This window comes from Streptacidiphilus carbonis (assembly GCF_000787775.1).
Classification (GTDB): domain Bacteria; phylum Actinomycetota; class Actinomycetes; order Streptomycetales; family Streptomycetaceae; genus Streptacidiphilus; species Streptacidiphilus carbonis.
In genome coordinates this window covers 46553-103643 of the sequence record NZ_BBPM01000011.1, presented here as the reverse complement: position 1 = coordinate 103643, position 57091 = coordinate 46553, and the positions used below count along the sequence as shown (strand labels likewise).

Annotated in this window: 53 protein-coding genes (1 of these 53 only partly in view); 19 read left to right on the top strand and 34 right to left on the bottom strand. The window is 71.0% G+C overall.

Annotation, left to right across the window (positions count from 1 at the left end):
• Window positions 1-804, top strand: partial view of an FHA domain-containing protein gene (locus TR46_RS39305; RefSeq protein ID WP_042397811.1) — the final stretch only. The gene continues 1137 nt to the left of window position 1, outside the view; the window shows 804 of its 1941 coding nt (coding positions 1138-1941); its start codon lies beyond the left edge, outside the window; the stop codon is at window positions 802-804.
• Window positions 805-858: 54 nt separating this feature from the next.
• Here TR46_RS39305 and TR46_RS11240 read toward each other — a convergent pair whose 3' ends face one another.
• Both TR46_RS11240 and TR46_RS11235 read right to left on the bottom strand, forming a co-directional pair.
• Window positions 859-2103 carry a cytochrome P450 gene (locus tag TR46_RS11240; protein WP_084718286.1) on the bottom strand — a complete coding sequence of 415 codons (1245 nt, stop codon included), beginning with the start codon at window positions 2101-2103 and terminating at the stop codon, window positions 859-861.
• Window positions 2093-2809, bottom strand: a complete 717-nt coding sequence (locus tag TR46_RS11235) for a cyclodityrosine synthase (RefSeq protein ID WP_042397810.1) — start codon at window positions 2807-2809, stop codon at window positions 2093-2095. The genes TR46_RS11240 and TR46_RS11235 overlap by 11 nt, the downstream gene beginning before the upstream one ends.
• A gap of 368 nt (window positions 2810-3177) precedes the next feature.
• Between TR46_RS11235 and TR46_RS11230 the strand changes: the two genes are divergently transcribed.
• The 6 genes from TR46_RS11230 (at window position 3178) to TR46_RS11205 (ending at window position 6410) form a co-directional block, all read left to right on the top strand.
• Window positions 3178-3840: an ArsR/SmtB family transcription factor gene (locus TR46_RS11230; protein ID WP_042397809.1), complete on the top strand. Its 663-nt coding sequence runs from the start codon at window positions 3178-3180 to the stop codon at window positions 3838-3840.
• A gap of 2 nt (window positions 3841-3842) precedes the next feature.
• Window positions 3843-4580, top strand: a complete 738-nt coding sequence (locus tag TR46_RS11225) for an SRPBCC family protein (protein WP_042397806.1) — start codon at window positions 3843-3845, stop codon at window positions 4578-4580.
• 65 nt (window positions 4581-4645) lie between these two features.
• Window positions 4646-5218, top strand: coding sequence for a dihydrofolate reductase family protein (locus TR46_RS11220; RefSeq protein ID WP_042397804.1), 573 nt, complete (start codon window positions 4646-4648; stop codon window positions 5216-5218).
• 42 nt (window positions 5219-5260) lie between these two features.
• Window positions 5261-5683 carry a hypothetical protein gene (locus TR46_RS11215; protein ID WP_052432710.1) on the top strand — a complete coding sequence of 141 codons (423 nt, stop codon included), beginning with the start codon at window positions 5261-5263 and terminating at the stop codon, window positions 5681-5683.
• A gap of 106 nt (window positions 5684-5789) precedes the next feature.
• Complete coding sequence (locus TR46_RS11210; RefSeq protein WP_042397801.1) at window positions 5790-6017, top strand: dodecin; 228 nt, start codon at window positions 5790-5792, stop codon at window positions 6015-6017.
• A 3-nt stretch (window positions 6018-6020) separates the two neighbouring features.
• A complete protein-coding gene (locus TR46_RS11205) occupies window positions 6021-6410 on the top strand; it encodes an MmcQ/YjbR family DNA-binding protein (RefSeq protein WP_042397798.1) in 390 nt (129 codons plus the stop codon).
• Between the two features lie 57 nt (window positions 6411-6467).
• On the opposite strand, the gene TR46_RS11200 is transcribed toward TR46_RS11205, so the two are convergent.
• Window positions 6468-7583: an endo-1,4-beta-xylanase gene (locus TR46_RS11200; protein WP_052432709.1), complete on the bottom strand. Its 1116-nt coding sequence runs from the start codon at window positions 7581-7583 to the stop codon at window positions 6468-6470.
• Between the two features lie 263 nt (window positions 7584-7846).
• On the opposite strand from TR46_RS11200, the gene TR46_RS11195 reads away from it, so the two are divergent.
• Window positions 7847-8596 carry a PIG-L deacetylase family protein gene (locus TR46_RS11195; protein ID WP_042397795.1) on the top strand — a complete coding sequence of 250 codons (750 nt, stop codon included), beginning with the start codon at window positions 7847-7849 and terminating at the stop codon, window positions 8594-8596.
• Window positions 8597-8608: 12 nt separating this feature from the next.
• On the opposite strand, the gene TR46_RS42220 is transcribed toward TR46_RS11195, so the two are convergent.
• The 20 genes from TR46_RS42220 to arc all read right to left on the bottom strand — a co-directional run bounded on the left by TR46_RS42220 (window position 8609) and on the right by arc (window position 29337).
• The gene (locus TR46_RS42220; RefSeq protein WP_042397792.1) at window positions 8609-9556 is read right to left on the bottom strand and encodes a hypothetical protein; all 948 of its coding nucleotides are present in this window, start codon (window positions 9554-9556) and stop codon (window positions 8609-8611) included.
• A 278-nt stretch (window positions 9557-9834) separates the two neighbouring features.
• Window positions 9835-10581: an ABC transporter permease gene (locus TR46_RS11185; protein ID WP_042398078.1), complete on the bottom strand. Its 747-nt coding sequence runs from the start codon at window positions 10579-10581 to the stop codon at window positions 9835-9837.
• Between the two features lie 107 nt (window positions 10582-10688).
• The gene (locus tag TR46_RS11180; RefSeq protein WP_084718282.1) at window positions 10689-11762 is read right to left on the bottom strand and encodes an ABC transporter ATP-binding protein; all 1074 of its coding nucleotides are present in this window, start codon (window positions 11760-11762) and stop codon (window positions 10689-10691) included.
• A gap of 177 nt (window positions 11763-11939) precedes the next feature.
• Complete coding sequence (locus TR46_RS11175; protein ID WP_042397779.1) at window positions 11940-12584, bottom strand: PadR family transcriptional regulator; 645 nt, start codon at window positions 12582-12584, stop codon at window positions 11940-11942.
• A gap of 161 nt (window positions 12585-12745) precedes the next feature.
• Complete coding sequence (locus TR46_RS11170; RefSeq protein WP_042397776.1) at window positions 12746-15622, bottom strand: DEAD/DEAH box helicase; 2877 nt, start codon at window positions 15620-15622, stop codon at window positions 12746-12748.
• Between the two features lie 177 nt (window positions 15623-15799).
• Complete coding sequence (tatC, locus tag TR46_RS11165; RefSeq protein WP_052432708.1) at window positions 15800-16819, bottom strand: twin-arginine translocase subunit TatC; 1020 nt, start codon at window positions 16817-16819, stop codon at window positions 15800-15802.
• Between the two features lie 56 nt (window positions 16820-16875).
• On the bottom strand, window positions 16876-17166 hold the full coding sequence (tatA, locus tag TR46_RS11160; RefSeq protein WP_042397773.1) for a Sec-independent protein translocase subunit TatA: 291 nt from the start codon (window positions 17164-17166) through the stop codon (window positions 16876-16878).
• A gap of 156 nt (window positions 17167-17322) precedes the next feature.
• Window positions 17323-17541 carry a hypothetical protein gene (locus TR46_RS11155; RefSeq protein ID WP_152626411.1) on the bottom strand — a complete coding sequence of 73 codons (219 nt, stop codon included), beginning with the start codon at window positions 17539-17541 and terminating at the stop codon, window positions 17323-17325.
• A gap of 87 nt (window positions 17542-17628) precedes the next feature.
• Window positions 17629-17859, bottom strand: a complete 231-nt coding sequence (locus tag TR46_RS11150; protein WP_042397769.1) for a hypothetical protein — start codon at window positions 17857-17859, stop codon at window positions 17629-17631.
• Window positions 17856-18833, bottom strand: coding sequence for a helix-turn-helix transcriptional regulator (locus TR46_RS11145; protein WP_042398066.1), 978 nt, complete (start codon window positions 18831-18833; stop codon window positions 17856-17858). Before TR46_RS11145 ends, TR46_RS11150 begins: the two co-directional genes overlap by 4 nt.
• Before the next feature lie 26 nt (window positions 18834-18859).
• On the bottom strand, window positions 18860-19876 hold the full coding sequence (locus TR46_RS11140; RefSeq protein ID WP_042397766.1) for a helix-turn-helix transcriptional regulator: 1017 nt from the start codon (window positions 19874-19876) through the stop codon (window positions 18860-18862).
• A 150-nt stretch (window positions 19877-20026) separates the two neighbouring features.
• Complete coding sequence (locus TR46_RS11135; RefSeq protein ID WP_042397763.1) at window positions 20027-20398, bottom strand: FKBP-type peptidyl-prolyl cis-trans isomerase; 372 nt, start codon at window positions 20396-20398, stop codon at window positions 20027-20029.
• A 62-nt stretch (window positions 20399-20460) separates the two neighbouring features.
• Complete coding sequence (locus TR46_RS11130; RefSeq protein WP_042397760.1) at window positions 20461-21486, bottom strand: FKBP-type peptidyl-prolyl cis-trans isomerase; 1026 nt, start codon at window positions 21484-21486, stop codon at window positions 20461-20463.
• A gap of 169 nt (window positions 21487-21655) precedes the next feature.
• On the bottom strand, window positions 21656-23017 hold the full coding sequence (gene pafA / locus TR46_RS11125; protein WP_042397757.1) for a Pup--protein ligase: 1362 nt from the start codon (window positions 23015-23017) through the stop codon (window positions 21656-21658).
• 134 nt (window positions 23018-23151) lie between these two features.
• Window positions 23152-23952: a proteasome subunit alpha gene (gene prcA, locus TR46_RS11120; protein ID WP_042397754.1), complete on the bottom strand. Its 801-nt coding sequence runs from the start codon at window positions 23950-23952 to the stop codon at window positions 23152-23154.
• A gap of 54 nt (window positions 23953-24006) precedes the next feature.
• Window positions 24007-24852, bottom strand: a complete 846-nt coding sequence (gene prcB, locus TR46_RS11115; protein ID WP_042397753.1) for a proteasome subunit beta — start codon at window positions 24850-24852, stop codon at window positions 24007-24009.
• Window positions 24804-25448, bottom strand: a complete 645-nt coding sequence (locus tag TR46_RS39300; RefSeq protein WP_042397750.1) for an endonuclease VII domain-containing protein — start codon at window positions 25446-25448, stop codon at window positions 24804-24806. The genes prcB and TR46_RS39300 overlap by 49 nt, the downstream gene beginning before the upstream one ends.
• 5 nt (window positions 25449-25453) lie before the next feature.
• A complete protein-coding gene (locus TR46_RS11105) occupies window positions 25454-25672 on the bottom strand; it encodes a ubiquitin-like protein Pup (RefSeq protein ID WP_084718306.1) in 219 nt (72 codons plus the stop codon).
• Between the two features lie 201 nt (window positions 25673-25873).
• Window positions 25874-27385 (bottom strand): depupylase/deamidase Dop, encoded by a 1512-nt coding sequence (gene dop / locus TR46_RS11100; RefSeq protein ID WP_042397743.1) that lies wholly within the window; start codon window positions 27383-27385, stop codon window positions 25874-25876.
• Between the two features lie 185 nt (window positions 27386-27570).
• On the bottom strand, window positions 27571-29337 hold the full coding sequence (gene arc, locus TR46_RS11095) for a proteasome ATPase (RefSeq protein WP_042397739.1): 1767 nt from the start codon (window positions 29335-29337) through the stop codon (window positions 27571-27573).
• 286 nt (window positions 29338-29623) lie between these two features.
• Between arc and TR46_RS11090 the strand changes: the two genes are divergently transcribed.
• Entirely contained in the window at window positions 29624-29911 is a 288-nt protein-coding gene (locus TR46_RS11090; RefSeq protein WP_042397736.1) for a ferredoxin, read from the top strand.
• A gap of 87 nt (window positions 29912-29998) precedes the next feature.
• Here TR46_RS11090 and TR46_RS11085 read toward each other — a convergent pair whose 3' ends face one another.
• The 3 genes from TR46_RS11085 to TR46_RS11075 all read right to left on the bottom strand — a co-directional run bounded on the left by TR46_RS11085 (window position 29999) and on the right by TR46_RS11075 (window position 32857).
• Window positions 29999-30547, bottom strand: a complete 549-nt coding sequence (locus TR46_RS11085; protein ID WP_052432707.1) for a hypothetical protein — start codon at window positions 30545-30547, stop codon at window positions 29999-30001.
• A 122-nt stretch (window positions 30548-30669) separates the two neighbouring features.
• Entirely contained in the window at window positions 30670-31602 is a 933-nt protein-coding gene (locus tag TR46_RS11080; protein WP_042397731.1) for a tRNA (adenine-N1)-methyltransferase, read from the bottom strand.
• A 49-nt stretch (window positions 31603-31651) separates the two neighbouring features.
• Window positions 31652-32857: a site-2 protease family protein gene (locus TR46_RS11075; protein ID WP_042397728.1), complete on the bottom strand. Its 1206-nt coding sequence runs from the start codon at window positions 32855-32857 to the stop codon at window positions 31652-31654.
• Window positions 32858-33078: 221 nt separating this feature from the next.
• Between TR46_RS11075 and TR46_RS11070 the strand changes: the two genes are divergently transcribed.
• Together TR46_RS11070 and TR46_RS11065 are read left to right on the top strand one after the other, a co-directional pair.
• A complete protein-coding gene (locus tag TR46_RS11070; protein WP_084718280.1) occupies window positions 33079-33933 on the top strand; it encodes a RecB family exonuclease in 855 nt (284 codons plus the stop codon).
• Window positions 33934-33945: 12 nt separating this feature from the next.
• Window positions 33946-34617: a response regulator gene (locus TR46_RS11065; RefSeq protein WP_030260881.1), complete on the top strand. Its 672-nt coding sequence runs from the start codon at window positions 33946-33948 to the stop codon at window positions 34615-34617.
• A 90-nt stretch (window positions 34618-34707) separates the two neighbouring features.
• Here the strand turns inward: TR46_RS11065 and TR46_RS11060 are convergent, their stop codons facing one another.
• From TR46_RS11060 to metH, 3 genes are all read right to left on the bottom strand, one after another.
• Window positions 34708-36345 carry an ABC transporter substrate-binding protein gene (locus TR46_RS11060; protein ID WP_042397723.1) on the bottom strand — a complete coding sequence of 546 codons (1638 nt, stop codon included), beginning with the start codon at window positions 36343-36345 and terminating at the stop codon, window positions 34708-34710.
• A gap of 293 nt (window positions 36346-36638) precedes the next feature.
• On the bottom strand, window positions 36639-37352 hold the full coding sequence (locus TR46_RS11055) for an HAD family hydrolase (RefSeq protein WP_042398064.1): 714 nt from the start codon (window positions 37350-37352) through the stop codon (window positions 36639-36641).
• A 16-nt stretch (window positions 37353-37368) separates the two neighbouring features.
• Window positions 37369-40863, bottom strand: coding sequence for a methionine synthase (metH, locus tag TR46_RS11050; RefSeq protein ID WP_042397720.1), 3495 nt, complete (start codon window positions 40861-40863; stop codon window positions 37369-37371).
• A gap of 397 nt (window positions 40864-41260) precedes the next feature.
• On the opposite strand from metH, the gene TR46_RS11045 reads away from it, so the two are divergent.
• The 5 genes from TR46_RS11045 to TR46_RS11025 all read left to right on the top strand — a co-directional run bounded on the left by TR46_RS11045 (window position 41261) and on the right by TR46_RS11025 (window position 47605).
• Entirely contained in the window at window positions 41261-42220 is a 960-nt protein-coding gene (locus TR46_RS11045; RefSeq protein ID WP_084718278.1) for a glycoside hydrolase family 18 protein, read from the top strand.
• Between the two features lie 258 nt (window positions 42221-42478).
• Complete coding sequence (locus TR46_RS11040) at window positions 42479-43345, top strand: PAC2 family protein (protein WP_042397714.1); 867 nt, start codon at window positions 42479-42481, stop codon at window positions 43343-43345.
• 282 nt (window positions 43346-43627) lie between these two features.
• A complete protein-coding gene (locus TR46_RS11035) occupies window positions 43628-44131 on the top strand; it encodes a DUF6643 family protein (protein ID WP_042397712.1) in 504 nt (167 codons plus the stop codon).
• Between the two features lie 87 nt (window positions 44132-44218).
• Entirely contained in the window at window positions 44219-45070 is an 852-nt protein-coding gene (locus TR46_RS11030) for an MOSC domain-containing protein (protein ID WP_042397709.1), read from the top strand.
• A gap of 78 nt (window positions 45071-45148) precedes the next feature.
• Window positions 45149-47605 carry a right-handed parallel beta-helix repeat-containing protein gene (locus TR46_RS11025; protein WP_042397706.1) on the top strand — a complete coding sequence of 819 codons (2457 nt, stop codon included), beginning with the start codon at window positions 45149-45151 and terminating at the stop codon, window positions 47603-47605.
• Here the strand turns inward: TR46_RS11025 and TR46_RS11020 are convergent.
• Complete coding sequence (locus tag TR46_RS11020; protein WP_236655297.1) at window positions 47568-49955, bottom strand: hypothetical protein; 2388 nt, start codon at window positions 49953-49955, stop codon at window positions 47568-47570. The genes TR46_RS11025 and TR46_RS11020 overlap by 38 nt on opposite strands.
• Before the next feature lie 139 nt (window positions 49956-50094).
• Between TR46_RS11020 and TR46_RS11015 the strand changes: the two genes are divergently transcribed.
• Together TR46_RS11015 and TR46_RS11010 are read left to right on the top strand one after the other, a co-directional pair.
• A complete protein-coding gene (locus TR46_RS11015; protein ID WP_042397702.1) occupies window positions 50095-50928 on the top strand; it encodes a DeoR/GlpR family DNA-binding transcription regulator in 834 nt (277 codons plus the stop codon).
• A gap of 60 nt (window positions 50929-50988) precedes the next feature.
• Window positions 50989-51492 (top strand): SRPBCC family protein, encoded by a 504-nt coding sequence (locus TR46_RS11010; protein WP_042397700.1) that lies wholly within the window; start codon window positions 50989-50991, stop codon window positions 51490-51492.
• Window positions 51493-51626: 134 nt separating this feature from the next.
• Here the strand turns inward: TR46_RS11010 and TR46_RS11005 are convergent, their stop codons facing one another.
• Entirely contained in the window at window positions 51627-52724 is a 1098-nt protein-coding gene (locus tag TR46_RS11005; RefSeq protein ID WP_152626409.1) for a PLP-dependent cysteine synthase family protein, read from the bottom strand.
• Window positions 52725-53032: 308 nt separating this feature from the next.
• Here TR46_RS11005 and TR46_RS11000 point away from each other — a divergent pair, with 308 nt between their 5' ends.
• Window positions 53033-53560, top strand: a complete 528-nt coding sequence (locus tag TR46_RS11000) for an ATP-binding protein (protein ID WP_052432706.1) — start codon at window positions 53033-53035, stop codon at window positions 53558-53560.
• 14 nt (window positions 53561-53574) lie between these two features.
• Here TR46_RS11000 and TR46_RS10995 read toward each other — a convergent pair whose 3' ends face one another.
• From TR46_RS10995 to TR46_RS42215, 3 genes are all read right to left on the bottom strand, one after another.
• Window positions 53575-56130 (bottom strand): ABC transporter permease, encoded by a 2556-nt coding sequence (locus TR46_RS10995; RefSeq protein ID WP_042397694.1) that lies wholly within the window; start codon window positions 56128-56130, stop codon window positions 53575-53577.
• Window positions 56127-56885: an ABC transporter ATP-binding protein gene (locus TR46_RS10990; protein ID WP_042397690.1), complete on the bottom strand. Its 759-nt coding sequence runs from the start codon at window positions 56883-56885 to the stop codon at window positions 56127-56129. The genes TR46_RS10995 and TR46_RS10990 overlap by 4 nt, the downstream gene beginning before the upstream one ends.
• Window positions 56882-57091: hypothetical protein (locus TR46_RS42215; RefSeq protein WP_042397687.1), on the bottom strand; the 210-nt coding region annotated here is incomplete at its 5' end. The genes TR46_RS42215 and TR46_RS10990, both read right to left, overlap by 4 nt.

Sequence of the window (57091 nt, the reverse complement as noted above, 5' to 3'; positions counted from 1 at the left end):
TGCCCGACCCACGGCACCCTCTTCCTCCCCGCGCTGGTCCGGGGATCCGCACTGTGGAAGCGGGTCCAGGAGGGCCTGAAGCTCTTCGGCGTCGCCGAGGCCGACCTGTCGGCGGTCACGTCGTTCCGCCTCGACATGGTGCAACGGCCCCGCTTCACCTCCATGCTGTACCCCAGGACCGCCAAGACTCCCGGCACCTACGGCTTCCTGCTGGGCGACGCCGCCAACGCCATCCACTTCTGGCCCGGCCGGGGCCTCAACAGCGGGCTGGCATCAGCGATATCGCTGGCCCGATCGCTCAACAGCGCCTGGCGCGGCAAGCAGTTCCGTGACGCGGACTTCCTCCGCCACGAGGCGGCGATGTCGGTGCTCCAGTACCGGCACAAGAGCCGTGCCTGGAACGCCATGGTGACCACCAACGACGAGGGCGTCACCTATGCGATCAAGGAGCGGATCGCTGAAAGCATCGCTGCGGCCATGACGGAGCCGACCGAGGGGGCCGGGGCCGAGAAGACCCGGACGGACGATATCGACACGCTGCTGGGCCATCTGCGCGAGATCGGCGCGCGCCTGGCCCCGCGCATGCCCGACCTGCCCGACGAGGCGACGCTACGGGCCCACCTGGAGACGCTGGAGAGCGGAACGCTGCGGACCCTGCGGGAGAGTGAGCCCTGGGACACCCTGATCGTCAGCGGCGAGGAGGTCGACATCGACATCTTCTACCGGCAGGAGCCGTCCGTCGTCGGATTGAAGCTCCCCGACCCGCGCAGCGCGAAGCGCCCGCCGCACGCGACCACCCGCTGACCCGGGCGGGCGGCCACGGCGCGGCGGGAAGTCACGGCGAAGTGGGCGCTGAGTTCACCACAGCACGGGGAGGCGTTCCGGCATGCGCTTCATGAAGCCGGTTCGCCAGACCAACTGCTCGACCGGAACCGCGAGTTGCAGCTCGGGGAGCCGGTCGAGCAGGGTCTCCAGGGCGATCTCGGTGTGCCGCTTCCCCAGGGCGGTGGCGGGGCAGTAGTGCTGTCCGCCGCCGAAGGACAGGTGCGCGGTGCTGTTCGGCCGGTCGATGTCCACCCGGAACGGGTCGGCGAACACTTCGGGGTCGAAGTTGGCGCCCTCGACCAGGACCAGCACCAGTTCGCCCTTCCTGACCAGGACGTCCCCGAGGGTGACGTCCTCCAGCGCCACCCGGGGCAGGCCGTCGCCGATGGACAGGTTCACCCGCAGCAGTTCGTCGACCGCCGCCGGGATTCTGCCGGGGTCGGCACGCAGCTCGGCCCATACCTCCGGGTGCTGGATGAGCGAGAAGACCGCCATGGTCAGGAACGCCGAGGTCGAGATGACCCCCGCGCCGAACATGGTGACCCCGACCGTGGCGAGCATCTCGTCCGTGAGGTGGTCGTAGTCCGGGTCCTGACGGAGCATCGCCAGCTCGGCCATCAGCCCGGTGGTGGCGGGGTCGTCCAGGCGTTCCACCATGTAGGCCATGTCGCGGTCCCAGTTCAGCTTGGCGCCGGTGACCGGGCAGGCCGAGTTCATGAACGCGATGTCCAGGCTGGGCGCCAGCCGGGCGGCGTCCTGGAGCGGGATGCCGAGGATGCGGCAGTGCAGGGCCTCCGCGTAGGGGTTGGCGAACCGGGCTCGCAGGTCCACCGGCGCGCCCTGCGCCAGCAGGCCGTCGACCAGCTCCGACGCGTACGAGCGCATCCACTCGACCAGCCCGTCGGCCTTGGGGTTGATCGCCCGCAGCACCGCCTTGCGCAGGCCGGCTCCGGTGATGTTGCCCATGTTGTTGACCACCTCCGGCGGGATGGTCAACGCATACTGCCGGGGCGCACCCGGCGCGGAGGTGTCCTTAAGGCTGAACCTGCGGTCCTCCAGGACCTGCGAGCACAACGCGTGGGACGAGACCAGCCAGGCCGGATCGCCCGCGATGGTCCGCACCCGCTTGACCGGCTCCGCGCGCAGCTCCGCCACCTCGGCGGGGAGCCGGTCCCCGCGCCAGGAGAACGGGAAGGCCGGCAGCTCCTCGACGTCCGGCGCCTCGGCGTCCGGCGCCTCGGTGTTCGGGGGCTCCGTGCTCAGGGTCTCAACGGACATCGGGGTCTCCTTCGAGGGGAACGACGACGGCATGGCCCTGGTTGCGGGAGGCGCGCAGCCCGGACCCCCGCGAGTAGAGCAACTCGGCCATCGGAAGCAACTGGTGATAGCAGTTCAGGGACGAGGGGACTCCCAGGATCGCGGGGGTGTCCAGGAAGAGCGGGGCCTCCGCGCACACGTACTCCAGGCACACCTCGCGCTGCCGCGCGGTGGCCGTCCTGCCGTCGAGGACCTTGGAGGAGAGGAAGGAGTCCACCAGTGCGTTGCAGGTCGCGCGGAACTCCGCGTCCTCGGCCAGCAGGGCGTGCAGACGGTCGTGGATCCGCCGGTAGGCGGGGTTGTCCGTGAAGTCGGACATGGCGTGGGCTCTGAGCCGGCCTCGCTCGGGATCCACCGTCTCCACCGCGCCGTTGACCTTGGCCCGCACACCGCGCAGGTTCTTGACCGCCTTGCGCCGGGCGTCGTCGGGCGTGTAGCCGAGCGCCTCGTACATGTCGGCCACATGGAGGTCGGTGTAGACGAGATCGATCTCGCGGAAGTTCTCGATCCCCCAGCGGGCCAGGTCGACGATGCGCTGGGCCGAGAAGTAGCTGTTCCCCGGGGAGACGCCGATCACGGCGTGGTCGCCCTCGCTGTGGATGACCTGGCAGTGCGGGGTGTAGGGCCGGACTTCGAAGATGCTTAAGGTTTCGGTCGCTGTCGTCAACAGAGAGCGTCCTTCGCGTCGCAAGTCCCGGAGGAGCCCTGTGCTCCTGGTGTGGCGACGACACGAGAAGTAAACGTGCGGATGCGGACAGTGTCAACGATCAGCCGGAGCGCGGACCCGGGGGCGCTCACGGTTCCTACAAGGCCACCCACGGGTTACCGCCGCGCCCAGAAAGGCGCTGGTCACACCCACGAGCCAGGTTCCGGAAGGCATCGGTCCGGGCAACTGCGCTGATTTCCACGGCACTTGGAGCGATGTCGGCGGCCCCGCGCAGGGGAACATTCGTGCCTTTCGACAAACCTCGCCGAACCGTCCCCGACAAGTTCCATTGTCTTGACAAAATTTTTTGTCCGTCGCATTCTGGAGGAGTGCTGGACGTCGCTGTGATCGAAGAACCCGCTGCGGCCGAGGCCTCCCTGGACCCCATCCGGTCCCGGGTCCTCGCCGCCCTGGCCGAGCCCGGCTCGGCCACCATGCTGGCCGCCCGCATGGGGCTGCCCCGGCAGAAGGTCAACTACCACCTGAAGGAACTGGAGCGGCACGGGCTGGTCGAACTGGTCGAGGAGCGCCGCAAACGCAATGTGACCGAACGGGTCTACCGCGCCACGGCGGCCTCGTATGTGATCTCCCCGACCGTCCTGGCCGCTCTGAGCCCGGACCCGTCCCGCTCCCCCGACCAGCTCTCGGCCCGCTGGCTGCTGGCCCTGGGGTCGCGGCTGGTGCAGGAGGTCGGGCAGTTGCTGACCGGCGCCGCCCGGGCCGGCCGTCGCGTCGCCTCCTTCGGCATCGACGCCGAGGTGCGGTTCGCCTCCGCGGCCGACCGGACCGCGTTCGCCGAGGAACTGGCGCAGTCCGTGGCAGCCCTGGTCAGCCGCTACCACGACGAGGCCGCACCGGGCGGCCGCAGCCACCGGGTGATCGTCGGGCTGCACCAGATACCCGCCGGCCCCTCCGCGGGAGCCCCGGAGACGCAGGCAACGCACGAGACCCGGGCAACGCCGCCCGAAGCGAAAACGGAAACGGAGAACTGACGATGACGCACCCGTTCGACATCGAACTGGAAACCACGCTGCCGGCCGGTCCGGAACAGGTCTGGGAGGCCATCGCCACCGGACCCGGGATCGACTCCTGGTTCATGGGCCGCAACGAGGTGGAGGGGCGTGAAGGCGGCGTCGCCGCCATGGAGACCGGCGGTCGGCGGGAGGAAGCCGTGATCACCGCCTATGAACCCGGCAAGCGCTTCGCCACCCGCACCCCCGCCGCCGAGGACGGCCGGTTCATGGCCTTCGAGTACCTCATCGAGGCCCGCGACGGCGGCAGTACGGTGCTCCGCGTCGTCCACAGCGGGCTGCTCGGCGACGACTGGCAGGACGAGTACGACGCCCTGCGCCGCGGCTGGCCCTTCCACCTCAACACGCTGCAGCAGTACCTGACCCACTTCCCGGGACGCACCGCCGTCCCGGTCTTCGCCGCGGTGCCGACCGGCGAACGGTCGGCGCAGGACGTCCGGGCGGCACTCGCCCGCGGGCTCTCACTGCCCGTCCCGGTGACCGTCGGCGCACGGGCACAGGCCGGGCCTGCGAACCTGCCGCCGCTGGACGGCGAGGTGGTCTGGGCGTCCGACGAGAACGTCGAGGTCCGCACCGCCGATGGGATCTACGCCTTCTACCAGGGCCCCGGCATCGTGCTGATGTTCCATCACCTGTTCGGACCGGCCACGGACGGGGCCGAAGCGGCCTGGCAGCAGTGGCTGGCCGGAATCCTCGGCTGATCAGCCTCTATCTCGACAAACCGACAACACGACAGACAACGTCACAGGAATCCAAGGAGCCCGCAATGCGCACTCTCATCAGCACCGCCTTCATCTCCCTCGACGGCGTCGTGGAGGCCCCGGGGGGCGAACCCGGCTACCGGAACTCCGGCTGGAGCTTCAAGGGCGTCGAGTTCGTGCCCGAGTCGTTCGAGATCAAGGGACGCGAGCAGGAGGAGTCCACCGCCATCCTCCTGGGCCGGGTCAGCTACCAGGCCTTCAGCCCGGTCTGGCCGGACATGGCGGAGTTCGCCCGGTACCGGACGATGCCGAAGTACGTCGTCTCCACCACTCTCACCGACGACCAGTTGGTCTCCAACTGGGGCGAGACCCGCATCCTGCGCTCGCTCGACGAGGTCGCCGCACTCAAGCAGACCGAGGGCGGCCCGATCATCGTCCACGGCAGCGCCTCCCTGAACCACGGCCTCTCGGACGCGGGCCTGATCGACCGCTACCACCTGCTCGTCTATCCGCTCCTGCTCGGCGCCGGCAAGCGCCTGTTCAGTACCACGGACAAGGACACCCAGCGGCTGAAGCTGGTGGAGCACGAGGTCTACTCCAACGGCCTGCAGAAGCAGATCCTCGACGTCGTCCGGTGACCCGTCATCCCGTCGGGCGCGTCCTCGGCTAGCGTGTGGGCCATGAGCGCCGACGCGCCTCCGGGGCCGGGCCTGCGGCGGATCCGCCTCGCCGCGGCCGCACTGCTGCTCTGCGCGGGCTGCGCTGCGACAGCGCACTCCACCGGTTTGCCGCCCGATTCCTCGCCCGATCCGTCGCCCTCGGCGACGCGGGTCGATCCGGTCGAGCAGTGCGCGGACTCGGTGGCGTACTGGGTGCGGTACCTGGTCACACCCGGCAATGACCAGGGGTTCGACTACCAGGAGATGGGGCTGTCCGGCGGTGAGAACGACATCGTGAACGCCCTGCTGCCGACCGCGCGGGCGACCGTGCAGCGGCAGGGGCCGTCCGCCGCGCAGGCGGACGCGCTGGCACAGGCGCGACCGCGGTGCCGGGCCTACCTCGCCGCCGCCTCCGGCAGCCCTGCCCCGGGCTGGCCCAGGTAGTGGACCGGGGCCGGTCGCCGTTCGCCGTTCGCCGTATGTCGTGCGGAGGGCCCGGTGGTGCGGCAGGGTGGAGAGGGCAGTAGTCCCCGCGAGAACGGAGTCCGCCATGAGCGACCACACCTACCGGGTCACCGAGATCGTCGGGACCTCGTCCGAGAGCGTCGAAGCCGCCGTGCGCAATGCGGTGGGCCGGGCGTCGCAGACCTTGCGCGGCCTGGACTGGTTCGAGGTGACCCAGGTCCGCGGAAGCATCACCGACGGGACCGTCAGCCAGTTCCAGGTGGGGCTGAAGGTCGGCTTCCGTCTGGAGGACCCGGAAGGGCCGGCGTCGTAGCCCGTGGCCGACTGGGACGACGTCCGGCGGCTCGCACTGGCACTGCCGGGCACCAGCGAGGTGGTCTCGCGGGGGACGGCCTCGTGGCGGGTCAAGGACCGGGGCTTCGTCTGGGAGCGCCCGCTCCGGAAGACGGACCTGGAGGCCCTCGGCGACAAGGCCCCGCAGGGGCCGATCGTGGCCGCGCGGGTGGCGGACCTCGGTGTCCGCCAGGCGCTGATCGCCGGGGATCCGGCGGTCTACTTCACCATCCCGCACTTCGACGGCTTCCCCGCGGTCCTGGCGCTGCTGGACCGGATCGACGTGACGGAGCTCGGCGAGCTGATCGTCGAGGCCTGGCTGGACCGGGCGCCGAAGCGACTGGCCGCGGAGTACCGCGACCAGTCGCCGTGAGGGCGGTCCGGGAAGAGAGATCGGACCAACGGAAGGTCAGCGCTGGGTGGCTGACGGTCAGTGGGAGGAGGTCCGCCGACCCGCGGCCAGTGCCGACCGGACCGCGTAGTAGGCGGGCTTCGCCTGGTAGGAGGCGTCGTAGAGGTTGGCCGCGCCCTGCCCCGCGAAGACCCCGGGCACCCAGGAGTGGCCGTCGTCGAACTCCCAGGCGGTGACTCCGACACAGCCGCGCACCTGCACGCAGTCGGTGACCACCGAGCCGTAGTCGGCGGCCTGCTGGGTGAGTTCGGCGGCGGTGGCCGGGAGTTCGACCCGGTCGTCGAGCTCGGTGACCGCGACGTTCACCCCCAGCTTGGTGAAGCGCTGCATATTGGCCTTGATGTCGGTCGGCAGCTCACCGGCGATGAAGTGGCTCTCCAGGCCCACGCCGCCGATCGGCACACCCTCCGCCCTGAGCTGCTTGACCAGTGCGTACATCGCGTCACTCTTGGCGTTCTGGCCCTCGATGTTGTAGTCGTTCAGATACAGCACGGCCTTCGGGTCGGCCTGGTGCGCCCAGCGCAGCGCGTCGGCGATGTAACCGGGGCCCAGGGCGTTGTACCAGAGGTCCTGGACGTAGGAGCCGTCGCCGTTGAACGGCTCGTTGACCACGTCCCAGGCGTAGATCTTGCCCTTGAAGTGGCTGACCTCGTCGGTGATGTGCTTCTTCAGCAGCGCGGCGAGCTGGGCCGAGGAGTAGCTGCCGCTGGTCAGCCAGGTGGGCAACTGCGAGTTCCAGACCAGGTTGTGGCCGCGCACCAGCATGTGGTGGTCCTGGGCGAAGCTGACGATCTGGTCGGCCGGAGCCCAGTCGAAGGCGCCCTGAGTGGGCTCGACCGAGGACCACTTCATCTCGTTCTCCGGGGTCACCGCGTCGAACTGGGTGGCCGCGATCGAGCTGTAGGTGCTGTCGGAGGCGAGCGTGCCGGCCGCGAGGGCGGATCCGACGTAGATCCCGTCGTGCGCGGCCAGGCTGCGCAGCGGGGCGTTCCTCCCGGCAGTGCCGCCGTGCGCGGCGGCGGGCAGGGTGGCGCCGGCGACCGCGGCAACGGCGACCGCGGCGGTCAGCAGGGTACGGCGCAGTCGGCCGCTGGTGGCGCGGCGGGACGGGGCACTGCTGGGTGGGCGGTGCATGGTTTCTCCTGGGGATAAGCGAAAGTTTCGGCAATATTTCCGATCCGGCGCAGACGCTAGACCCCGCCTCAGGGACCGTCAAGAGCTGTGGCACAGCCACATCAGGCGGCACCCTTCGACACCGAATCCCTTGACGTACGGATATTGAAGGCTCTAGGTTCCGGTCACTGTTCGGCCATGGATTCGAAAGTTTCGGGTGGACTGTCAGCGAAGACAGCGCCTGCGTACCGTGGGAGGTGAGCCAACGGACCTGGAGGGACGCCATGACCGAGACCGACCAGGCACCGCCGCCGTTCGAGCCGGTGGACGAGGACTGGCAGACCGCGCTCGCGGTGGTCGCGCACCCCGACGACATGGAGTACGGCGCGGCCGCGGCCGTCGCCCGCTGGACCGCGCAGGGAAAGACCGTCGTCTATGTGATGGTCACCAGCGGTGAAGCCGGGATCGACTCGCTCGACCCCGCGGAGTGCGGCCCGCTGCGCGAGGCCGAGCAGATCGCCTCCGCCGCCGTGGTCGGCGTCGACACCGTCGAGTTCCTCGGGCATCAGGACGGCGTACTCGAGTACGGGCTGCCGCTGCGCGCGGACATCGCCCGCGCGGTACGCCGGCACCGGCCGGACGTGGTGGTCACCACCAACTTCCGGGAGACCTACGGCGGGGTGTTCCCCAACCAGGCCGACCACATCGCAGCGGGCCGGGCCGCGCTGGACGCAGTGCGCGACGCCGGCAACCGCTGGGTCTTCCACGAGCAGCTCAAGGACGGCCTGGAGCCGTGGAACGGGGTCCGGATGGTGCTGGCGGCCGGCTCCCCCGAGGCCCGCCACGCGGTCGACACCAGCGACCACTTCGCCCTGGGCGTGGCCTCGTTGAAGGAGCACAAGGCCTATCTGGCGGGCCTGGGCGGGGAGATGGCCGACGCCGACGAGTTCCTGGAGTCCTTCGCCCGGATGGCCGGCAGCAGGCTGGGTGTGCGCTATGCGTCGAGTTTCGAGGTGATCTCGCTGCGCGGCTGAGGCGGCCGGGCCTCAGCGGTGGGTGCCGCTGCGGCGGCGGGCAGCGAGGACCCCGGCGCCGCCGACGACGATCAGGGCGGCGCCGGTCCCGGCGATCAGGGTGCTGTCGGTGCCCCCGCCGGTGTCGGCGAGTTCCGCACCGGCGGAAGCCGCGGACGGGCTCTCCGCCATGCTGCTGGGCGACGTGGACGGCATCGACGGCGCAGAGGCGGATGCCGATGCGGACCTCGTGGCCGTGGCACTCGACGACGCCTTCACCGTGGTGTCCAGGCCCGTCAGCTGCTGGTCGGAGACGGCGTAGTCGGCCCCGCCCGCTCCACCGCAGACCGCTCCGCCCGGCAGCGGGGCGATGGGGGTCGGTCCGCCGGAGGGCGGCTCGTTCAGCACCGGTGCGCCGGTGCCCACCAGCGCGGAGGCGGTCTCGTTCCAGATCGGCGGGTAGTCGGTCCACGGGTAGACCGTGGTGAGGACGATTCGCAGGTGGACCACGTCCTGCTGACCGGCGGCCATGGTCGTGCCGGACTTGAGTACCAGTCGGCTGGACGTGTAGGGGACGCTCTTCCAGCCCGACCCGGTCTGCATCTGCACCGTGACGGTGGTGTCGGGGTAGGTGTAGGAGTGCGCCGAGATGTAGAAGAACTCAAGGACCTCGTCCACACCGGAGACCGCCTGGTGCGACGTGTTGGTGAAGGTGAGGTCCACCGGGGTGGCCGCCCCCTTCAGCGGGATCCGCTTGCTCGCGAGCCCGGTGAGCGACGCGGAGAAGGAGCAGGCCTTCGCCCGGGCGTTCGAGGCAGCGGAGGCGGAGACGGAGGAGGCGGAGGCTGTCGCCGCGGCGGACGCGGACTGCGAACCGGCAGCGGACTGCGACGCTGACGGAGTGGCGGCGGCCTCGGTGCCGGTTCCCAGGGCGACGAGTCCGCACGCCAGGACAGCTGTGGTGGCACGGGCAAGGCTCATGATGCGCTCCGGATCGGTGGCTGCCGCCCGAGGGGCCCCGGGTGCGGCTGCGTCAGGTGGGGTGCAGCCATCGAACAGTAGCGATTCTGTGCCGTCCCTGAGAAGAAACCACGGACATGGGCACGGTAAGAGCCAAGCCCGTCACGGTAGTTGGCGCGCAGTACGCGGTCAGGACCCGCCGTCGGCCTGCTGACCGCCGGAGAGGCGTGAGGGCGCCGAAGGAGCCGTCCCGTGCGGCGTTCCGCGCGGGACGGTGCCTTCGGGCTCGGGTGGTCCGGTCAGACGGACTTCTGGTAGGAGCGGAAGGTGCGCAGGGAGAGCCAGACCGCGAAGGCGGCCAGCAGCAGGGTCCAGCCGCCGTGGCTGAGCACCGACCACCAGTCGGGGTGGGCCGCCATGGCGGCTCGGCCGGTCTCCAGGGCCCAGTTGACCGGGTTGAACCTGGCCACCACCTGCATCCAGTGCGGCATCAGGGTCGGCGGCATGAAGGCCGAGGAGAGGAAGGTCAGCGGCAGCAGCAGGAAGGTGTTGATGCCGATGATCGACTCACGCTGGCGCACCAGCATGCCCAGGGCGTTGGAGAAGGCGCCGAAGATGGTGCCCAGCGCCGAGGCGACCACGACCAGGATCAGCAGGCCGAGGACGCCGCCGGGATAGTGGGCGCCGCCGATCCAGCCGAGCAGGATGATGATCAGCGACTGGATCGCGGTGGTGGCCGACTGCGCCACCACGTTGGCGTTCATCAACGCGCTGCGGTGGACCGGGGTGATCAGGAAGCGGTTCAGGGTGCCCCGCTCGATCTCCTCCAGGGTGCCCATCCCCGCCCACATGTTGGCGGAGACCGCGCTCATCACGATCACCCCGGGGACCAGGTAGTCCAGGTAGCTGCCGGCGCCGAAGCCGGGCAGCTCGACCACCTTGCGGAACAGCGCACCGAACAGGAACAGCCAGATCACCGGCTGGATCAGGGTGATGATCAGGTAGGCGGGCTGCCGGGCGAAGGCCATGAACTGACGCTGCGTCATGAACCAGGTCTGGGCCGCCCCCTCGGTGAGCCGGGGGCGTGCGCCGCTGCCGCGGGCACCGGTCGGCGCCGGAGCGGGGGCAGGGGCGGCGGGCAGGGTGCTGGTGCTCATCGCGAGGCTCCTTCGGCGTCGGCGAAGCTGCGTCCGGCATAGCGGAGGTAGACGTCGTCCAGGGACGGGCGGGCGACGGTGACGGCGGCCACCGGGCTGCCGGCCTGGTCCAGGGCGGCCAGCACGGCCGGGACGGCGGCGGCGCCGTCGTCGGCGCGGGCGCTGACGCGTCGTCCGTCCACGGTGATCTCGCGGATCCCCGGCACCCGTCCGAGCGCCTCGTAGACACCCAGGGCGTCGGCGGCCGGGGTCCCGGCCAGCACCGCGTGGACGGCGTCGCCGTGCAGTTCGCCCTTGAGGTCGTCCGGCGTGCCCTCGGCGACGATCCGGCCGCGGTCCACGATGGCGAGGCGGGCGGCCAGCCGGTCGGCCTCCTCCAGGTAGTGGGTGGTGAGCAGGATGGTCAGGCCGTCGTCGCCGGCCAGTCGGCCGATCTCGTCCCACATCGCGGTGCGGGCCTCGGGATCCAGGCCGGTGGTGGGCTCGTCCAGGAACAGCACCTCGGGGCGGTGCACCAGGCCGAGTGCGACGTCCAGCCGCCGCTGCATACCGCCGGAGTAGGTCTTGACCTGGCGCCGGCCGGCGTCGGCCAGGTCGAAGCGGTCCAGCAGCTCGTCGGCGCGGCGGGCCAGTTCGGCGCCGCGCATCCCGTACAGGCGTCCCTGCAGCAGCAGGTTCTCCCGGCCGGTGGCGACCGGGTCCGCCCCCGAGCGCTGGGCCACCACGCCGATGGCCCGGCGCACCAGCGCGGGGTCGGCGGCGATGGAGCGGCCGGCCACGGTGGCGCGGCCGCTGTCGGCGGCGGCCAGGGTGGTGAGGATCTTGACGGTGGTGGACTTGCCCGCGCCGTTGGGGCCGAGCAGGCCGAAGACGATGCCGGGTTCGACGCCGATGCTGAGCCCGTCCAGCGCCCGGACGGGCCCGGAACGGCCCTTCACCTGGTACGTCTTGACGAGGTCGACGGCCTCGATGGCGAGCGGGCGGCCCGCCGCTGCCGGGGCGGGGCGGGCGGCGGCCGGGTGCGGGACGGTTGCCGCCGTCCGCACCGTGCCGCCGTTGGGGCTGGTCATGATGGTGGTCCCTTCGGTCGTTGATCGTTCGGGCACTGATCCACGCCGGGGACTCGGGCTACGATGAGGGTGCGTTCCTTGTAGTCACCGAGTCCTGTTCGCGCAGGCCGGTACCGAGGTTCCCGGCCCCGCCCGGTGTTGCCGCACCGGTCGGGGCCTTCTGCCGTGCTGCTTCTTTCAGTCCTGCTGGCGCTCCGCCTCCAGTTCCTGCCACTCCCTGGGCGCCTCGCCGGTGGCATGGTACTGGCGCCAGCCGTCCATGCCCTGCAGCGAGCCGTCGGCCATCTCCTTGAGCAGCTGCCGGATCCAGTCGTTCTCGGCCGCCCTCATGTCCAGGCTGTACTCGGACTCCACCAGGAAGAGCCTGGGGACGCCCGACTCCATCACCGCCGCCAACTCCTCGCGCTGGGAAGCGATCCAGGCATCCTGCGCGACCACCCGCCGCTCCAGCAGCGCCATCGCCTCATCGGGCGGCAGCACGCCGATCAGCGAGAGCGCTGCCTCGAACCGGGGGTGCTCCTTGACCGGTTCGGTGACCAGCTCGGAGAGCCAGTCCACCAGTTCGGCGCTGCCGGCCTCAGTCAGGCTGTACAGCGTCCGCTCGGGCCTGCGGCCGTCGCGCTCGGTACCGGCGGCCTCGATGAAGCCGTGCCGCTCCAGACTCTGCACCACGGTGTAGAGCGAGCCATAGTTGATCTTGATGCTGTGCTCCTTGTGCCGGGAACGCAGCAACTGGGCGATCTCGTACGGATGGCGCGGCTGCTCGCGAATGGTCGCGAGGACGGCCAGGGCCAGCGGGTTGCTCATCTTCCGCTTCGCCATCGCGCTCTCCCGATCATTCGCCGGCAAGTACTCGTACACGAGTATACGTACCTAGGTATTGCTTGTGTCAACACGCTATATCGCGTCGTCGGACAGCGCAAGGCCCGTCCCGGCGTCCTTGGAAGCTGCTGCCCCGGGGCGGGCCTTGTCGACGCGGCGCGCTACCCCACCGAGGAGTAGGCGATGATGCCGCGGCGGATGCCGTCCACGGCCTTGCGTGCGGTGGCGCGGACCGTACCGCCCTCGGGGGCGGCGTTGGCGATCTGGCCCAGCACGTCGATCAGCTGCCGGGTCCAGCGGACGAAGTCGCCGGCCGGCATGTCGGCCTCGCGCAGCACCGCGTCCAGCGGCTGGCCCGAGGCCCAGCGGAACGCCGTCCAGGCGAAGCCCAGGTCGGGCTCGCGCTGGCCGACGTTGTCCTCCGCGGCCAGCTTGTGCTGCTCCTCCAGGGCGTCCAGGTGGCCCCAGAGCCGGACCATCTCGCCCAGCGCCTCGCGGGCGCCGCCGTCCGGGAGCTTGGGGGCGCTGCTCTCGTCGTCCCCGCGCCGCGACTCGTACACCAGCGCCGAGGCGCAGGCGGCCAGTTCGGCCGGGGTCAGCCCCTCCCAGACCTCCTCGCGCAGGCACTCGGACGCCAGCAGGTCCAACTCGCCGTAGAGCCGGGCCAGTCGGCGGCCGTCCTCGGTGACCGTGTCGCCCTGCAGATAGCCGAGGTCGGTCAGCAGCGCGCAGACCCGGTCGAAGGTCCGGGCGATGGTGTGGGTACGGGACTGCATCCGGCGTTCCAGCTGCTGGGTGTCGCGCTTCAGCCGCTCGTAGCGCTCGGCCCAGCGGGCGTGGTCCTCGCGCTCGTCGCAGCCGTGGCACGGGTGCTGCCGCAGCGCGGTGCGCAGCCGGGCGATCTCCGGGTCGTCCGCGGCGGCGGCCCGGCCCTTGCGGACCCGGGCCGGCTCGATGTGCCCGGCCTTGGTGCGCAGCGCCGAGGCCAGGTCGCGCCGGGACTGCGGGCTGCGCGGGTTGAAGCTGCGCGGGATCCTGACCCGCTCGACGGCCTCCACCGGCACCGGGAAGTCGATCATCGCCAGCCGCTTGACCTGGCGCTCGGCGGTGAGCACCACCGGGCGCGGACCCTCGCTGTGCTCATGGCGGTGCCCGTGCCTGCTGCTGACAGCGGGGATGCCGGGGTCCAGCACCAGCGCGAGGCCGGCGAAGCGGCCGGTGGGGACGTGGATCACGTCGCCCGGCTTCAGCTTCTCCAACGAGTCGGCGGCGCTGGCCCGGCGCTGGTTGGCGCCCTCGCGGGCCAGCGCGTTCTCCCGGTCCTTGAGCGCGCGGCGCAGCCCGGAGTACTCCTCGAAGTCCCCCAGGTGGCAGTCGACCGCCTCGCGGTAGCCCTCCAGCCCCTCCTCGTTGCGCTGCACCTGGCGGGCGATGCCGACCACCGAGCGGTCGGCCTGGAACTGCGCGAAGGAGGTCTCCAGCAGTTCCCGGGACTTGTGCCGGCCGAACTGGGAGACCAGGTTGACCGCCATGTTGTACGACGGCTTGAAGGACGAGCGCAGCGGATAGGTGCGGGTCCCGGCCAGCCCGGCCAGCGCGGCGGGGTCCAGATTGGGCTGCCAGAGCACCACCGCGTGGCCCTCGATGTCGATGCCGCGGCGCCCGGCCCGCCCGGTGAGCTGGGTGTACTCGCCCGGGGTGACATCGGCGTGGGTCTCGCCGTTCCACTTGACCAGCTTCTCCATCACCACCGAGCGGGCCGGCATGTTGATGCCCAGCGCCAGCGTCTCGGTCGCGAAGACGGCCTTCACCAGGCCGCGCAGGAACAGCTCCTCGACGACCTCCTTGAAGGTCGGCAGCATCCCCGCATGGTGCGCGGCGACCCCGCGCTCCAGTGCGTCCACCCACTCGTAGTAGCCGAGGACATGCAGGTCCTCGCTGGGGATGCTGGCGGTGCGGGCCTCGACCAGGGCGCGTACCTCGGCCCGCTCGGAGTCGTTGTTCAGCCGCAGCCCGGAGTGCAGGCACTGCTGGACCGCGGCCTCGCAGCCGGCCCGGCTGAAGATGAAGGTGATCGCGGGCAGCAGGCCCTCTGAGTCCAGCCGGTCGATGACCTCGACCCGGCTGGGGGTCCAGGCCCGGCCGGGACGGCCGTTGGACATGCTGCGCCCCCGGCCGCGCTTGTCGAAGCGGTCCCGGCCGCCGTAGCGGCGGTCCTGCTCGGCCCGGGCCAGCCGGACCAGCTCCGGATTGACGTCCGCCTCGCCGCCCCGGTTGCCGCCGCCGTCGCGCTTGCGGCCGGAGGCCCGTTCCTCCGCCACCCTCGTAGTGAACAGGTCGTACATCCGGTTGCCGGCCAGCACGTGCTGCCACAGCGGGACCGGGCGGTGCTCGGAGACGATCACCTTGGTGCCGCCGCGCACGGTGTCCAGCCAGTCGCCGAACTCCTCGGCGTTGGAGACCGTCGCCGACAGCGAGACCAGGGTGACCGACTCGGGGAGATGGATGATCACCTCCTCCCAGACCGCGCCGCGGAAGCGGTCGGCCAGGTAGTGCACCTCGTCCATGACCACGTAGCCCAGGCCGTTCAGGGTCTGCGAGCCCGCGTAGAGCATGTTGCGCAGCACCTCGGTGGTCATCACCACCACCGGGGCCTCGCTGTTGACCGTGTTGTCGCCGGTGAGCAGGCCGACCTTGTCCGGACCGTAGCGCTTGACCAGGTCCGCGTACTTCTGGTTGGACAGCGCCTTGATCGGGGTGGTGTAGAAGCACTTGCGGCCCTCGGCCAGGGCCAGGTGCACCGCGAACTCGCCGACGATGGTCTTGCCAGAGCCGGTGGGCGCGGCCACCAGCACCCCGGAGCCGGCCTCCAGGGCCTCGCAGGCCTCGATCTGGAAGCCGTCCAGCGGGAAGTCGTAGAGCTCCCGGAAGGCGTACAGGGCGGTGGCCTGCTCCTTGGCCAGGCGCCGGGAGGCGGCGTAGCGCTCGGAGGGGCTGAGCTCGTCTACGGCGTGGTCATCAGGAGCGGCGGAGGTCATCGCGGCACCTTCCTCCCGGGTCGGGCGCACGGGAGCGCGATGGGCGGTGCCTGCGTCTGCGGCGCCTGAACTGTGGTCGTGGGTCTGCATCTCCCCCAGAGGCTACCCGGAGGAACTGACACTTGACCCAGCCATTTATCCGAGGCTGATCAGGTGCTGTGGGTCAGGTGCTGTGGGTCAGGTGATGTCGTCCATCCGCTCGCCGCGCTCGCCCCTCGCGGCCGGCACGGAGGCCTCTTCCTCGTCCGGGTGGTAGACCATCGGCTCGGCGTGGGCGAACTCCTCGGCGGACACCGTCTCGGCGCGGACGTCCGAGGGGGTCAGGTCCGGGGAGGAGGCGATGTCCGGGTCCAGCAGGCTGTCCGGGTCCTCGACCGCCTTGCGGCGCGCCACGGACCGGTCGTGCAGCGTGCAGACGCCGAGGGCCATGATGAACAGCACACAGATCGGGACGGCCAGCACGCTCATGGTCAGCGGGTCGCCGGTCGGGGTGGCCACGGCCGAGAACACGAAGATGATGAAGATGATCCCGCGCCACCAGCTGCGGAGCTTCGCGGCGCTGAGGATGCCGAGGAAGTTCAGTGCCACCAGCAGCAGCGGCAGCTCGAAGGAGAGCCCGAACACCACCACCATGCGGATGAAGAAGTCCAGGAACTCGGCGCCGGAGAAGGCCAGCGAGAAGCCCGACGGGTTGAAGCTGACCAGGATGCCCAGGGCCTTGGGGAAGATCCAGTACGCCAGGTAGGCGCCGATCAGGAACAGCGGCACCGCGGCAGCGGTGAAGCTGAGCCCGTACTTCTTCTCCTTCTTGTACAGCCCGGGCGCGACGAAGGCCCAGAGCTGATAGGTCCAGACCGGGCTGGCCAGGATCAGGCCGGCCATCATCGAGATCTTGAAGGTGAACGACAGCGGTGCGAGCACACCGTTGTTGACCAGCAGCCCGTTGGGACAGGAGGCGGTGTGCTGGCCGTAGCCCTGCACCCCCTTGATCGCGCAGGCGGGCCCGGTCAGCTGGTCGATCAGCCAGTTGTGGAGCATCCAGCCGAGCACCGTGGTGACCAGCAGCGCCGCCAGGCAGATCAGCAACCGGTTGCGAAGCTCACGGAGATGATCCGAGAGGGGCATCCGTCCCTCGTTGTCCTTCGGCTGCTTCTGGCGTCCGACGGTCGGACGCCTGCTGCCCTGGGTGTCGCTCACCGTGCGGCTTCAGTCCCTGCGAGATGGGTGGATGGAGAGGGTGGAGCGCAGGCGGGTCAGGCCTTGGCGGAGGGCGTCGGCTCGGGCACGACCTGGTCGGCGACCGGGCGGGCGGTCGCGGCCTCGCCGGGGGCGGCCTGGATGGTCTTGGGGACCACGACCGACTCGGCGGTGGCGGCCTTGGCCTCCGTCGCCTTGTCGTCCGACTTCATCGCGCCGACCTCGGACTTGAGGATGCGCAGCGACTTGCCGAGGGCACGGGCGGAGTCGGGCAGCCGCTTGGCTCCGAAGAGCAGCAGCACGACGACCGCCAGGATGATGATTTCAAGTCCGCGGTTCTCGAGCATGGGAATCCCTCTTCGTCGTGGTCTCTGCGCCGATAATACGCGTTGGACCGGTGGCGAGGTCCAGTGCGCGTGCAGAAGTTGAGGTCAGGCGACCTCGTCCTCATCCTACGCGGGCGGGGTCGGTCACAGTATGAACGGAAGCCTACGGATCCGGAACTACACGTGGGGCACGAGATCGCCGGCCCGACGGGCCACCGGCTCGGCGGCCCGCTCCAGACCGGCAGCGGCGCCCGCGATCCGGCGGGCGCCGGCGTCCAGCTCCCGCGAGAGCGCCAGCACCTGCCGGTACACCAGCAGTGCGCACCAGCCCAGCACCAGGAGTCCGGCGGTGCACAGGCCTACGGCGGCGGTGATCGCCCAGGGCATGGACGGCATACTGGATCCTCTTCTCGATCGTTCCGGCCTGCCTGCCGGTCAGCCTGCCTGCCTGCCTGCCTGCCTGCCTGCCTGCCTGCCTGCCTGTCAGCGGACCACATGCAGCCGCATGGCGGGGACTCCCGCCCCGGTCAGCGCCTCCACGATGCGCTCACCGGCCCGCTTGCGCACCGGAGACTCGCAGCTCGGACAGGTGAAGGAGTAGTAGGTCCGCTCGCTGCTGCGGCCCAGGGCCAGCCGGAAGGCGTCGGGACCCAGCTCGACCGTGCTGCGGCACTCCGGGCAGTGGGCGCGGAAGCGGGTGGCCGCGGCGGTCACCGCTGCTCCCCGCCGTCCTGCTCCGCGCTGTCCTGCTCCCCGACGCCCTGCTCCGCTGCCTCGGCGTAGCACGCCAGGGCGGCGGCGGCGGTGCTGCGGGCCTGCTCGGCCAGGGCCGGCGGCTCGGTGATCCGGCCGTCCGCGCCCAGCCGCAGCGCCAGCCGCAGCAGGCCGGAGGGGTCCGGGGTGCGCAGGGTGATCCGCAGCCCGCCGTCCGAAAGTTCCATCGCGTCTTCGTAGGTGTAGTACTCGGTGACCCAGCGGCCGCCCGGACCCACCTCCAGGACCACCTGCGGATCGTCCTCGGCCGGACGGACCAGGCCCTCGGAGAGGTCGCGCAGCTCCAGCGGCGGCGGGTCGGAGGGCACGTCCAGGACCTTGATGTCGGCGATCCGGTCCAGCCGGAACATCCGCCGGTCCTCGGACAGCCGGCACCAGCCCTCCAGGTAGGTGTGGCCCTCGGTCACCAGGCGGATCGGGTCGACCTCGCGCTCGGTCATCTCGCCGCGGCCCGAGGAGTAGTAGCGGAGCCACAGCCGGCGGCGTTCGGTGATGGCGCGGTCGGCGTCGGCGAAGACGCTGCCCTCGGCCTCGAAGGTCACCCCGACCCTGGCGCTGCCCTCGGCCGCGTCCCCGGCCGCGGCCTCCAGCTTGGCCACGGCCCGGGTCAGTGCGGCCCGGTCGCGCTCGCGCAGTCCCGGCAGCCCGGCCACGGCCCGGGCCGCGACCAGCAGCGAGATCGCCTCGTCCGAGGACAGCCGCAGCGGCTGGGCGACATCGTCGGCATTGTGCCACCAGATGCGCTCACCGTCGGTGTCGATGTCCAGCAGGTCGCCGCCGCGGAAGCTGGTCCCGCACATCGGCAGCACATTGAGGTCGCCGACGAGCTCGCGCTCGGTGATGCCGAAGGCCCGGGCCACCTCGCCGACCCGGGCGCCGGGGCGCTCGCGGAGGTAGGTGACCAGGGACAGCATCCGACGGGTCTGGTCGATGGCGTTGCTCACTGCGCGGACCCTCCAGAGGCGGCGACCGGGGTGCGGTCCGTGGCGGCGGCCCGGCCGGCCACAGCGGTCAGCCGGGCGATGACGTCGGAGCGCAGCTCGGCAGGTCCGACCACGACCACGTCGGCGCCGAATTCGGTGAGGTCGGCGGCCAGCCCGTGCCCGAACGGGATCTCCAGCTCGTCCCAGTCGGCGTCGACCGGTTCGGCGTTCAGGGCCTTGGTGCGCAGCGGGAACGCCGCGCCGCGGCGCAGCCGGATCCGGGCGGTGGCGGTCGCCCCCTCCCCCGCGAACCTGGCCACGTGCTGGCGAACGTCGACATGGTCCGGGACCTCGGCCTTGAAGGCGTCGTGGCGGGCCTTGACCCGACCGACGATCCGGCTCAGCCGGAACACCCGGACGTCCTTGCGGTCGCGGTCCCAGCCGGCCAGGTACCAGTGGCCGTGCCAGCACTCCAGCGCCCAGGGCTCGACGCTGCGCTGCTCCGGCTGGGCGGCGCCGGACTTGCGGTAGGCGAAGGCCACCGGCCTGCGGTCCCGGGCTGCGGCCAGCAGCGGCTCGAAGGCCGCCTCGCGGGCCGGAATCCGCGGTTCCAGGGCCGAGTGCGCCTCCGCGCCGTCACCCTCGGCCAGCGCGCCGCCGGCCCGCAGCTTGTGCAGTGCGCCGCTGGCCGCCCCGGCCAGCCGGGCCTGGGTCCAGACCCCGGCGGCGAGGCTCAGCGCGGCGGCCTCCTCCGCGTCCAGGGCGATCTCCGGCAGCCGGTTCCGGTCCCGACGGGCCAGATAACCCAACTCGCCGTCGAGGGCGTTCTCGTCGACGTCGATGACCAGGCCCAGTTCGCGCAGATCGTCCTTGTCGCGCTCGAACATCCGGTTGAAGGAGTCCTCGCTGGCGCTGTCCGCGGCCTCCCGGTACGCCTCGATGGAGTCCCGCAGCTCGCGCTTGCTCAGCGGCCGCTTGGTGTTCATCAGACACAGCGCGAGATTCATCAGACGTTCGGACTTGGCGATGGGCATCGCACACCCTTCCCTGGGCCCGGACACTGACTATGCCCGGCGCACACGACCGTACCGGTACCGGGCCTGAGCACAAAAGCGCGGCCCCGCCCCACCACGACTGTGGTAGAGCGGGGCCGCGCACAGCCCGGCTGCCGTGACGACGGGTCGTCAGACGCCCAGCAGGTCCACGACGAAGATGAGGGTCTCGCCCGGCTTGATCGCGGGGGTGGGGCTCTGGTTGCCGTAGGCGAGGTGCGCCGGGATGACCAGCTCGCGCCGGCCGCCGACCTTCATGCCCACGACGCCCTGGTCCCAGCCCTTGATGACCCGGCCGCCGCCCAGCGGGAACGTGAACGCCGAGCCGCGGTTCCAACTGGCGTCGAACTCCTCACCGGTGCTGAAGGACACGCCGACATAGTGGACGCTGACGTTGTGGCCGGGCTTGGCCTCCTCGCCGTCACCCACCCAGATGTCCCTGATCTGCAGCTCGGCCGGCGGCTCGCCGCCCGGGAAGTCGATCTCCGGCTTCTCGATGCTCAAGGTTGCTTCTCCTCGTTGCGGTCCGGGGGTCCGAGGGTCGGCCCCCGGTTCAGCACAGTACGTTACGCGGCGGCCAGGATGTCCACGACGAACACCATGTCGGCGTTGGCCGCGATTCCGCTGTTGGCCGGCGGGGAGGCGCCGTAGGCCAGCGTGGACGGGATGGACAGCAGCACCCGGCTGCCGACCGTCTGCCCCACCAGGCCCTGGTCCCAGCCCGAGATGACCTGCTGCTGGCCGATGACCGTCGCCATCGCCCCGCTGTCCTTCCAGGACGAGTCGAACACCTTGCCGTCCGCCAGGGTCGCCCCGGTGTACTGGACGATGATCGTCTGACCGCTGAGCACCTTCGCCCCGGTGCCCTTGATCAGCACTCCGGTCTCCAGCTTGCTCGGCTTCTTGGCGGCGTCCGGGATGGTGAAGGTCGCGGCCTTGCCCGCGGGGGCCACCACCGACGGCATACCGGCCGGGGAGGCCGCCTGGGTGCCGGTGACGTCGTCCTTGGCGCCGACGACCTGGTTGATGTCGATCACGAACACCAGGGTGTCCTTGGCGGTGACCCCGGTCGGCTCGGAGGACGACATCTGCGCCGAGGCGGCACCGGGAGGCGCGACCACCTCGACCCTGCTGCCCACCTTGTGGCCCACCACGGCCTTGTCCAGCGCCGGGATCATCGTGTCGGTGGGCTTGCGCACCGCCGGGGCGCCGCCCTTGCCGTAGGCGGTGTTCAGGGTCTTGCCGGTGGTCCAGTCCTCGACGGTGAAGTTGAAGACGGCGAAGTTGCTGGTGCTGACCGTGGCCCCGGTGCCCTCGGTCAGCGTGTGCACCACGAACTTGTCGGTCGGCTTGGTACCGGGCAGCTTGATCGTGATGTCCTTGCCGAAGGTACCGCCGACCGTCGGCAGCCCCTCCGTCGTGTCCACCACGGCGGGCACCGGAACAGCGCTCGCGGACGCCGACGCGGCGGCGGAAGCGGACGCCTTGGGCGTCGCCGCGTCCGCGGACTTCGACTTGGAGCCGCTGCTGCACCCGGTCAACAGCAACGCGGGCACCACGAGCAGCGCGGCGGCAGTGGCGATTCGGCGCACGTTCGTCCTTAGGATGGGGAGGGAGATGGAGCAGCGGTCAGTCCGCGCCACTCTACGACCTCTCCTTACCCGCACCACAACTACCGAGCCCCCGTGCCGTCACAATACGGACACGGGGGCGTCGAAGCGGACAAGGTGTGCGCACCAGGTGAACGGCGTGAACGGGGTCCTACATGCCGGCGATCAGCTTCTCCACCCGCTCGTCCACCGAGCGGAACGGGTCCTTGCACAGGACCGTGCGCTGCGCCTGGTCGTTGAGCTTGAGGTGCACCCAGTCGACGGTGAAGTCCCGGCGCTGCTCCTGGGCGCGGCGGATGAAGTCGCCGCGCAGCCGGGCCCGGGTGGTCTGCGGCGGGACCGACTTGGCCTCGAAGATCTTGAGGTCGTCGGTGACCCGCTCGGCCTGGCCCCGGTTCTGCAGCAGGTAGTAGAGGCCGCGCCGGCGGTGGATGTCGTGGTACGCCAGGTCGATCTGGGCGACCCTCGGGTGCGACATGCTGATGCCGTTCTTGGCCCGGTAGCGCTCGATCAGCTGGTACTTCATCACCCAGTCGATCTCCCGGTCCACCTTGGAGTAGTCCTCGGCCCGGATCGCCTCCAGGGTGCGGCCCCACAGGTCCAGCACCCGGGCCACCGTGCCGGTGCGGATGCCCTTGGCGTCAGCGAAGGCACTGGCCTTGCTGAAGTACTCCTCCTGGATGTCCAGCGCGCTGGCCTCCCGGCCGTTCGCCAACCGGACCTGCCGGGAGCCGGTGAGGTCATGGCTGACCTCCCGGATCGCCCGGATCGGGTTCTCCAGGGTGAGGTCCCGCAGGACCGTCCCGGCCTCGATCATCTTCAGCACCAGGTCGGTCGCGCCCACCTTGAGCAGTGTGGTGGTCTCCGACATGTTGGAGTCGCCGACGATCACATGCAGCCGGCGGTAGCGCTCGGCGTCGGCGTGCGGCTCGTCCCGGGTGTTGATGATCGGACGGGAGCGGGTGGTCGCCGAGCTCACGCCCTCCCAGATGTGCTCGGCCCGCTGGCTGACGCAGTAGACCGCGCCGCGCGGGGTCTGCAGCACCTTGCCGGCCCCGCAGATCAGCTGCCGGGTGACCAGGAAGGGGATCAGGATGTCGGCCAGCCGGGAGAACTCGCCGTGCCTGCCGACCAGGTAGTTCTCATGGCAGCCGTAGGAGTTCCCGGCCGAGTCGGTGTTGTTCTTGAAGAGGTAGACGTCGCCGGCGATGCCCTCCTCGTGCAGCCGCCGCTCGGCGTCCACCAGCAGGCCTTCGAGGATCCGCTCCCCGGCCTTGTCATGGGTCACCAGCTCGGAGACGTCGTCGCACTCCGGGGTGGCGTACTCCGGGTGCGAGCCCACGTCCAGGTAGAGCCGGGCCCCGTTGCGCAGGAAGACATTGCTGCTGCGGCCCCAGGACACCACACGGCGGAACAGGTAGCGGGCCACCTCGTCCGGGGACAGCCTGCGCTGGCCACGGAAGGTGCAGGTCACCCCGTACTCGTTCTCCAGTCCGAAGATTCTGCGGTCCATGGTGTCTCCCCTTTGCCGGGACGGCCGTCAGTCAGAATGTGCCCTGCTTCACAATGTGCACGGTCGGACACCGTCCGAAACCGAAATCGGAGCCGGAGGGCATGCCGTCGCCCTGCCCTCCGGCGCGAGCGGGATCAGTCCTCGGTCGGAGTCTCCGGCGGTGCCTCGGCCGTATCCACCGGGTCGGGGGATGCCTCGGGCGGGGTCTCGTCCTCGTCTCCTGCTGCGCTCTCGTCGCCGGCCAGCAGCCGGCCCAGCTGGCCGCCGGTCAGGCGCTTGAACTTGCGCTGCTGCCAGCGGCCGCGGTCCAGCACCGCGACCTCCAGCTGATCCTGGGTCAGCGTGCGGGCCTGACCGCCGTTGGGGTCCCGGGCCAGGCTCTCGACCGCGAGCTTCAGCGCCTCGGGGAGGGTCAGCCCCTCCGCGTGGCGCTGCTGGAGGTAGGTGCTGATGGATTCGGAGTTGCCGCCGACCGCGACGGTGTGCTGCTCGTCGACGACCGAGCCGTCCGGGGTGAGCCGGTAGATCTGGTCGTCGTGCGGACTCTTGCCGACCTCGGCGACGATCAGCTCCACCTCGTACGGCTTCTCACCGGTGGAGGAGAAGATGGTGCCCAGGGTCTGGGCGTAGACGTTCGCCAAACCGCGGGCGTTGACGTCGGCCCGGTCGTAGGAGTAGCCGCGCAGGTCGGCGTAGCGGACGCCGCCGATCCGCAGGTTCTCGAACTCGTTGTAGCGGCCGACCGCGGCGAAGGCGATGCGGTCGTAGATCTCGGAGACCTTGTGCAGCGCCCGGGAGGTGTTCTCCGCCACGAAGACGATGCCGTCGGCGTAGGTGAGCACGACCACGCTGCGGCCGCGGGCGATGCCCTTGCGGGCGTACTCGGCGCGGTCGGCCATGGCCTGCTGGGGTGAGACGTAGAACGGCGTCGACACCGGCTGTCGCCCCTATCTGGAGTCGAGGTGAGTGGTGTAGGGAGACAGAGGGGACTAGAGCAGCCCGGCCTGCGGGCCGTTGGGGTGCTCCAGCCGGTGGTCCAGGATGCTCCGGGCCAGCGCGCCGACCTCGTCGTCGGGGAGGCGGCGGAAGCCGTCCTCGGTGATGACGCCGACGATCGGGAAGATTCCGCGGGTCAGGTCCGGGCCGCCGGTGGCGGAGTCGTCGTCGGCGGCGTCGTAGAGCGCCTGGACGACGGCTGTGGTGGCCTGTTCGGCCGTCAGGTCGGAGCGGTACAGCTTCTTCAGCGAGCCCTTGGCGAACAACGAGCCCGAGCCGGTCGCGGCGAAGCCGACCTCCTCGGAGCGGCCGCCGGTGACGTCGTAGCTGAAGATCCGGCCCCGGCCGAGGTCCAGGTCGTAGCCGGCGAAGAGGGGCACCACGGCCAGACCCTGCATGGCCATGCCGAGGTTGCCGCGGATCATGGTGGTGAGGCGGTTGGCCTTGCCCTCCAGGGAGAGCTGGGTGCCCTCGATCTTCTCGTAGTGCTCCAGTTCCAGTTGGAACAGGCGCACCATCTCCACGGCGAGGCCGGCGGTGCCGGCGATGCCGACGGCGGAGTACTCGTCCGCCGGGAACACCTTCTCGATGTCCCGCTGGGCGATCAGGTTCCCCATGGTGGCCCGGCGGTCACCGGCCAGGATCACCCCGCCGTCGAAGGTGACGGACACGATGGTGGTGCCGTGCGGAGCCTCCAGCGGCTGCAGCCCGGCCGGCAGGGTCCGGCGGCCGGGGAGCAGCTCCGGCTGATGGTCCGCCAGGAATTCGACGAAGGACGACGAACCCGGCGTCAAGAAGGCAGCCGGTAGACGCCCGGTGCCACGAGTGTTGGCTTCCACACGTTCCCTTCCAGATAGTCGGCCCCACGGCGGAGCAGGTCGGGCCGGTCCTTGAACTGCCCCAGCCCGCCATTGCAGTTGAAGCAGAGGATGGCTCGGACCCTACCCGTTTTGTGGTCGTGATCCACATGTTCCGGGCCCGGAGTCAGACAGATCGCACAGACACCCATCTGTGCGTCGATCATGGCGGCGACCTCGGCTGAGCCGAGACCATAGCGTCTCGTCAGGTGGTAGTGACGAGTGCTGCCATGAAGCCGGACCCTCGACTCAAGCCCTCGGGCATTGTGGCAAGGCTTGCAGTAGGTGGTTCGACCATCGCCTGTATTGCGGTTGCGTGGGAAATCATCCAGCGGCTTGACCGTTTCGCAGTCCAGACAGAACTTCATACCCTCGGGAGTCTCCTGCCGAGGGATGAAGCGACGCTCCTGCCGCCCTTCCCGCTCCGAGCGCTTACGCCGCGTTCCAAGATTCCGCACCTTGAAGCACGGTTTGCAGTAGTACGCGAGTCCGTCCGGAGAGCCGGCCCGCCTCCAGAATTCCGATGCCGATTTGACCTCACCGCAATCGCGACAGACCTTATCGGTCGAATCGGACATATCGTCTACTCTCCGCCTTTTTGTACGTATGACCGGACAAAGGACTCTGCATCCGACTCGAGGATCTCGTCGATGTCGTCGAGTACCGCGTCCACGTCGTCGTCGAGCTTCGCCTTGCGCTCCTTGAGGTCGGAGGCCTCGTTCGCCTCTGCCTCGGTCTCCTCGACCTCCTCGGAGGAGCGGTTCGCCCGCTGCTGCCCACCGCCGGTGTCCTTGGTCGCCATGTCCCTCACACCCCGCTCGATCGTGTCCGGTACTGCTGGTCAGACCCTATACACGAGGGGTGACAACCGCCCTGTGTTTTAGATCCGTCACTACAACGACTGGTGCTGTCCCGATGATGCCCACGCCGTCGGGCTTCACCCTTCGTAGCTCCCCGTCACCCTCCGGTTACGCCTGAAGCGGACAGATGTTCAGACTGGCGTTCAGCCGCCCGAGAGCACCCGGACCAGCTCCTCGGCCGTGCGGCAGCGGTCCAGCAGGGCCTTGACGTGCTTCCTGGTGCCGCGCAGCGGCTCCAGGGTGGGGACCCGCTGGAGCGAGTCGCGGCCCGGGAGGTCGAAGATGACCGAGTCCCAGGAGGCCGCCGCCACGTGGTCTGCGTACTGCTCCAGGCAGCGGCCGCGGAAGTAGGCGCGGGTGTCCTCCGGCGGCTTGTGGGCCGCCCTGAGCACCTCCGGCTCGGTGAGCAGCCGCTCCATCCGCCCGCGGTCCACCAGGCGGTTGTAGAGGCCCTTCTCGGCCCTCACGTCGGCGTACTGCAGGTCGACCAGGTGCAGTCGGGGGTTGTCCCAGCCCAGGCCGTCCCGCTGGCGGTAGCCCTCCAGGATCTCCCGCTTGGCGATCCAGTCCAGCTGCCGGGACAGGCTCATCGGGTCCCGCTCCAGCCGGCCGAGCACGTCCTCCCAGCGGTCCAGGATGTCGCGGGTCTGCTCGTCCGCGTCGGCGCCGAAGCGGTCCTCGACGTACTTGCGGGCCAACTCGCAGTACTCCATCTGGAGCTGTACGGCCGTCAGTTTCCGCCCGCTGCGCAGCGAGAGCAGGTAGCCCAGGTCGGGGTCGTGGGAGACCCGGTGCAGGGTCCGCACCGGCTGGTCCACGACCAGGTCGACGCCGATGAAGCCGTCCTCGATCATGGACAGCACCAGTGCGGTGGTGCCCAGCTTGAGGTAGGTGGAGACCTCGGAGAGGTTGGCGTCGCCGATGATGACGTGCAGCCTGCGGTACTTCTCCGCGTCGGCGTGCGGCTCGTCGCGGGTGTTGATGATGGGCCGTTTGAGCGTGGTCTCCAGGCCGACCTCGACCTCGAAGTAGTCGGCGCGCTGGCTGATCTGGAAGCCGTCGGCCGAGCCGTCCTGGTTGATGCCGACCCGGCCCGCGCCGGTGACCACCTGCCGGGAGACGAAGAAGGGGGTGAGGTGCCGGACGATGTCGGCGAACGGGGTCGACCGCGCCATCAGGTAGTTCTCATGGGTGCCGTAGGAGGCGCCCTTGTTGTCGGTGTTGTTCTTGTACAGGTGGATCGGGTGGGCGCCGGGGACCTGGAGGGCGCGGTTGGCGGCCTCTTCCATGATCCGCTCGCCGGCCTTGTCCCAGAGCACGGCGTCGCGGGGGTTGGTGACCTCGGGCGAGCTGTACTCGGGGTGGGCGTGGTCCACGTAGAACCGGGCGCCGTTGGTCAGGATGATGTTGGCGAGGCCGATGTCCTCGTCGGTCAGCTGGCTGGCGTCGGCGTTGTCCCTGGCCAGGTCGAACCCGCGGGCGTCGCGCAGCGGGTTCTCCTCCTCGAAGTCCCACCGCGCCCGCCGGGCCCGGTGCATCGCCGCGGCGTAGGCATTGACCACCTGCGACGAGGTGAGCATGGCATTGGCGTTGGGGTGCCCCGGGACGGAGATCCCGTACTCCGTCTCGATTCCCATTACGCGCCGTACAGTCATGCGGCCCTCCTTCGAACTGCCGCTGACGACTCGCCGCCTGCGGTCGGCCCGGTTCGGTAACCCGAGCCTAGAACTGCTCACTGACAACCGGCAGATCACTGCCCGAGGTTGTTCAAGACAGGGTGCGGACGCGAACCGTCCGGCTACGGGCAGACTCACCCGCAGCCGGACGGTGGCAGCCTTTCCTACAGGTACTGCCCCGTGTTGGCGACAGTGTCGATGGAGCGGCCGGAGTCGGCGCCCTGCTTGCCGGTGACGAGTGTGCGGATGAACACGATCCGCTCGCCCTTCTTGCCGGAGATGCGGGCCCAGTCGTCCGGGTTGGTGGTGTTGGGCAGGTCCTCGTTCTCCTTGAACTCGTCCACGCAGGCGGCGAGCAGGTGGGAGACGCGCAGACCGCGCTGCCCGTGGTCGAGGAAGTCCTTGATGGCCATCTTCTTCGACCGGTCGACGATGTTCTGGATCATCGCTCCGGAGTTGAAGTCCTTGAAGTACAGGACCTCCTTGTCGCCGTTGGCGTAGGTGACCTCCAGGAAGCGGTTCTCCTCGGTCTCGGTGTACATCCGCTCGACGACGGCCTGGATCATGGCGTCGACGGTGGCGTCCACCGAGGAGCCGTGCTCCTTGACGTCGTCCGGGTGCAGCGGGAGGGAGTTCTTCAGGTACTTGCTGAAGATGTCCTTGGCCGCCTCGGCGTCCGGCCGCTCGATCTTGATCTTGACGTCGAGCCGGCCCGGCCGCAGGATCGCCGGGTCGATCATGTCCTCGCGGTTGGAGGCGCCGATGACGATGACGTTCTCCAGCCCCTCCACGCCGTCGATCTCGGCGAGCAGCTGCGGGACGATGGTGTTCTCCACGTCCGAGCTGACACCGGATCCGCGGGTGCGGAACAGCGACTCCATCTCGTCGAAGAAGACGATGACCGGGGTGCCCTCGCTGGCCTTCTCACGGGCCCGCTGGAAGACCAGGCGGATCTGCCGCTCGGTCTCGCCGACGTACTTGTTGAGCAGCTCGGGACCCTTGATGTTGAGGAAGTAGCTCTTTCCCTGGGGCTGTCCGGTGACTTCCGCCACCTTCTTGGCCAGGGAGTTGGCCACCGCCTTGGCGATCAGGGTCTTGCCGCAGCCGGGCGGGCCGTAGAGCAGCACGCCCTTGGGCGGGCGCAGCTCGTACTCCTTGAAGAGCTCGGCGTGCAGGTACGGGAGCTCCACCGCGTCGCGGATCTGCTCGATCTGCTGGCCGAGGCCGCCGATCCGGTCGTAGTCGATGTCCGGGACCTCTTCGAGGACCAGCTCCTCGACCTCGCTCTTGGGCACGACCTCGTAGACGTAGCCGGAGCGGGGCTCCAGCAGCAGGGCGTCGCCGGGGCGGAGCGTCACGTCGCGCAGCGGCTCGGCGAGCCGGACCACCCGCTCCTCGTCGGTGTGCCCGGTGACCAGGGCGCGCTCGCCGTCCTCGAGGACTTCCTTGAGGGTGACGATGTCGCCGATGCTCTCGAACTCCATCGCGTCGACGATGTTGAGGGCCTCGTTGAGCATCACCTCCTGGCCGCGCGTGAGCTCGTCCAGGGGCAGGCTGGGGCTGACGTTCACCCGCAGCTTGCGGCCGCCGGTGAAGATGTCGGCGGTCCCGTCCTCGTTGGCGGACAGGAAGGTGCCGAAGCCGGCCGGCGGCTGGGCGAGCCGGTCCACTTCCTCCTTGAGGGCCACGATCTGGTCGCGGGCCTCCCTCAGGGTGGAGGCGAGCCGCTCGTTCTGAGCGGTGACTCCGGCCAGGTTGGTCTGCAGTTCAACGACACGCTCCTCGAGGATCCTCGTGTGGCGCGGCGATTCTGCGATTTTGCGGCGCAGGACAGCAATCTCCTGCTCGAGAAAGGAAACCTGACTGAGGGCTTCCTCAGAACCCCGTGCGGGCCTGCCGCCGCGGGTGTAGTCATCGTCGTGGGCTGCCACGGTCCTCACCTCCTCCGGGGGAGCTGAACGTGTCCCGACCCTACCCGGGCAGGGAAGCGTTGGAACCCCTAGATCAGAAAGTCGGAAGGGGTGTGTCTGATCTTCACCCTTGCGCACGTCCCCTCGGTAGTGGGATACCCACTCGGCGACGCCGGGAAGCGACCAGTTGTATTGTCGAGCGGGTCAAGTTCGATCGCGTTGCACCGGGCGGGGTTCCAGCTCTGTACCGATGGCGGGAATAAGGGGTCGCGGAACAACGGCCCCGTGACCAGGAACGGCGGACGGTATGTCCTCGCAGGACGAGCCACTCGAGGTGTGGATCGACCAGGATCTCTGCACCGGGGACGGCATCTGTGTGCAGTACGCGCCCGAGGTCTTCGAGCTCGACATCGACGGGCTCGCGTATGTGAAGGGTGACGACCAGGAGCTGCTGGCGGAGCCGGGGGCGACGGTCCCGGTGCCGCTGACGCTGCTTCAGGACGTGGTGGATTCGGCCAAGGAGTGCCCCGGCGACTGCATCCATGTGCGCCGCAGCAGGGATCTGGTCGAGGTGTACGGTCCTGACGCCGTGTGAGCTAGATCACGTCCGAGTTCGAGTGCGTCTGGACTCGGTCGCCGTCCGGGCTGGATCGCGTCTGAGTTCGATCACGTCTGGGCTCGATCACGTCTGGGCGAGCGGGGTGCTGGCGGCGAGGGTGTAGGCGCCGTCGTGGAGCGTCCAGGTGTCGGCGTCGTGCAGGTCGGCGCAGCAGCGGGGGACGTCGGCGGAGGAGTAGCCGTCGACGTCGGCGTGGATGCTGCCGTCGGCGCGGATCGCCGCGGTGCGGACGGTGAGGTTCTGGGACGGCTTGATGAGGGTGGCCGCGATCCTGGCCTTGCCGTCCGGCCCGAAGCGCAGCACGAACAGGCCGTCCGGCGGGGTTCCGTTGGGGGCGGCGCAGCGGGCGGCGACGACGGTGACGATGTCGCCGCGGCCGGTGGTGTCGGCGCTGAAGCGCTGGGTGATGCGGTCTGGCAGACCGTCACAGGCCAGTGGCAGCGCGAGGCCTGCGGGGTTCGGGGCCTGCGCCGCGGGAACGCTGTGCGGGCCGTTCGCAGTGAGGGTGCCCGCATCGGCCGGTGCAACGGCCAACGCCCCCGCGACGACCCCGCCGACGACGGCGGCGGTCGGGATCCAGTGGATTGCCGTGGAACGAGAGTGTTCAGCCACGGGCGGATCCTCCCACAGGCGGGATCATGCACAGACCCCAGGGGCGCGGGGAACTGCGACCAGCCCTCTACGGAGCTGCACGGTTACTCGCGCAGTTCCTCGCGCCCCTGGGTGCTGCCGGGCTACTCGTCCGCCTGGACCTCTTCGGCCATTTTGAGGAAGCGGCCCGTCTTGGGGGCCACGGGGGCCTCCACCTCGCCGTAGGCGCCCTTGGCGGGGCGGCGGCGGCGGAGCGGGGGCTCGACGCCGTCGGCGAGCCGACGGGACGTCAGCAGGAAGCCGGTGTGGCCGATCATGCGGTGGTCCGGCCGGACGGCCAGCCCCTCCACATGCCAGTTGCGCACCATGGACTCCCAGGACTGCGGCTCGGTGAAGTTGCCGTGCTCCCGCAGCGCCTCGACGGTGCGGGAGAGCTGCGTGGTGGTGGCCACGTAGCAGCAGATCACCCCGCCCGGCACCAGGGCCTTGGCGGCCACGTCCAGGCACTCCCAGGGGGCGAGCATGTCCAGGACCATGCGGTCCACCTCGGTCTCCACCAGGTTGTCCTGGAGGTCGCCGAGGGTGAGCTTCCAGGCCGGGTGCGGGCCGCCGAAGTAGCGCTCGACGTTGCCCCGGGCGATCTCGGCGAAGTCCTCGCGGCGCTCGTAGGAGGACAGCGACCCGCTGTCCCCCACCGCGCGCAGCAGCGAGCAGCTGAGGGCGCCGGAGCCGACCCCGGCCTCGACGACGCGGGCGCCGGGGAAGATGTCGGCCATGGTGACGATCTGCCCCGCGTCCTTGGGGTAGACCACCGCGGCGCCGCGCGGCATGGAGAGGACGTAGTCGGAGAGCAGGGGGCGCAGCGCGAGGTACTGGGTGTTCCCGGTGGTACGCACCACGGAGCCCTCCGGGGCTCCGATCAGCTCGTCGTGCGGGAAGGCGCCCTTGTGGGTGTGGAACGCCTTGCCGGATTCGAGCGTGATGGTGTGGAGGCGTCCCTTGGGGTCGGTGAGCTGGACCTGGTCCCCGACCTGGAAGGGCCCGCGGCGGCGGGCGGCGCCGGTCGGTTCTGACATGGGGACCAGTCTAGAGGAGCCGAAAGGGGCCGCCGACCATCGGAAGGAGTCAGGCGTTCGAGGGCTCGGCGACGGGTGAGCGGCCCGCCATCGCCAGCGCGAACGCCTGCTCGACGTCGACCGCGGCCAGTACCCCCAGCATCGATCCGTCCGGCTCGACCACCAGGTACTCCGGGGCCGGGTTGGCCCGCAGCTGGTCCAGCAGTTCCTCGCCGACCAGGTCGGCCGGGATCCGCAGGCCCGGCTCCAGGACCCGGGCCACCGCGCCGGTCGCGGTCCAGGGGCGGCGGTGGTCGGGGATGGTGCGGACGGCGTTCTCACGGACCAGGGCGACCGGCTCGCCGGCGCCGTCGACGACCACCAGCCCGCGGGCCCCGGCCAGCTCCAACCGGCGCAGCGCCTCGGCGAGCGGGGTGTCGGCGGCCACCGCCACGGCCGGCCTGGCCAGGCTGCGGGCCCGCAGCTCGGGCAGGTGCTCCCGGAGCCTGGCGACCCTGACGCTGCTGACCGCCCCGTTCCAGATGATGGCGGCCAGCACCGCGCCCAGCACCGCGTCCATCAGCACCGACGCGGTGCTCTGGGCGGCGTCGGCCCGGGCCGCCCAGGTGGGCATGCCGACCAGCACCAGGACGGCCAGCCCCTTGCCGACCCAGGCGGCGACGACGGTCCCGGTCATCGGGTTGCCGCTGAGTCTCCAGACCACGGCGCGCAGTATCCGGCCGCCGTCCAGCGGCAGGCCGGGCAGCAGGTTGAAGACGGCGACCACGAAGTTGCTCAGCATCAGCGCGGCCAGCAGCACCCCGGGGACGGTGGCGGCGCGCACCGCCTGCAGTGCGGCCAGGAACACCCCGCCGAGCACCAGGGACAGCAGCGGCCCGGCGAAGGCCAGCCAGAACTCGCGCCCGGCGGTCTCCGCCTCCTTCTCGATCTCGGACACCCCGCCGAAGAACTGCAGCTGGATCCGGCGCACCGGCAGCTTCAGCCGCAGCGCGACCACGGTGTGGGCGAGCTCGTGGATCAGCACCGAGCCGTAGAAGGCGACCGCGAAGAACAGCGCCACCAGGTAGCGGGCCCGGCCCAGGCCGGGCAGCACCAGGTCGATCTGACCGCCGAAGATCCAGGTGATCAGGGCGGCGATGAGGAACCAGGTGGGGGTCACATAGACCGGCACGCCGAAGGGCCGGCCCATCAGCAGGCCGCCCCTGGGGCGGTCCCCCTTGGTGTCACTCACGTCGGCCCCCTTGTGGTCGAGCACCTGGCCGCCGTCGCGGAGGCGAGTGCCACGCTACGCGGTCGGTACGCCGGGATCGCGCGCGGCATGCGGTCCCACCACTACGTTCTACCCAGCTTCAGGCGGCGGGATCCGGGGGACGGGGTCGCGCCGGCACGGGTTGCGTGGGGGTACCGGGGGCCGCTCCCCCGGAAAGGGAGACCGGCCCGATGTGCGTGTCAGTGCCTGCGCATAGGGTTTCGGGCATGCACCCGCCCGGCACCGAACCGCCACCCGCCCGTCCCGTCGCGCCGCCGACGGCCCTCTCGCCCTCCCGGGCCGGGGATTTCATGACCTGCCCGCTGCTCTACCGCCTGCGCGTGATCGACAAGGTCCCCGAGCCGCCGAGCGCCGCGGCCACCCGGGGCACGTTGGTGCACGCCGTGCTGGAGCGCCTCTTCGACGCCCCGGCGGTGCAGCGCACCCCGGAGGCCGCGCGGGCGCTGCTGCGCCCCGAGTGGGAGCGCCTGCTGGCTCAGCGGCCGGAGCTCGGCGAGCTCTTCCCCGACGACGCCGACGGCAGCGGGCTGGCCGGCTGGCTGGCCGACGCCGAGAAGCTGGTGGAGGGCTGGTTCCGGTTGGAGGACCCGACCCGGTTGGAGCCGGCCGAGCGCGAGCTCTATGTGGAGACCGAGCTGGAGTCGGGGCTGCGGCTGCGCGGCTACATCGACCGGGTCGACGTCGCGCCGACCGGCGAGGTCCGGGTGGTGGACTACAAGACCGGCCGGGCCCCCTCCCGCGACTTCGAGGGCAAGGCCATGTTCCAGATGAAGTTCTACGCCCTGGTGCTGTGGCGGCTGCGCGGGGTGGTGCCGCGCCGGCTGCAGCTGGTCTACCTGGGCGGCGGCGGCCAGGTGGTGACCTACGACCCGGACCCGGCGGACCTGCGGGCGGTGGAGCGCAAGCTGCACGCGCTGTGGGAGGCGATCCAGCGGGCGCTGGAGAGCGGCGAGTGGCCCGCCAACCGCAACCGGCTGTGCGACTGGTGCTCCTTCCAGTCGCTGTGCCCCGCGTTCGGCGGCACTCCCCCGCCGTACCCTTTGCCTGTACTTAACCGATGAGTGGAGCGAGTTGTGGCGATCCGAGTGCTGCTGGTCGACGACCAGCCGCTGCTGCGTACCGGGTTCCGGATGATCCTGGAGGCGGAGGCCGACATCGCGGTGGTCGGCGAGGCCGGTGACGGCCAGCAGGCGCTGGACCAGGTGCGGGCGCTCCAGCCCGATGTGGTGCTGATGGACATCCGGATGCCGCGGATGGACGGCGTGGAGGCGACCCGGCGGATCGCCGGACCCGGCCGGGACGGCCCCGCCAAGGTGCTGGTGCTGACCACCTTCGACCTGGACGAGTACGTGGTGGAGGCGCTGCGCGCGGGGGCCAGCGGCTTCCTGCTCAAGGACGTCCCCGCCGAGGAGCTGGTCCAGGCGATCCGGGTGGTCGCCGACGGCGCCGCGATGCTGGCCCCCAGCGTCACCCGGCGGCTGCTGGACATGTACGCGGGCCGGCTGCCCTCCGGGGACGAGGCGCCGCCGCAGTCGCTGGCGACGCTGACCGAGCGCGAGGTCGAGGTGCTGAAGCTGGTGGCCCGGGGGCTCTCCAACGCCGAGGTGGCCGGGGAGCTGTTCGTCAGCGAGACCACGGTGAAGACCCATGTCGGCCATGTGCTGACCAAGCTGGGGCTGCGCGACCGGGTCCAGGCGGCGGTGTTCGCCTACGAGAGCGGACTGGTCCGGCCCGGCAACGGCTGAGGGGGACGGGTCGGGCCCGGTCGGAGTCGCTCCGACCGGGCCCGGCTGTCACCGCTTGCGGATCGTTGTCCATAGATCACCGCTTGCGGATCAGTTCTTTCCGATCATCCAGAAGCGCATGATCGACGCGATGTCCAGGGTGAGCGGCACCCCGGTGATGTTCGCCTGGGTGGCGATGTACTGGTTGTCCTGCCACAGCGGGATGTACGCGGCGTCCTCGGCGATCTGCTTCTGGATCTGCGTGAAGGTGTCCGTGGTGGTCTGGTCCGCCCGGTCGGCCTCCTTGAGGCTCAACGGGTGCAGATCGTTGATGATCTTCGACGGCGCGTAGTTGTTGCCGAAGGTGTTGTCCTTGCCGATGAACGGCGACACGAAGTCGTCCGCGTCCGGGTAGTCCGCCTGCCAGCCGGTCAGCGACGCGCCGAGCTTGCCGCTGGACCACAGCGGGATCAGGGCGCCCAGGTTGGGCACGGACTTCAGGGTGACCTTGAAGATCCCGCTCGCTTCGAGCTGCGACTTGATCTGCGCGGCCTCGGCCGGTCCGGCCGCGGAGTTGGCGGCGTAGGTCAGGGTGAAGTCGATCGGCAGCTTCACCCCGGACAGCGAGTTCTTGACCTGGCCGGCCGCGATCGGGTTGATGGCGTACGGGGTCTGCTCGAACGGCCTGGTCTGGTCGCCGATGCCCTGCGGGATCACCGAGTACAGCGGGGTGACCGTGCTCTGGTAGACCTTGTCGGCGATGGCCTGGCGGTCGATCAGCTTGCCGATGGCCTGGCGCACGGCCGGGTTGGTGAAGGGGGCGACGCCGACGTTGAGCACCATCATCCGGGTGCTGGAGCCGGTGCCCTGGACGACCTGGATGCCCTTGCCGAGCTGCTGCGCGCCCTGCAGCGCGACGATGTCCGCCGGGGCGAGGTCGCTGCCCGCGTTGAGGTCGATGTCGCCGCTCTGCAGGGCGCTCTTGACCTTCGCCGGGCTGTCGTAGAACTTCAGCGTGGCACCGGCGTTCATCGGCTTGGTGCTGCTGTAGGCGCCCTTGTAGTCCGGGTTGAGCACCAGCTTCACCGACACCGGGGTGACCGCGCCCTTGGCGTCCGTGGTGGTCTGCACCGAGTCGATCTTGTAGATGCCGGAGCCGACCACGCCGGTGCCGTCCAGCAGCTTGGTGGTCGGGTACACCTTCGGGTCCACGATCTCGCCGACGCCGGAGGCTATGCGGTCCGGGAAGGTCGCGTCGGCGGTCTTCAGGTGGAAGGTGATCTGCGTCGAGCCGCTGGTCTCCACCGACTGCAGGGTGTCGAGCAGCACGCTCACCCCGGAGCCGTTGTCGGCCTTGTTCGCGGCGACCTTGAGCACCCGGTCGAAGGAGTACTTGACCGCGGCGGCGTCCAGGGGGTCGCCGTTGGAGAACTTCAGGTCCGGCAGCAGCGTGCAGACGTAGGTCAGGTACGAGCCGTCGGTGAACTTGCAGCTCTTCGCAGCATCCGGGCTGGGCGTGTTGGCGCCCGGCAGGTACGTCATCAGACCCTGGTAGACGTTGTAGAACACGGTCCAGGAGCCGGCGTCGTAGGCGCCGGCCGGGTCCAGGCTGGTGTACGAGCTCACCGTGCCCAGCGTGATGGTGGATCCGGCCCCGCCCTTGCTGCCCGAGCTGGTGGAGCCGCAGGCGGCAGTGGCCGTGAGGAGGCCGATACAGCCGAGCGCCGCAAGTCGTTTCGCTGCTGACATGACTTCCTTCGTGTCCTGGCCGACGCTGTGGACGCCGGGCCGGAGGTCGTACGACCTCGCCACTGCCCCATGACGAGGTCGACCGCAGGCTGCAGCAGCGTGGCGTGAGGGGTCCGCGCGCCAGAGCGGGACACCACAGCACGGGGTGTCGCACGGGTCTCGCGGTGTTCGATCGTCTGTAGCGTGCCATACGATCGCACCGGCTCGCACCGTGCCCTAACCCTGGGTTCCAGAGCAGATCATGCTATTGCCAGGACTTCTCCACAGATGTCCGTTTTGGCGTTAGCAGCTAGTTACCTTGACTGGCCGTCAAGTTCCGGGACGAGGCTCCGCAGCAGGGCCACGTCCAGGTCCTCCAGCGAGGCCAGCAGGGTGCGGCCCGGGGCCTCCTCGATGGGTGTCACCGAGGGCACCGCGACCACCCGGCAGCCCGCCGCCTCGCCCGCCCGCACCCCGGTGGGCGCGTCCTCGACCACCACGCAGCGCACCGGGTCGGCGCCGAGCCGCGCGGCGGCGAGCAGGTAGGGGTCGGGGAACGGCTTGGTGCGCTCGACCTCGTCCCCGGCCACCGAGAACGCGAAGCAGTCGGCGCCCAGGGTCTGCAGCACCAGGTCGATGATCCGGCGGTGCGACGCCGACACCAGCGCCGTCGGGATCTTCTCGGCCGCCAGCTCGTCCAGCAGCTTGCGCGCGCCGGGGCGCAGCGGCACGCCGCGGCCGACCAGCTCGACGAAGCGATCGTTGATCATCCGTCCGAACCGGTCGGCCGTCAGCGGCACTCCGCTCACCGCCAGCAGGTAGTCCACCACCCTGCCCATCGGGCCGCCGACGACCACCTCGCGGTCCTGGGCGGTGAGCGTGTGGCCGTACTCGGCCAGCAGCCCCGCCTCCGCCTCCCACCAGAAGTCCTCGGTGTCGACCAGGGTCCCGTCCATGTCGAGCAGGACGGCCTGGAGGCCGCTCGGTTGGCGGGAGAGGACGGCAGAGGCGGCAAAAGTGGTCACCAGCACACAATAGCCACCACTATCGCGCGTTGAAGTACTTCGCCTCCGGGTGGTGGATCACGATGGCGTCGGTGGACTGCTCCGGGTGGAGCTGGAACTCCTCGGAGAGCTCCACGCCGATCCGCTCCGGACGGAGCAGGTCGGCGATCTTGGCGCGGTCCTCCAGCTCGGGGCAGGCCCCGTAGCCGAGCGAGAAGCGCGCGCCGCGGTACTTCAGCGCGAACATGTCCCGCATCTCCTTGGGGTCCTCGCCGGAGTAGCCCAGCTCGGCCCGGACCCGGGCGTGCCAGTACTCGGCCAGCGCCTCGGCCAGCTGGACGGACAGGCCGTGCAGCTCCAGGTAGTCCCGGTAGGAGTCGCCGGCGAACAGCTCGTTGGCGGCCTCGGAGATCCGGCTGCCCATGGTCACCACCTGGAAGGCGACCACGTCCTTCTCGCCCGAGGCCTCGGGGCGGAAGAAGTCCGCCAGGCACAGCCGGCGGCCCCGGCGCTGGCGCGGGAAGCTGAAGCGGGTGCGCTCCTTGCCGTCCTCGCCCAGCACGACCAGGTCGTTGTCCTGGGAGACCGCCGGGTAGTAGCCGTAGACCACCGCGGCCTCCAGCAGGCCCTCGGTCTGCAGCCGGTCCATCCACATCCGCAGCCGCGGACGCCCTTCGGTCTCCACCAGCTCCTCGTAGGAGGGGCCGCCGGAGCGGGCGGCCTTCAGCCCCCACTGGCCCTTGAACAGGGCGTCCTCGTCCAGCCAGGAGGCGTAGTCGTTGAACCCGATGCCCTTGACGATCCGGTCACCCCAGAACGGCGGCACCGGCACCGGGTTGTCCAGCGCCACGTCCGAGCGCTCGGTGGACTCCTCCGGCTCCTCCACCTCGACCTTGGCGTGCCGGCGCTGCTTGAGCTCGGGCAGGACGGCGCCGGGGACCCCGCGCTTGACGCCGATCAGGGCGTCCATCAGCCGCAGGCCCTCGAAGGCGTCCCGGGCGTAGCGGACCTCGCCCTGGTAGATCTCGTGCAGGTCCTGCTCGACGTAGGCGCGGGTCAGGGCCGCTCCGCCGAGGATGACCGGGAAGTCGCCGGCCATACCGCGCTGGTTGAGCTCCTGCAGGTTCTCCTTCATGATCACTGTGGACTTCACCAGCAGGCCGGACATCCCGATCACGTCCGCGCGGTGCTCCTGCGCGGCCTCCAGGATGGTGGACACCGGCTGCTTGATGCCCAGATTGACCACGGTGTAGCCGTTGTTGGTCAGGATGATGTCGACCAGGTTCTTACCGATGTCGTGGACGTCGCCCTTGACGGTGGCCAGCACGATCGTGCCCTTGCCCTCGTCGTCGGACTTCTCCATGTGCGGCTCCAGGTAGGCCACCGCGCCCTTCATCACCTCGGCGGACTGCAGCACGAACGGCAGCTGCATCTGGCCGGAGCCGAACAGCTCGCCGACCGTCTTCATGCCCTCCAGCAGCACCGAGTTGACGATGTCCAGCGCCGGCATCACGCCCAGCGCCTCGTCCAGGTCGGCCTCCAGGCCCTTGCGCTCGCCGTCCACGATCCGCCGCTGCAGCCGCTCCTCCAGCGGCAGCGCCGCCAGCTCCTCGGCCTTGCCGGCCCGCACCGAGGCCGCGCTGACGCCCTCGAACAGCTCCAGGAAGCGCTGCAACGGGTCGTAGGCCGGGCTGTCCGGGGTCTCCGGCCGGCGGCGGTCGTACACCAGGTCCAGGGCGACCTCGCGCTGCTCCTCCGGGATCCGCGCCATCGGCAGGATCTTGGCTGCGTGCACGATCGCCGAGTCCAGGCCCGCCTCCACGCACTCGTTCAGGAACACCGAGTTGAGCACCATCCGGGCGGCCGGGTTGAGGCCGAAGGAGATGTTCGACAGGCCAAGGGTCGTCTGCACGGCCGGGTGACGGCGCTTCAGTTCGCGGATGGCCTCGATGGTCTCGATGCCGTCGCGGCGCGACTCCTCCTGCCCGGTGCCCAGGGTGAAGGCCAGGCAGTCGACCAGGATCGACGACTCGTCGATGCCGAACCGCCGCCCCAGGTCCTCGATCAGCCGCTCGGCGACCGCGACCTTGGTCTCGGCGGTGCGGGCCTGGCCCTGCTCGTCGATGGTCAGGGCGATCAGCGCGGCCCCGTACTCCTGGGCCAGCGCGGCGGTGCGCCCGTAGCGGGAGTCGTCGCCGTCGCCGTCCTCGAAGTTCACCGAGTTCAGCACCGCACGCCCGCCGAGCCGCTGCAGCCCGGCCTCCAGCACCTGCGGCTCGGTGGAGTCCAGCACGATCGGCAGGGTGGAGGCGGTGGCCAGCAGCCCGGCCAGCTTCTTCATGTCCTCGACGCCGTCGCGGCCGACGTAGTCCACGCACAGGTCCAGCAGGTGGGCGCCCTCGCGGATCTGCTCCCGGGCGATCTCCACGCAGGCCTGCCAGTCGCCGGCGAGCATCGACTCGCGGAACTTCTTCGACCCGTTGGCGTTGGTGCGCTCGCCGATCGCCAGGTACGAGGTGTCCTGACGGAACGGCACCGACTGGTACAGCGACGCGGCGGCCGCCTCCGGACGCGGCGCCCGCTGGGCGATCTCGCGCCCGCGCACCCGCTCCACCACCTGCCGCAGGTGCTCCGGGGTGGTGCCGCAGCACCCGCCGACCAGACCCAGGCCGTACTCACGGGTGAACACCTCGTGCGCGTCCGCCAGCTCGGCCGGCGACAGCGGATAGTGCGCACCGTCCTTGGTCAGCACCGGCAGCCCCGCGTTCGGCATCGCCGACAGGCCCACCTTGGCGTTCTTGGAGAGGTACCGGAGGTGCTCGCTCATCTCGGCCGGCCCGGTGGCGCAGTTCAAGCCGACCAGGTCGACGCCCAGCGGCTCCAGCGCCGTCAGTGCCGCACCGATCTCCGAGCCCAGCAGCATCGTCCCGGTGGTCTCCACCGTCACCTGCACGATCACCGGCAGGTCCACCCCGGCCTCCAGCAGTGCGGCCTTCGCCCCCAGCGTGGCCGCCTTGGTCTGCAGCAGGTCCTGGCTGGTCTCCACCAGCAGCGCGTCCACGCCGCCCGCGATCAGCCCGGCGGCGTTCAGCCGGAAGCCCTCGCGGACCTCCTCGTAGGAGATGTGCCCCAGCGTCGGCAGCTTGGTCCCGGGCCCCATCGACCCGAGCACCCAGCGGGGGCGGTCCTCGGTCGCGAAACCGTCCGCGACCTCGCGGGCCAGCCGCGCGCCGGCCTGCGACAGCTCGAAGATCCGCTCAGGGATGTCGTACTCCCCCAGCGCCGACAAGTTCGCACCGAAGGTGTTGGTCTCCACGCAGTCCACGCCCACCGAGAAGTAGGCCTCGTGCACGGACTTGACGATGTCGGGCCGGGTGACGTTGAGGACCTCGTTGCACCCCTCGAGCCCCTGGAAGTCCTCCAGCGTCGGATCCTGCGCCTGGAGCATGGTGCCCATCGCTCCGTCGGCCACCACCACCCGGGAGGCGAGCGCGGCCCGCAGGTCGTCTGCGCGGGACTGCTGGGGAATGGTCATCGTTCTACTCCCTGGGGTGCGACGGCTGTCGACTCGCGCGGGTTACTCCGGCCTCCCGGGGAGCGACCCCCCGTACCCCCGCAAACCCCCGCTCGGCGGGCGTGGGACGGGCAGGCACTCCGGTGCACCGGAGCAATGCGCGGGGCCAGCATAATCCGTCGGGGTGCCGAACCCCGGGAGTTATCCGCCCACCGGACACCGCGGGGAGGTTTCCTCCGGCTTCGCCCGGCGGTGTCCGCGCGTCTCACCCCCCGCCCTCCGGGGGTTGCGCAGGGTCGCGCCGGGGTATGCGGGTGACTTCCCCGGAATATCGGAGCACGGCGCGTCGTCCGGAACCGTAAGAGGCGGGGATGAGTCCGATCTTGATATGTGGATAAGGGTGTGGGCCCTCCGAACTGTGACGATCGCGCTGCTCACCGTGGTCGGGATGGTGCTCGGGGCGGCCGGGGGTCTCTGGATCAACGATCTGGGGACGCCGAGCGCGGACGCCAGGACCCGGCAGGGGGATGCCGTGTGGCTGGGCCACGCCTGGGTCGACGGCCGCAAAGGACCCGCCGACGTGGACGCACTGGTCAAGCAGATCGGCGCCGGTGTGCACGACCTGTTCGTGCACACCGGGCCGCTGCGCGACGACGGCACCCTGGATCCGGCGCTCTACCCCAAGGCGTCCTGGCTGGTCACGGAGCTGCACCAGGCCGACCCCGGGATCCGGGTGCAGGCCTGGCTGGGCGATGTGGTCGACTCCGAGGGCCCAGGTCTCGACCTGTCCCGCACCGACCGGATCATCGGCTCGTTCCGCCAGGCCCTGGACGCGGGCTTCGACGGCATCCACATCGACTTCGAACCGGTGCACTCGGGCGACCGGGACTTCCTGACCGTCCTGGAGCAGGCCCATCTGCTCACCACCGAGCGGGACGCGGTGCTCTCGGTCTCGGTCCCGCAGATCGAACCCGTGCCCGGGATCCACCTGGTCGGCGCGGTCCTGACCGGCCACCCCAAATGGTGGACGTCCGGCTACCTGTCCGACGTCGCCGACCGGGTGGACCAGGTCGCGGTGATGGCCTACGACTCCGGGCTGCCGCTGCGGAGCCTGTTCAGCGGCTACATCCAGCAGCAGACCCGGCTGGCGCTGCAGTCGGTCCCCAACTCCGTCGACCTGCTGATCGGGCTCCCGGCCTACCACGACGACAACGCCGTCCACCACGCCTCCGCCGAGACCGTCGCCGCGGCGATCCGCGGCGTGCGGCTGGCGGACCACGGGCGGCTGAAGTTCGGCGTGGCGATGTACGCGGACTTCGCGGCCACCGCCTCGGACTGGGCCGCCTACTACCGCGGCTGGGTCGATCCGCAGCCCTGACCCGGCCCGGGGCCGCCGTCGACCCGGCCGGACCGCGCCACCGGAAGATCGCGTCGCCGCCCGAACCGGAGGTTACACGCCGTAGGCTGGGGCACCTATCAAGACGTGTGCTCGGGCTCTTCGCGTAGTGGCCACCCGCCTCACGCCCGCCACCTGCGGCCGACCCAAGGGTGGTGGAGCGCGGGGGTCCGGGGGCCGCTCCCCGAGGAGCCGGAGCAGGAGCCCGCCGTGCAACGGCGTCTGTGGAGGGAGGCCCTGATGATCGAGCTCGAGGACATGCCCGAGCTGATCGACCCGGTCATGGTGGCCGCGTTCGAGGGCTGGAACGATGCCGGCGACGCCGCGTCATCGGCGGTGGCGCACCTGGACGAGATCTGGGAAGGGAAGGTGTTCGCCGCGCTGGACGCGGAGGACTACTACGACTTCCAGGTGAACCGTCCGACGGTGTGGATGGACGAGGGGGTGCGCCGGATCACCTGGCCCACCACCCGGCTCTCGGTGGTCCGGGTGACCGAGCCGAAGACCCGGGACATCGTGCTGATCCGCGGGATCGAGCCGAGCATGCGGTGGCGGTCGTTCTGCCAGGAACTGCTGGGCTTCGCCCATGAACTGGGCGTGGAGATGATGGTGATCCTGGGCGCGCTGCTCGGCGACACCCCGCACACCCGACCGGTGCCGGTCAGCGGGGTCACCTCGGACGCCGAACTGGCGCAGAGCCTGGACCTGGAGGAGAGCAAGTACGAGGGGCCGACCGGGATCGTCGGGGTGCTCCAGGAGGCCTGCGCGCACGCCGGGATCCCGGCGGTGACGTTCTGGGCCGCGGTGCCGCACTATGTCGCTCAGCCGCCCAACCCCAAGGCCACGCTCGCGCTGCTGAACAAGGTCGAGGACCTGCTGGACCTGCGGATCCCGCTGGGCGAGCTGCCGGACGACTCCAGGGCCTGGCAGCTGGGGGTGGACCAGTTGGCCGCCGAGGACAGCGAAGTCGCTGAGTACGTGCAGCAGTTGGAGGAGGCCAAGGACACCGCCGAGCTGCCGGAGGCGTCCGGCGACGCCATCGCGCGGGAGTTCGAGCGCTATCTGAAGCGACGGGACAACCAGCCGCCGCGGCACCCCGGGGAGTGAAACCGAGGGGGCGCCCCGAAGGAGTGACGGTCACGCTTCGCGCCCACCGGATCGGGTGAAGACGGGGCGGATCGGTCGTTCGATGGGCCAAACGGTCGACGGAACGGGCGTTCGGTTAACGTTCCGTGAAGATCTCGCACGAGCTGGTCGCGGAGTGATGGTGGGATCTGACCTTTTTTCATACTTTCGACCGGCTAGGCGCTCTGAAGCGGAGGAAGGCCGTGGAAATCCCTCCCGTGACACTCTCCTCAGCAGGCACATTGTGGGCTTACCGTATGCGTCATGACCTCCCCTCGCGCCTACGACGGAGTCGGTTACTACGCTCCGTCCTTCGCTTCGGACACGCCGATCTACGACAGCCTCGTCGCTGAGCGTGGTGTCCCGCAGATCGCCCCGATCAACGTGCCCGCGGCGCTGCCGCCGGCCTACGACACCGGCTTCCGCTACGAGCCGGCCCAGCAGCCGATGCCGACGCCGCGGCTCGCCCTGGGCCCCGGGCCGAGCAGCCCCAGCTACGGCCAGCAGCAGTACGCGCAGCCGCAGTACGCCGCGCAGCCGCTGGCCCCGCAGCCCTTCGCGCCGCAGCGGTTCGTTCCCCAGCAGGGCATCCCGCAGCAGGGCGCGCCGCAGCAGCAGCGCTACCCGCAGCAGGCCGTGCCGCAGCAGCGGTACCCGGAGCAGTACGGCGCGCAGCCGCAGCGGCCGGTGGCCCCGGTCGCCCCGCTGCGGCCGGTTCAGTACCAGGAGCAGTACCCGCAGCAGCGGGGCGGCTTCCAGGGGTTCTGACCGTCCGGGGGGACGTGCAGGTCATGGGGCCGGTCAGCCGTGGGCTGACCGGCCTTCTCCCATGGTCGGACCACATATGGTTGGACCATGCGTGTGACCGATCTTCGGATCCATCCGGTGAAGTCCCTTGCCCCAGTGCCGCTCCGGGAGGTGGAGATCGAGCCCTGGGGCCCCGCCGGGGACCGGCGCTGGATGGTGGTCGACGCGAACGGGAGGATGGTCTCGCAGCGTGAGGACCCCAGGCTGGGGCAGCTCACCGCGACCCTGCCGGAGCCCGGTGTGCTGGAGCTGGCGGCGGACGGGCTGGTGCTGCGGGTGCCCGAGCCCGGGAAGGCGCCGGGCGAGGCGGCGCTGGTGCCGGTGACACTGTTCGGGACCGGCTTCGAACTGGTCGACGCCGGGGAGGCGGCGGCCTCCTGGCTGCGCAAGGTGCTGGGCCGGGAACTGCGGCTGGTGCACCAGGACCGCCCGGAGCGCAGGCCGCTGGAGGTGGTCACCAGCCTGGCGGACGGGTATCCGCTGCTGGTCACCAGCACCGCCTCGCTGGCCGACCTGAACCGGCTGATCGCGCTGGACCATCCGGACGACCCGGTCAGGGGCGCGCCGGTGCCGATCACCCGGTTCCGCAGCAACGTCGTGGTGGACGGGGCGCGGCCGTGGGCGGAGACCGGCTGGCGCCGGATCCGGGTGGGCGAGGCGGAGTTCGAGGTGGTGCAGCAGTGCGGGCGCTGTGTGATGACCACGCTGGACCCGGCCACCGGTGAGCGGCGCGGCCCGGAGCCGTTGCGGGCGCTGGGGCGGCACCGGAAGTTCGGGCCGACGCTGGGCTTCGGCATGCAGCTGGCCCCGGTGCGGACCGGGACGGTCCGGGTGGGCGACGAGGTGGTGGTGCTCGCCGAGGGACCGCTGCCGGAGCCCGAGAGACCGATCGCCGTCTGAGTCGTTGAGAGGGGAGAGGGGCGCAGCGGGGTGCCGGAGCAAGTAGCGTGGTCGGGGCGAGGGGGGCGGCGAATCACCATGGGAGCAGGCGTGGTTAGGGTGACGCTCGACGGGGCTTCCCGGTGGCGGAGACGCTCCGGGGAGTACTCGACGATGTCCGAGGCCCTGGCGGCCGCCGAGGCCGGTGACACGGTGACCATAGGGCCCGGGGTGTTCCGGGAGAACGTCGTCGTCGAGAAGAAGCTGACGGTGCGGTCGGCCGAGGGTCCGGGCTCGGTGCGGTTCGAGCCGCCGACCGGGACCGCGCTCACCCTGCTGGCCCCCGCCTCGGTGCAGGGCCTGGTGCTGGAGGGCCAGGACGGCTCGGCCCCGGCCGTACTGGTGGGCGGCGACGCCGAGCTGACGGACTGTCGGGTGGCGACCCGGTCCTCGGTGGGCATCGAGGTGTACGGGGGCGCCCGGCCCACGGTGCGGCGGGTCACCGTCGACAACCCGGGCGGTCTGGGCGTCCGGGTCGCCGACGGGTCGGTGGCGCTGCTGGAGGAGTGCGAGGTGGTCGCGGCCGGCCAGGCCGGTGTGGTGGTGCGGACCGGGGCGAGCGCCCGGCTGGAGCGCTGCCGGGTGCACCATGCGGCCGGGGCCGGGCTGGTGCTCACCGGCGAGGGCAGCACCGTGGACGCGGTGGCCTGCGAGTTCTACGAGATCAACGGCAACGGGGTGCAGGCCGAGGACCGGGCGGTCGGGCGGCTGGCCGACTGCGCGGTGCACCGGGTCACCGACAACGCGCTGATGCTGGACAGCGAGGCCCGGCTGGAGCTGGCGGACTGCCGGATCCACGAGGTGCCGGAGAACGGCGCCGACCTGCGCGGCCGGGCGACGCTGCTGCTGGAGCGGACCACGCTGCGCTCCTTCGGCCGCAACGGCCTGTCGGTGTGGGACCCGGGGACCTCGGTGCGGGCGGTGGGCTGCGAGGTCCGCGACAGCACCGGCGACTACCCGGCGGTCTGGGTCAGCGACGGTGCCCAGGTCTCGCTGACCGACTGCCGGGTGCACGACGTCCCGGACGCCCTGTTCGTGCTGGACCGCGGCTCGGCCGCCGAGGTGGTGGAGTGCTCGTTCACCCAGGTGCGCAACACCGCGGTCTCGGTCCGGGACGGCGCCACGGTGCGGCTGGACCAGCTGCGGGTGCAGGACGCCAACACCGGGCTGTGGTTCCGCGACCACGGCAGCGGCGGGCTGCTGACGGGCTGTGAGATCGCCGACGTGACCACCGGGGTGATCGCCACCCGGGGGGCGGACCCGGTGCTGCGCACCTGCTCGGTGCGCGGCAGCAGCGAGGCGGCGGTCTATGTCTCGGCCGGCGGCCGCGGCACCTTCGAGGAGTGCACCGCCACTCATGGCAAGGGCTTCGGATTCCATGTCATCGACGGCTGCGCGACGGTGCTGACCCGGTGCCGGGCCGAGCAGAACGCCCGCGGCGGCTTCGAGTTCCCCGAGCCGGGGCCGATCGCCGAGGGCTGTGTGTCCGACGACGCCAAGGCCCCCGCGGCCGAGCCGGTCCGCGCCGTCTCCACCGCGTCGGCCTGGGAGGCGGCGGTGCCGCTGGTCCCGAGCGCGCGCAGCGGGTCCCCGGCGGAACCGGCGCCCCGGGTCGACTCGCAGCCGATCGGGCCGCTGCCGGAGTGCCGCCCCGCCGAGGTGGCGCTGGCCGAACTGGACTCGCTGATCGGGCTGGACACCGTGAAGCAGGAGGTCCGCACCCTGATCGACCTGATCTCGGTGGGACGGCGGCGGCAGCAGGCCGGGCTGAAGGCCCCCTCGCTGCGCCGGCACCTGGTGTTCACCGGCTCCCCCGGCACCGGCAAGACCACGGTGGCCCGGCTCTACGGGGAGATCCTGGCCTCGCTGGGGGTGCTGCAGCGCGGCCATCTGGTCGAGGTGGCCCGGCTGGACCTGGTCGGCGAGCACGTCGGCTCGACCGCGCTGCGCACCTCCGAGGTGTTCCAGCGGTCGCTGGGGGGGGTGCTGTTCATCGACGAGGCCTACGCGCTGGCGCCCGAGGACGGCGGCCGGGACTTCGGCCGGGAGGCCATCGACACCCTGGTGAAGCTGATGGAGGACCACCGCGACGAGGTGGTGGTGATCGTGGCCGGCTACACCGCCGAGATGGAGCGCTTCCTGGCGTCCAACCCCGGTGTGGCGTCCCGCTTCTCACGCACCGTGACCTTCGCCGACTACTCGGCGGCGGAGCTGCTGGAGATCACCCGGCGGCAGGCCACCGAGCACGAGTACCAACTCTCCGAGGAGACCGCGCAGGCGCTGCTGGAGCACTACGCGCTGCTGCCCAAGGGTCCCTCCTTCGGCAATGGCCGTACCGCCCGCCAGGTGTTCGAAACCATGGTGGAGCGGCATGCGGTGCGGCTGGCGCAGGTCGCCGAGCTGACCACCGAGCAGCTGCAGCTGCTGCTGCCGGAGGACCTGCCCGGCACCGCGGCGGTCACAACCGGGTCAGCAGGGCGTCGCGTTCCTGGGTGAACCGGGGGTCGGCGCGGTAGTCGGAGTGGGCGTTGATCGGCACCGGCAGTGGATGCCGCTGGTCCCGGTCGAAAACCAGCGGGTCCACGAACGGGGGCGCGTCCACCGGGTGCTCGCCCTCGGGGACGGCCACCCGGACCGGTCCGCCGATCGGGTCGGTGATCCGGAACAGGTTGCGCCAGTAGGCCGCGTCGGCGTGCAGCCGGGACAGGTCCTCGGGACCCATGAAGGCCGGGAAGAACCGGCTGTAGAGGCGGTGCAGCGGGCAGCCGTAGGTGAGCAGGGCGACCCGGGCGCGGGTGGCCCGGTCCAGCTGCCAGACCGCGGCGGCGGCCAGCACGGTGCCCTGGGAGTGGCCGGAGAGCACCAGCCTCCGCGCGGGGTCGTCGTCCAGCCAGGTGCGGATCCGCCAGTCCAGGTCGGGGACGGCGCGCTCGGCGTAGCAGGGGGGCGCGAAGGGGTGGGCCGCACGCGGCCAGAAGGTGCCGATGTCCCAGAACACCCCCACCGTGCGCCGGGTGGAGATCTGCTTGTAGGCGGCTCGGCCGAGACCCACCAGCATCAGCACGAACGCGCCGACCAGCCAGCCGCCGACGGACTGCAGCGTGGTCGCGGCGTAGGAGACCACGGTGGGGTCCCCGTGGGCGGCCAGCGAGGGCGTCCGCCCGGTGGCCAGGGCCCCGGCCACGGAGGCGGCGGCGAGGGCGAAGGCCAGCACGGCCAGAGCGCCGATCAGCACCGGTCCGGCGTCGGTGAGCCGAGCCCTGGCCAGCACCCCGGCGATCTGGGCGGTCCTGGTGGCCGCGGGATCCCCCTCGATGTCGTAGGCGGCGTTCACCGGGGCTTTGAGGGCCGACTTCTGACGCATCATCCGCACCGCCAGGGCGACCGGCAGCGGCAGCAGCAGCGCCGCGAGCAGCGGCACCCCGCTGCTGTGCCAGACCAGCAGCAGCGGCGGCCCGGGCACGGTGACGCCGAGGGTGCCCCTGCCCATCAGCCACTGGGCCGCCCAGACAGTGGCGCCGGCGGTGAGCAGGTTACCGAGGCCGGTCCCCAGCATCGCGGTGGCCGGCCCGGCGTAGCCGCGCAGCGCCGGGCCGTCGGGCCCGCCGAAGCGCAGGTCGCCGTCCGGCACCGGCCGGAACGGGCCCGGCACGGTGATCGCGTCCTGCTCCCCCGGCAGCTGTGCGGGCTGCACGGCAGGCTGCTTCCGGCGGAGCAGGAAGACGGCCAGGACGAGCACCAGTACCAGCGCCAACTGGACCAGGCACAGCACCGCGAACAGCCCGGCCGCGCCGGGGAGCCGTCCGGCCGAGTGCCAGCCCCGGCGGGCCCAGCCGGCGTAGAGCACGGTCAGCCCGAGCAGTGCCAGCGAGGCCCAGTGCAGCGCGCGCATGGCCAGGGTGTCCGGGCGGTCGTCCTGCTCGGTCTCCCGGCGGCTGCTGGTGACCAGGGCCGAGACCACCCCGCAGGTGAGCCCGGCCAGCAGGGCCAGCAGGATCCACCCGGGGACGGCCAGCGGTCCGCCGCTCGACCGGTCGTAGCCCAGCGCCGGCAGCAGCAGCGCCAGCACCGCGGTCAGCAGCCCCGCGGCGACATGGGTCATCCGCAGCCGGCGGACCACCCGCATGCCGTACCAGAAGCCGGGCATCTCCATCGGCGCCAGGTCCCCGCGGCTGCCGTCGGCGGCCGGGCGCTGGGACTCGTAACTGGTCCAGGTGAGGTGCGAGAGCCACCACAGCACCGCCACCAGCGCCGCCGGGACCGCGGTCGCCAGCGCCAGCCGGCGGCCGGGCTCGCTCCACCAGCCGCCGTGGGCGGCGGAGAGGAACCCGAGCCAGCTGTGGTGCGCCGCGCAGGCGGCAGTGCCCGCGCACTGCCAGGCCGTCAGGTCCAGTGCGGTCTCGCAGGCGGCGGCGGTGAGCAGCACGGTGAGGCTGACGGCGGAGATGCGGACGGCCATGTCGTAGAGGCCCTGGGCGCGGGCGGCGCGCGGGGCCGGCGGCCGCATCCAGTGGGCCAGGTTGGCGAACATGAAGGGGAGCAGCAGCAGCCACAGCGCGCGCATGGCGCTGCCCGAGGTGAGTCCGGCCCAGGAGTAGGCCTCCTCGACGGCCCCGCCCCGGTAGCGGTCCGGCTCGGCCTCGGCGTCCCGGTCGGCCCAGCGGCGGTAGGTACCGGCCACGGTGTCGCCGGTCAGCTGCACCAGGTGCGGGTCGGTCAGCATGGCCTCGGGCGTGGTCCCGCCGACCCCGTGGACCAGCAGTTCCATGGCGATGGCCGGCTCCCCCGGCGCGGCCGGGCGCCGCTGCGGTGGCAGTGCCTGTGCCTGCTGTGCCCGGTCCGCCATGGCCGCCCCCGATGGGTATGTGTTTCGGCTGCTGGGAAGCATCTCGCCAAGTGTGCTTCCCGCGCGGACGGATGCGCATGCCTTCGCCGCGGACGGCGTGCGAGGATAGCCGGATCAGCGGAGCGGTGAAGGGGCACGGGTGGCCGAGAACAGCAATCTCCTGGCGGAGCAGCGGCGCGCGCTCATCCTGGACGAGGTGCGGCGGCGTGGCGGGGTGCGGGTCAATGAACTGACCCGGCGGCTGAACGTCTCGGACATGACGGTGCGTCGGGACCTGGACGCGCTGGCCCGCCAGGGCGTGGTGGAGAAGGTGCACGGCGGCGCGGTGCCGGTGCTGGAGGCCAGCACCCATGAGCCGGGCTTCGAGGCCAAGTCGGCCCTGGAGCTCACCGCCAAGGAGGACATCGCCAGGGAGGCCGCCCGGCTGGTGGTCCCGGGCAGCGCCATCGCCCTGTCCGGCGGGACCACGACCTTCGCGCTGGCGCACCATCTGCTCCAGGTCGAGGGCCTGACCGTGGTGACCAACTCGGTCCGGGTCGCCGATGTGTTCGAGAACGCACTGCGGCACGGGGCGGCTCCGGCCACCGCCGCGACCGTGGTGCTGACCGGCGGGGTGCGCACCCCCTCCGACTCGCTGGTGGGTCCGATCGCCGACCGGGCGATCCGCTCGCTCCACTTCGACCTGCTGTTCCTGGGCAGTCACGGCATCTCGCTGGAGGCCGGCCTGTCCACCCCCAACCTGGCCGAGGCCGAGACCAACCGCAGCTTCGTCGCCTCGGCGCGGCGGGTGGTCGCCGTCGCGGACCACACCAAATGGGGCACCGTGGGGCTGTCCACCTTCGCCTCCCTGGCCGACGTGGACACCCTGGTCACCGACGTCGGCCTGCCGCTGGAGATCCGCTCGGCGGTGTCCGAGCAGGTGCGCGAGGTGATCGTGGCCGGCGACCTTGAGCTGGACTCCCCAGCCGACTGACCCTTTTGACGGTCCGTCACTTAGACTGCTGCCCTCATTACCCGAGTGGCGGGGGGAACGGTGGCGAAGCGACTGCGGCCGGTGACGGAGGAGTTCCTGGCGGAGGCGCCGGTCCGGCTGGTGACCGCGGCGACGCTGCGGGCCAAGCCCGAGGCGGTGTTCGCGGAGCTCACCGACGACGCCTCGACCCTGCCGCTGTGGTTCCGCGAGGTCCGTTCCGCCGCGTACACGGGCCCGCCCCCGTACGGCGTCGGCGCGGGGCGCGCGGTGTCGCTGCGCGGCGGGACGCACTTCGTGGAGAGCGTGATCGTCTGGGAGCGGCCGGGCCGGTTCGCCTACCGGGTGGAGGAGACCGGTCTCCCGGGGGTCCGGGCCTGGATCGAGGAGTGGCTGCTCACCCCCGCCGCGGACGGCGGCACGGAGCTGCGGTTCACCATCGCCCTGGACGCGGCGGCACCGGTTCGCGGGGCCGTCGCACTGGCCCGGCCAGGGGTGCGCCGCGCCGTACGGCGAGCGGCGGGGCGGCTGGATGCACGGGCCTACGGGGTGCCTGCAGGATCCTGACTGCGGACCGCAAGTGGTTGGTCGCGCAGTCCCCCGCGCCCCTGAAAGGGCAACGTGCTCACAGTGGGTCGGCTGCAGCCCCGTAGGGGCGCGGGGAACCGCGCGACCAGCCGTGCACCGTCCGCACCCGACCGCTACCCCTTCCACACCCCCGTCGCCAGGAAGCTGTCCAACGCCGCCTGACAAGGACGGATGTCGATCCCCTGGGCGGCCAGCCAGTCGTCCGAGTAGTACTTGTCCAGGTACCGGTCGCCGGGGTCGCAGATCAACCCCACCACGCTGCCGCGCTCCCCCGCGGCCAGCATCTCCGACACGATCTTGAACGCGCTCCAGAGCCCGGTCCCGGTGGACCCCCCGGGCTTGCGGCCCATGACCGCGTCCAGCATCCGGACCGAGGCGATCGACGCGGCGTCGGGGACCTTCATCATCCGGTCGATCGCGCCGGGGACGAAGCTGGGCTCCATCCTGGGGCGGCCGATGCCCTCGATCCTGGACCCCTTCTCGCAGGTCACCGAGGGGTCACCGGACACCCAGCCGTCGAAGAAACAGGAGTTCTCCGGATCGGCGACGCAGATCCTGGTGTCGGCCTGGGTGTAGTGCACATAGCGGGCCAGGGTGGCCGAGGTGCCGCCGGTGCCGGCGGTGGCCACGATCCAGGCCGGGACCGGGTACCGCTCCAACCGCAGCTGGGCGTAGATCGATTCGGCGATGTTGTTGTTGCCGCGCCAGTCGGTCGCCCGCTCCGCATAGGTGAACTGGTCCATGTAGTGGCCGCCGGACTCCTCGGCGAGCCGCGCGGACACCTCGTACAGCGTGCGGGTGTCGTCGACCAGGTGGCAGTTGCCGCCCTGGGCCTCGATCAGGCTGATCTTCTCGCAACTGGTGGTGCGCGGCATGACCGCGATGAACGGCACCCCGATCAGCTTGGCGAAGTACGCCTCGGAGACCGCCGTGGAGCCGCTGGAGGCCTCCACCACCGGGCGCCCCGGCCGGATCCAGCCGTTGCAGAGCGCGTAGAGGAACAGCGAGCGGGCCAGCCGGTGCTTGAGGCTGCCGGTGGGGTGGGTGGATTCGTCCTTGAGGTACAGGTCGATCCCCCACTCCTCGGGGAGCGGGAACCGCAGCAGATGGGTGTCGGCCGACCGGTTGGCGTCGGCCTGCACCTTGCGCACGGCCTCCTTCAGCCAGGCCCGGTATTCGGCGTCGCTGCGGTCCACATCCACGGTCTTCATTCGAACTGCTTTCTTTTCGGAATTCCCCGCGCAACAGGCGCTCCCGCGCATCGTAGCCATGCGGCCATTCCCGATTTTTCTTGGAATATGCCATACGGCGGAGCATGTTCCGCAACGCACCGTGTCCAGGCAGTTACGCTGCGACCCACAAGCGTGCAGCATGGACCCGAGCTCGCCCGCGCGTTGCGAATACCCCCGAACAGGGTGATTCTGGACATGTCTCGGAATGTAGCCACGTGGTGACTCTGCGCGGTTGTCTCATCGGGCGTGGAGTCGGTCTCCAGCGAAGCAGGAGGAATCGACGCGTGATGGAGTCTGACAAGCAGTACGAACTGAGGCTCACAGCGGAACCCCAGCGCCTCGCGGTTGTCCGCAGGATCGTCTCGGCGCATCTGCGCCACTGGAAAATGGCGGAAGCCGTTGACCTCTGCCTGCTGGGTGTCACCGAACTGCTCGCGAACGTCCACCGGCATGTCGGTCCCGGCGCGGAATGCACGCTGAGGCTGACCGGAGGCGCGGACGGGCTGCTGCGTTGCGAGGTCCACGACCGGAGCACGTCACTCCCCCGGCTGCTGGCCCCTGACGACGAGGAGATCAACGGCCGCGGGCTGGCCCTGGTCGCCGCGCTGAGCGCGGACTGGGGCGCGCAGGTCGAGGAGGACGGCAAGGTCGTCTGGTTCGCCCTGAAGACCGTCCCCCAGCCCGCCGAGCCGCCGGCTCCCGCACCCCTGCGGCTGCCGCCGCTGCGGGTGGCCTGGACCGGGCCGGCCCCGGCTCCCGGCTCCAAGGAGAGCGGGAGGCAGCGGGGCCGGGAACCGGTGCGGGTGCGGGTCTGAGCCCTGAGGGCTCCTCACGGGGCCGCGATGGCCCGCAGCACCTCCAGTCGGGCCGCCCGGCGTGCCGGGCGGACCGCTGCGAGGGCGCCCGCCAGCATCCCCACCGCCAGCACCACGACCAGCTGCGGTACCGGCAGTGCGAAGGAGCCGGTGCGGGTGGAGTCGGTCGCGCGGACCAGGGCCCAGCCCAGGAACGCGCCCAGGCCCAGGCCGCCGACCGTGCCGAACACGGCCACCAGCACCGACTCCCAGCGCACCATGGACCGCAGCTGCGCCCTGGTCTGGCCGACCCCGCGCAGCAGGCCCAGCTCGCGGGTGCGCTCGTGCATGGCCAGCGTCAGCGTGTTGGCGATGCCCATCAGTGCGATCAGCACCGCCAGCGCCAGCAGGGCGTAGACCACCGAGAGCATCATGTCGATGCCCGCCGCGGCGCTGGTGGCGAACTGCGCCCGGTCCTGGACCGTCGGTCCGCCGAACCCGGCCACGGCCTGCTCGACGGCGGTCCTTCCGGCGGCGAGCGGGACGCCCTGCTTCAGGCTGACCGCGACCAGGGTGTCCGAGTCCTGGGTGCGGTGCGGCGCCCAGGTCTGCGGGGTGACCAGGTAGTCGCCGACCACCCCGGCGTCGGTGTAGACGGCGTCCAGGGTCAGCGACTGGTGGCTGCCGTCGGCGTAGGCGACCGGCAGCGCCTGGCCGACGGTCCAGCCGTACCGGTCGGCGACGGCCCGGGAGACCGCGATGCCGTCCGCGCCGAGGCCGGCCACCGCGCCCTGGGTCGCGCCCAGCGTGACCGTGCCGGTCAGCGCCTTCGGATCGGTGACGTCCAGCTTGACCGCATGGCCGTCGACCGCGGCGACGCCGCTGCCCAGCGCGACCACGTTGCGCACCTGCGGCAGCGCGGCCACGGCCGGGGCGATCCGCGGGCTGAGCCCGCTGCCGCCGGCGCCGAAGCTCGGCGCCGAGATCGCCAGGTCGCCGGCGAAGGAGCGGTTGACCGTGTCGTCCAGGCTCTGCTTGATCGACGCGCCGAACACCGTGAACAGGCTGACCACCGCCACGCCGACCATCAGCGCGGTCGCGGTGGCCGCGGTGCGGCGCGGGTTGCGGGCGGCGTTCCTGGCGGCCAGGGCCCCGCTGACACCGCGCAGCCGCGGCAGTGGCGCGCCGAGGACCCGTACCGCCAGCGAGGCGGCGGCGGGGCCGAGCACGATCATGGCGGCCAGGGCCAGCACCGAGCCGACCGCGGTCAGCGCCACGGACGGGCCGCGGGTCGCCCCGAGGACGGTCAGCGCCGCGGCGGCCAGGCCGGCCACCGCGCCCAGCACGGTGCGGATCCGGCTGCCGCCGACCGCCTCGACGGCGGTCTCCCGCATCGCGGCGACCGGCGCGGTGCGTCCGGCCCGGATCGCGGGCAGCAGCGCCGAGGCGATCGCCACGACCGTGCCGACCAGCACCGGGACCAGAACGGCGGAGGTGGTGACCACCATGCCGCCGGTGGGCAGGTCCATCCCGATCGCGGAGAACAGCCCCTTCAGCCCGGTGGCCACCCCGATCCCGCCCAGCAGCCCGGCCAGCGACGCGGTCAGGCCGACCGCGACCGCCTCGGCGAGGGTGGCGCCCAGGATCTGCCGACGGGCCGCGCCGAGCGCCCTGAGCAGGGCGTTCTCCCGGGTGCGCTGGGCCACCACGATGGCGAAGGTGTTGTGGATGGTGAAGGTCGCCACCAGCAGCGCGATCCCGGCGAAGACCAGCAGCACGGTGGTGAAGACGCTCAGGAAGCCCGAGGACACGTTGGTGGTGTCCTCCTGGGCGGCCTGGGCGCCGGTGACCGCCTCGTCCTGGGCCGGCAGCACCGTGTCGATGGTGCGGACCAGCTGCTCCTGGCTGGTGCCGGGAGCGGCCTTGACCAGCAGGGTGCTGACCTCTCCGGCCCTGGGCAGCAGATAGCGCTGGGCGTCGGCCAGGGTGAGCCCGGTGAAGGTGCTGGGGCCCATGCCGTCGGCGCTGCCGAAGGCGGCGATGCCGACGATGGTGACCCTGACCGGGTCCGGGGCGCGCAGCACGGTGGTGTCGCCGACCTTGAGCCCGCCGGACCTGGCCGCGCCGCGGTTGATCACCGCTTCGCCGGGCGCGCTCGGAGCGCGCCCCTGGACCAGGTGGTACGGGTTGAGGGCGGGGTCGGTGACCCAGTTCCCGGCCGTGGTGGGCGGCCCCTTGCCGCCGATCGGCTTGCCGTCGGCGCCGACCAGCTGCCCGGCCCCGGAGACGGAGGGCGCGACGGCGGCCACTCCGGGCAGCACCGCCACGCGCTGGTCCAGCGAGGCGGTGATCGGGGCGCGGACCCCGGCCGGACCGGCGTCCGCCTTGATCGAACCGGCGCCTCGGACCACCGCGTCGGTGCCCGCGTAGGCATTGGCGAACAGGGTGCCGAAGTTGGACTTCAGGGTGTCGCCGAGCACCATCGTCCCGGCCAGGAAGGAGACGCCGAGCACCACCGCGAGGAAGGTGCCGAGCAGTCGCCGCTTGTGCGCCCGCAGGCCGCGCAGTCCCAGGTGCAGAGTGGCTCTCATCGCGCCGCGCTCCCCACCGGTGGTCTGTCGAAGGCCTTCATCCGCTCCAGCACCAGAGCCGCGGTGGGCGCGGACATGGTGTCCACCAGGCGTCCGTCGGCGAGGAACAGCACCTCGTCGGCGTGGCCCGCGGCCACCGGGTCATGGGTGACCATCACCACCGAGCGGCCCAGCTCCTGACTGGCCGTCCGGAGCAGGCCGAGCACCTCGGCGCCGCTGCGGGAGTCCAGGTTGCCGGTGGGCTCGTCCGCGAACACCACCTCGGGCCGGGCCACCAGCGCCCGGGCCACCGCGACCCGCTGCTGCTGGCCGCCGGAGAGCTCGGACGGGCGGTGCCGCAGCCGGTCGCCGAGGCCGACGACGTCGACCAGCGAGTCGATCCATTCGCGGTCGGCCTCGCGCTCCCTGCCGCCGCGGCCGGCGAGGTCCAGCGGCAGGGTGATGTTCTCCAGCACGGTCAGCGTCGGCACCAGGTTGAACGCCTGGAAGACGAAACCGACGCTCGCACGCCGCAGCAGGGTCAGCTGACGGTCGTTCAGGGTGCTGAGATCCCGGCCGCCGATCCAGGCCGACCCCGCGGTCAGCGTGTCCAGGCCCGCGGCGCAGTGCATCAGCGTCGACTTGCCGGACCCGGACGGGCCCATCACCGCGGTGAAGCGCCCGGCCGGGAACTCGACACTGACATGGTCCAGCGCGCGTACCTGGGTGGCCGCGATGCCGTAGATCTTGACGGCGTCCTCCACCCGCGCGCTCATCGCCGGTCGTCCTCGGGCTCGGCCGGGGGCTTCGGCGAGGACGCCGGCTTCCGCAGCGGGTCCGCCATCGGACCGGACGTGGGCAGCTCCACCGTGAGCAGGTCATAGCGCTCGCGGTACTCGAACTCGTCGATCTGGCCCTCGGCGTAGCGGCGGTTCAGGGTGTCGATCGGCGAGGGCGCCGGGGCCTGCCGCGGGCCGAACCC

Bases quoted from the DNA above. Each gene is read 5' to 3' on its own strand.
- tatA (WP_042397773.1), bottom strand. From the start codon at position 17,166: ATGCTCGAGAACCGCGGACTTGAAATCATCATCCTGGCGGTCGTCGTG.
- TR46_RS11025 (WP_042397706.1), top strand. From the start codon at position 45,149: ATGGGAGCAGGCGTGGTTAGGGTGACGCTCGACGGGGCTTCCCGGTGG.
- TR46_RS11175 (WP_042397779.1), bottom strand. From the start codon at position 12,584: ATGGCGAAGCGGAAGATGAGCAACCCGCTGGCCCTGGCCGTCCTCGCG.
- metH (WP_042397720.1), bottom strand. From the start codon at position 40,863: ATGACCATTCCCCAGCAGTCCCGCGCAGACGACCTGCGGGCCGCGCTC.
- TR46_RS10995 (WP_042397694.1), bottom strand. From the start codon at position 56,130: ATGAGAGCCACTCTGCACCTGGGACTGCGCGGCCTGCGGGCGCACAAG.
- TR46_RS11215 (WP_052432710.1), top strand. From the start codon at position 5,261: ATGAGCGCCGACGCGCCTCCGGGGCCGGGCCTGCGGCGGATCCGCCTC.
- TR46_RS11070 (WP_084718280.1), top strand. From the start codon at position 33,079: ATGCACCCGCCCGGCACCGAACCGCCACCCGCCCGTCCCGTCGCGCCG.
- TR46_RS11200 (WP_052432709.1), bottom strand. From the start codon at position 7,583: ATGCACCGCCCACCCAGCAGTGCCCCGTCCCGCCGCGCCACCAGCGGC.
- dop (WP_042397743.1), bottom strand. From the start codon at position 27,385: ATGACTGTACGGCGCGTAATGGGAATCGAGACGGAGTACGGGATCTCC.
- TR46_RS11035 (WP_042397712.1), top strand. From the start codon at position 43,628: ATGACCTCCCCTCGCGCCTACGACGGAGTCGGTTACTACGCTCCGTCC.
- TR46_RS11225 (WP_042397806.1), top strand. From the start codon at position 3,843: ATGACGCACCCGTTCGACATCGAACTGGAAACCACGCTGCCGGCCGGT.
- TR46_RS11195 (WP_042397795.1), top strand. From the start codon at position 7,847: ATGACCGAGACCGACCAGGCACCGCCGCCGTTCGAGCCGGTGGACGAG.
- TR46_RS11240 (WP_084718286.1), bottom strand. From the start codon at position 2,103: ATGTCCGTTGAGACCCTGAGCACGGAGCCCCCGAACACCGAGGCGCCG.
- TR46_RS11005 (WP_152626409.1), bottom strand. From the start codon at position 52,724: ATGAAGACCGTGGATGTGGACCGCAGCGACGCCGAATACCGGGCCTGG.
- TR46_RS11210 (WP_042397801.1), top strand. From the start codon at position 5,790: ATGAGCGACCACACCTACCGGGTCACCGAGATCGTCGGGACCTCGTCC.
- TR46_RS11155 (WP_152626411.1), bottom strand. From the start codon at position 17,541: ATGCCGTCCATGCCCTGGGCGATCACCGCCGCCGTAGGCCTGTGCACC.
- TR46_RS11105 (WP_084718306.1), bottom strand. From the start codon at position 25,672: ATGGCGACCAAGGACACCGGCGGTGGGCAGCAGCGGGCGAACCGCTCC.
- TR46_RS11180 (WP_084718282.1), bottom strand. From the start codon at position 11,762: ATGACCAGCCCCAACGGCGGCACGGTGCGGACGGCGGCAACCGTCCCG.
- pafA (WP_042397757.1), bottom strand. From the start codon at position 23,017: ATGGACCGCAGAATCTTCGGACTGGAGAACGAGTACGGGGTGACCTGC.
- TR46_RS11080 (WP_042397731.1), bottom strand. From the start codon at position 31,602: ATGTCAGAACCGACCGGCGCCGCCCGCCGCCGCGGGCCCTTCCAGGTC.
- TR46_RS42220 (WP_042397792.1), bottom strand. From the start codon at position 9,556: ATGAGCCTTGCCCGTGCCACCACAGCTGTCCTGGCGTGCGGACTCGTC.
- TR46_RS11220 (WP_042397804.1), top strand. From the start codon at position 4,646: ATGCGCACTCTCATCAGCACCGCCTTCATCTCCCTCGACGGCGTCGTG.
- TR46_RS11170 (WP_042397776.1), bottom strand. From the start codon at position 15,622: ATGACCTCCGCCGCTCCTGATGACCACGCCGTAGACGAGCTCAGCCCC.
- TR46_RS10990 (WP_042397690.1), bottom strand. From the start codon at position 56,885: ATGAGCGCGCGGGTGGAGGACGCCGTCAAGATCTACGGCATCGCGGCC.
- TR46_RS11145 (WP_042398066.1), bottom strand. From the start codon at position 18,833: ATGCTGTCCCTGGTCACCTACCTCCGCGAGCGCCCCGGCGCCCGGGTC.
- TR46_RS39300 (WP_042397750.1), bottom strand. From the start codon at position 25,448: ATGTCCGATTCGACCGATAAGGTCTGTCGCGATTGCGGTGAGGTCAAA.
- TR46_RS11060 (WP_042397723.1), bottom strand. From the start codon at position 36,345: ATGTCAGCAGCGAAACGACTTGCGGCGCTCGGCTGTATCGGCCTCCTC.
- TR46_RS11020 (WP_236655297.1), bottom strand. From the start codon at position 49,955: ATGGCGGACCGGGCACAGCAGGCACAGGCACTGCCACCGCAGCGGCGC.
- TR46_RS11185 (WP_042398078.1), bottom strand. From the start codon at position 10,581: ATGACGCAGCGTCAGTTCATGGCCTTCGCCCGGCAGCCCGCCTACCTG.
- TR46_RS11040 (WP_042397714.1), top strand. From the start codon at position 42,479: ATGATCGAGCTCGAGGACATGCCCGAGCTGATCGACCCGGTCATGGTG.
- TR46_RS11140 (WP_042397766.1), bottom strand. From the start codon at position 19,876: ATGCCCATCGCCAAGTCCGAACGTCTGATGAATCTCGCGCTGTGTCTG.
- TR46_RS11090 (WP_042397736.1), top strand. From the start codon at position 29,624: ATGTCCTCGCAGGACGAGCCACTCGAGGTGTGGATCGACCAGGATCTC.
- TR46_RS11030 (WP_042397709.1), top strand. From the start codon at position 44,219: ATGCGTGTGACCGATCTTCGGATCCATCCGGTGAAGTCCCTTGCCCCA.
- TR46_RS11000 (WP_052432706.1), top strand. From the start codon at position 53,033: ATGGAGTCTGACAAGCAGTACGAACTGAGGCTCACAGCGGAACCCCAG.